This window comes from Anaerosolibacter sp. (assembly GCF_029240175.1).
GTDB lineage: Bacteria > Bacillota > Clostridia > Peptostreptococcales > Thermotaleaceae > Anaerosolibacter.
In genome coordinates this window covers 1-49,487 of record NZ_JARBTM010000018.1, presented here as the reverse complement: position 1 = coordinate 49,487, position 49,487 = coordinate 1, and the positions used below count along the sequence as shown (strand labels likewise).

Sequence of the window (49,487 nt, the reverse complement as noted above, 5' to 3'; positions counted from 1 at the left end):
AAATTTTACTCTATAATATCATAGTGAAAGATTTAAAAACCGAGGCTTCTCGGTTTTATTAGTTTACATTCTTTATTAGGGGAGGTGTTTAAGTATTAATAGTTTATACTTCATAGCTATCATTCTCGTTATTGCAGCAATCAGCTTTGTAGTAGGATATTTTCTGAGAAAGAATGTTGCCGAAGGCAAATTAAATAGTGCAGAGCAAAAAGCAAAAGAAATTGTCAGCGAAGCGCAAAAAGATGCCGAAACAGCAAAAAAAGAAATTCTGCTTGAAGCAAAGGAAGAGGTTCACCGATTAAGAAGTGATTTTGAAAAAGACAGCAGAGAAAGACGAAATGAAATTCAAAGATTAGAAAGAAGGCTTGTTCAGAAAGAAGAAACTTTGGATAGGAAATCTGAAAATCTTGAGAAGAAAGAAGACATGTATAACAAGAAATTGAAGGAAGTTGCAGAAAAGGAAGAGCAAATTGAAGATCTTTATCAAAAAGAACTTCTTGAGCTTGAAAAGATATCTGGACTTACTTCAGAAGATGCAAAAGAATTACTTTTAAATGATATTCAGAAAGAGATAAGACATGAAGCTGCAATGATGATTAAAGAGATAGAACACAAAGCAAAAGAAGAAGGCGAGAAAAAGGCAAAAGAAATAATTTCTTATGCTATACAGAAATGTGCAGCGGATCATGTGGCAGAAACAACCGTATCTGTTGTTGCCCTTCCTAATGATGAAATGAAGGGAAGGATAATTGGTAGAGAAGGTAGGAACATAAGGGCTTTAGAAACTCTGACAGGAATAGACTTGATTATTGACGATACACCAGAGGCAGTGATACTTTCAGGTTTCGATCCAATTAGAAGAGAAGTTGCAAGAATTGCCCTTGAGAAATTAATTGTAGATGGTAGAATCCATCCAGCAAGAATTGAAGAAATGGTTGAAAAAGCTAAAAAAGAAGTAAACAATATGATCAAAGAAGAAGGCGAGCAAGCTACCTTTGAGACAGATGTACATGGACTACATCCTGAATTGATCAAACTTCTTGGAAGATTAAAGTTTAGAACAAGTTATGGACAAAATGTGTTAAAGCATTCTATAGAAGTTTCTCATTTAGCTGGATTAATGGCTACTGAGCTAGGTGCAGATGTAAAGCTTGCAAAAAGAGCAGGTTTACTTCATGACATTGGTAAAGCTGTTGATCATGAAATCGAGGGAACTCATGTAGAAATTGGTATGGATTTATTAAAGAAGTATAAGGAATCAAACGAAGTGATTCATGCTATGTCTACACATCATGGGGATTATGAACCTCAGACCATTGAAGCGGTTTTAGTTACAGCAGCTGATGCTATTTCTGCAGCAAGACCTGGTGCTAGAAGAGAAACCTTGGAGACATATATTAAACGTCTTGAGAAGTTGGAGGAAATTGCTAGTGCCTATGATGGGGTAGAAAAATCATTTGCTATCCAAGCTGGACGTGAAGTTAGAATCATGGTGAAGCCAGAAGAAATGGCAGATGCAGATATAATCTATCTAGCTCGAGACATAACAAAGAGAATCGAAAATGAACTGGAATATCCAGGTCAAATTAAAGTAAATGTAATTCGAGAAACTAGAGCAATAGAATATGCAAAATAAGAGGAGCACACTTTGTGTGCTTCTATTATTTTTTGAAATATATAATAAAAATTATTAACACATTATACTATATTAAGAAAATGATGAAGTCTAAAAAGAGAAGGTGTCATTGTTCAATCATTTGTTTAAATTTTCTTATTTCTTTTTTAGAAAAAAAAGGATTTGTAGGATATATGTAGAATATAGTAACTTGATAAAATATATCATTCTAAACTATGTATCATTCAACTCTATTATTAAAGGGGGCTTTCATCATGGAAGTATTAAAAGTATCAGCAAAATCAAATCCAAACTCTGTTGCAGGAGCATTAGCTGGCGTTTTAAGAGAACGCGGTGGTGCAGAAATCCAAGCAATTGGTGCGGGTGCTCTGAATCAAGCAGTGAAAGCAGTAGCTATTGCGCGAGGATTCGTTGCTCCTAGTGGTGTTGACCTAATATGTATTCCAGCATTCACAGACATCCAAATAGATGGAGAAGAGAGAACTGCCATCAAACTTATTGTTGAGCCAAGATAATTTATTGTTAGAAAAAGACCTGTTTTTACGGGTCTTTTGCTTTTTTACATATTATGAGGGTATTAGTGCAAATATATATGTTAATATGTAAATATCTGTTTCTTGATTGTTAATGCAAGGGGGTAGTATATTGAGGATTGATATGCATGTTCATTCAACAGCATCAGATGGGGTATTAAAGCCTTCTGAAATTATTGATTGGGCAGTACAACTTAGATTAAAAGGAGTGGCAATCACGGATCATGATACGGTTGATGGCTTAGAAGAAGCTGCACAATCTGCGAAAGCATATAAAGATTTTTTATTTATACCTGGTATAGAGTTTAGTACGCAGTTTATGGACCATGAAGTTCATATATTAGGTTATTGGATTGATTATAAGGATCCTGGGATCATTACATTAACGGAAAAAATAAAGGATGATAGAACACAAAGAGGAAGACGAATTATTGAAAAGCTAAAAGAGTTAGGATACAATATAACATTTGAAGAAGTATTATCGGTGACAAAAGGTGGTGCTGTAGGACGGCCACATATTGGAAGATTATTGGTAGATAAAGGATATGGACGAACAATACAAGAAACGTTTGAAACTATGTTGGGGAAAGGAAAGCCAGCCTATATAGAACGATTTAAGCTATCACCTGAAGAAGCTATTTCCGCTATTATCAAAGCAAAAGGGGTGCCTGTGTTAGCACACCCAGGTCTTTTAAATAAACGGATTGATGTAATTGATATTATTCAGAAGGGAATAAAAGGTATAGAGGTGTATCATAGCAAACATGAAAAAAGCGACAGTCGGCGATTTCTAAAGATCGCACGAAATTACGATCTCCTTGTCACAGGTGGGTCAGATTTTCATGATAGTTTTGCCAGTAAACGACCTACAATCGGTAGTGAAGGTGTATCTGTGGATGAACTGCATGAATTTCTGAATAAGTAATATATGGTATCTTACTCAAAAAGATATGGACGAACTTCCATATCTTTTTGAGTAAGATTGGATTGCTAAAATCTGAACAAATTCTTAAATTGTTATTATAATGTTTGTGATTATGAGATGCTTATTGTATAATACTAATGTAAACAAGTAAAAGGAGTGGAAGAAATGTCATCAACATATGAGAATCCTTTGATCACAAGATACGCCAGCCAAGAAATGGCACAACTATTTTCAGCAGATATGAAGTTTAAGACTTGGAGAAAACTTTGGATTGCTTTAGCGGAAGCAGAAAAAGAACTAGGGCTAGATATATCAGATGAGCAGATTGAAGAAATGAAGAAGTATCAAGATGATATTAATTATGATGTGGCCAAGAAAAGGGAAAAAGAGACAAGGCATGATGTGATGTCCCATGTATATGCGTTTGGAGTCCAATGCCCAGCGGCGAAGCCAATTATTCATCTAGGTGCTACAAGTGCCTATGTTGGAGATAATACGGATATTATTGTAATGGATCAAGGATTAAAATTGATTCGGAAAAAACTAATAAATCTAATGAACAATATGTCAGCTTTTGCACTGGAATATAAAGACTTACCAACTTTAGGATTTACACATTTTCAGCCTGCCCAGCTGACAACTGTAGGAAAACGAGGAACCCTATGGCTTATGGACTTCTTAATGGACTATGAAGATTTAGAATATGCATTAAGTACCATCTCCCTTCGGGGTGTGAAAGGAACAACCGGTACCCAGGCCAGTTTTTTAAGCTTATTTGATGAAGATCACCAAAAGGTAAAGGATTTGGATAAGCTTGTTGCTGAAAAGATGGGTTTTAAAAAGACATTTCCAGTTACCGGACAAACATATTCTAGAAAACTAGACTACAGAATACTATCCATACTAAGCAGCATTGCTCAAAGTGCTCACAAAATGACAAATGATCTTCGCTTATTACAACATTTAAAAGAAATAGAAGAACCATTTGAAACGAATCAGATAGGCTCTTCTGCCATGGCATATAAGAGAAATCCGATGAGAAGCGAAAGGGTGGCATCTCTAGCTAGACATGTCATTGCTAATATTATGAATCCAGCAATGACAGTATCTACACAGTGGTTTGAAAGAACATTAGATGATTCTGCCAATAGAAGGATATCTATCCCAGAAGCATTTTTAGCTGTTGATGCAATTCTTGAAATTTGCATTAATATTTTTTCAGGATTAGTAGTTTATGAGAAAGTAATAAATCAACACGTAATGAATGAGTTACCATTTATGGCTACAGAAAACATAATGATGGAAGCTGTTAAGCGCGGTGGAGATCGACAAGAATTACATGAAAAGATAAGAACTCATTCTATGGAAGCAGCTAAGCAAGTGAAGATGGAAGGAAAGTCAAATGACTTGTTAGTCAGGATAGCAGAAGATGATACATTTAAGCTCACGAAGGATCACATTGATAATCTTGTAGATCCAATATTATATATTGGTCGTAGTCCTCAACAGGTCATGGAATTCATTGAAGAACATATCCAACCTATTATTGAGAAGAATAAAGAAATAATTGGATTGGAAATTGATCTGAAAGTATAAAAACAAAAGAAAAATGCAAGATTGATATCTTGCATTTTTCTTTTGTTTTTATTTGCAGGAAAATTAATGGTTTATGTAGTATTAGAAGATTATAAATATTATAAAAACAATAATTGTAATTCTATGAGATGCATGGGGCAATGAGATATCATTGAATGGGGGAGAGAATCTTGCTCGAAAATAAAATGTTCTATTATAGAGTAAATGAAATATTTTCAACAGATTTTATTAGCATTGAACCCCATATTAAGCTTTCGGAAGTGATTTATTATGTTCTGAGGGAAAACATGCAGGAAGCACTTGTCATAGATGAGGACAAAAAGCTTCTAGGAATTATAACTCTGACAGACATCTCACTTTTCTTAAGGGATAATTATGATCTTTCATTACCGGTTTCTCATTTTATGAAAACTGATGTATTGACAATTGTTGGAGATGAGCTTATTAGTAAAGCTCGGAGGCTTTTGATAGAGAGAAAAATAGGTCGTTTACCTGTATGCGCAGGGGATCAAGTAATTGGAATACTACGAAGCGATAATATACGGGATAACTATTATATGAAGCTTGAAATCATCAATAAACAATATAGACATATTATTAACAATATGCATGAAGGTGTTACAGTTACGGATGCATCTGGTTACGTGATTTTCTGGAATAAAAGTGCTGAAAAGATTTATGATATAGAGGCTAAAGACATTCTTTATCATAGACTAATCGATTTCTTTCCAAACGCCCTTACTTTATCGGTTATTGAAAGTCGTATTCCTATAGAGAATGTTTATCATTCTCCAAAACCAAACTATTATATTATTATTAGTGCCTTACCTATATTTATTGAAGGTGAATTTATGGGGGTGGTGGCAACAGAAAGGGATGTAACAGAATATCGAAATCTCTCTGTGCGCCTAGAAAAAGCAAACTCTCAAATTAGTCTTCTTAAAGAAGAAGTAGAAAAGATTACAAAGGGTGGATTTTCTTTGGGAAATATCATTGGTAAAAGCCCAATAATCCAGAGAAAAATACAACTAGCTAAGCATGTATCTCAAACCGATACAAGTGTTTTGATTACAGGAGAAAGTGGTACAGGGAAAGAGGTTTTTGCAAGGGCTATTCACCACCATAGTAAAAGACAAGGACATTTTGTTCCAGTGAACTGCAGTGCAATTCCCCAGAGCCTTTTTGAGAGCGAATTTTTTGGTTATGTAGGGGGTGCTTTCACCGGAGCACTTAAAAGGGGAAAATTAGGGTATTTTGAACTTGCCAATAATGGAACAATTTTTCTTGACGAAATAGGTGATTTGCCAATAGAACTTCAGGCCAAATTGCTAAGGGTCCTCCAAGAGGGAAGCGTTTTACGTATTGGTTCAGAAAAAGAAATTCCAATTGATGTACGTATCATTTCAGCCACCAATAGGAGCCTTAAAGAAATGGTAAAAAAAGGGGAGTTCAGAGAGGATCTATACTACCGTTTAAATGTAGTGGAGATTGAGCTGCCACCTTTAAGGGACCGCAAGGAAGATATTGTTTTGCTCTTTGATCATTTTTTACAGGAGATTTGCCATAAGAATCATATAAAAATTTATCATGTTGATAAAGAAGTATTCGATATTTTATATAAATATGAGTGGAAAGGTAATATTCGAGAGTTAAGGAATACCGTAGAATGCATGGTAGTTCTGAGTCATGATCACCGTATTACCGTATCATCCATACCACAGTATATTACAGAAGGAACCCTAGATATAAAGGATAGGCATACCAAGCCTTCTTCAAGTTTAGATGAAGTGGTCAAATCATCTGAAATACAAATGATTCGTAAGGCTTTAATTGAAGCAAAGGGAAACAAGGCAAAAGCTGCGAAGTTATTATGCATTCCAAGGAGCACTTTGTATTATAAAATAAGCCAGTATGATATACTATGTCAAGAAACTGACACATGTCAGAAATTCGGCAAATAAACAGAGGTTATAATAATTAAAGGGATATAGTAAAATACAAGTCAACGTGCACAATGAATGTCAGTTAACTGACACTATAGAAAGATGCAGGTCTTATCAATATTTATTGATAAGACCTGCATCTTTTATTTATGTGGAGTTGAAGAGGTTTGTAAGAAGATTTATTTATCAGAAAATTTTGGCATATTAATTGCTTAATAATCTGTGAGTAGATTGATCTTAATTATTCAATGAACTTTGCAAAGTGAATACATATCAATAGATAAAACTATTAAATATTATCAAAAGCTGAAAGGAGGGCAGCGTCATATATCAATTATAAAGGAGGGTTTGTATGAGTCAACAGAAAGAACAATGGGCAAGCAGATGGGGATTTATTGCAGCATCGATTGGTATGGCAATAGGTACAGGGAATGTATGGAGATTTCCAAGGGTAGCAGCAGCAAACGGTGGTGGACCATTCATCATCGCGTGGACCATCGCTCTATTTGTTTGGTCCATACCTCTACTTATGGGTGAAATGGTCATGGGTAGAAGGACAGGGCTTGGGACGATAGGTGCTTTCCGGGATTACGTAGGAAAGAAGTATACCTGGATGGGTACCTGGATCGCAGCAGTGTGTCTATTAATTATGTTCTACTATTCTGTAATAATGGGTTGGTGCGTTAAGTATTTTACTTTAGCTGTAACAGGTGCTTTTAGTAAGCCTGTCGGGACAGAAGTAACTGAGGCAATATGGCAAACGTTTACCACAACACCTTCGCAAACTATTCTATACCATTTTATTTCTATGGCAGTAGCAGGTTTCATCATTTATAGAGGTGTGACGAACGGAATTGAGAAGGCATCAAAAGTAATGATACCTACATTATTCGCATTAATAATTTTCGCTGCTATAAGATCCATAACGCTCCCTGGTGCATCTAAAGGACTTGAATTTTTATTTAGCCCTAAGCTCCATATGCTTGCTACACCTAAAATTTGGCTTGAGGCCTTTACTCAGGCTGCTTGGTCAACGGGAGCGGGTTGGGGTTTTATTATTACATACGCTGTATATACGAAGAAGAAAGAGGATGTTGCAGGGAACTGTATGATTATGGGATTTAGTGATAACGTGGGTGCTTTGATTTGTGGAATGGCAGTACTCCCCGCAATCTTTGCTCTTTCACCAGCACCTGAAGCTGCAATATCTGCTGGAAATACGGGAATAACTTTTATTTATCTGGCTCAATTATTTACAACGATGCCATTTGGTTCTATTTTATCAGCACTCTTTTTCCTAGCCATGTCCATTGCAGCGTTGACTTCGCTACTGCCTATGGTTGAAGTGGGTGTTAGAAACTTTATGGATGCTGGATTAGACAGGCAGAAAGCAACGCTAATTGTTGTAATCGGCGGTTTTTTAGCAGGCATTCCATCAGCGTATAGCTTAAATATTAATGATAACCAAGATTGGGTATGGGGTGTAGGATTATTGTTTAGTGGACTTTTTGTTGCTATTGCCCTTATGAAACAAGGACTTGAAAAAATTCGAAATAATGATATCAATACACCATGGTCGGATTTTAAAGTTAACAGATGGTGGACCGTTAGTGTAGCATTATTTCCAGCATTTGTAACAATTATCATAGGCTGGTGGTTATGGCAGGCAATTACCTGGTATCCAGAAAACTGGTGGGATCCAACTGAAACATTCAGTGTAGGTACTATAGCGCTTCAATTTGGTATTCTGCTTGCATTTGCAGGATTATCAAACAACTGGTTAGCAAATAAGATAGGTAAAGGCAGAGATATAATGGAATCAACAGAGGAGGCGAAATAGTATGTCATCAACTTCAATTATTATGATGGTTATAACTTTGGGATTCTATTTCTGTGGTTTCATTTATTTATTGAGTAGGGCATTTAAATCACAGAACAATAAATAGGAACAATGATTGGATTCTTCTCCCAATGGGAGAAGAATCCAAATAAATCATGATGGAGGTGTCACCATGAGAATAGAGGAGCATCCAATCGTAGGTTTTCAAAGAGGGAAATCTCTACAATTTAAGTTTAATGGCCAACCACTAAATGGATATGAAGGAGAAACAATTGCTGCTGCACTGCATGCGGCAGGGATAAAAGTATTAAGTCATAGTCATGAAAAACATAGACCCCGTGGGTTTTATTGTGCTATAGGTAATTGTTCATCTTGCTTGATGGTTGTAAATGGAGAGCCTAATGTAAGAATATGTGTTGAAATGCTCCAGGAAGGAATGGAGATATCTACACAGATAGGGAAAGGAGATATCCTGCGATGAAATATACAGATGTTCTCATAATAGGAGGTGGCCCTGCAGGACTCTGCGCAGCTATTAGTGCTGCTGAAGCAGGATGCAAAGTTCTCTTGGTTGATAGGAATAGGTCATTAGGAGGTCAGTTGGTAAAACAAACCCATATGTTCTTTGGCTCTGAAAAGCAGTATGCATCGGTACGTGGAATTGATATAAGCAAAATACTGCTTAATCAGATTCATGATAAGGAGAATATTGAGATATTAAATGATACAACAATATTGGGAATATATGAGGACGGAGTAATTACTGCAGAATCTTCGGGGATATATATGAAAATTAAAGTTAAGTCTACAATTGTGGCAACGGGAGCCAGCGAGAAAACATTAGCATTTCCCAATAATGATTTGCCAGGTGTCTATGGAGCAGGCGCTGTACAGACATTAATGAATGAACATGGCATCAAACCAGGCAAGAATGTTTTAATGGTTGGTGCAGGAAATATTGGATTAATCGTAAGTTACCAATTATTGCAGGCAGGCGTTAAAGTGGCTGCAATTATTGATGCTGCACCGAACATAGGGGGGTATTTAGTACACGCTTCAAAAGTTCGTAGATCAGGCGTTCCAATTTATACGAGACATACGGTAAAGCAAGCTTATGGTAAAGATGAGCTTAAGGGTGCAACCATCCACAAATTAGATGAAAATTGGAATCCAATAGAAGGAACTGAAATGGATCTTGATATAGATGTAATGTGTATAGCTGTTGGTTTATCACCTCTGTGTGAACTACTATGGCAGGCTGGGTGTGAAATGAAGTACATGAATGAACTAGGTGGGTATGTACCATTACGAAATGAGCGTATGGAAACCTCGATTCCTGGTATTTTCGTTGCCGGTGATGTGGGGGGTGTGGAAGAAGCAAGCAGTGCAATGGTAGAGGGATACTTGGCGGGCATAAATGCTGCACAAAGTATAGGCCATACAGTATGCAATATAGAAGAAAAGAAAAAGGATCTCCACGACCAACTACATGCATTAAGATCGGGTCCGGTAGGAACGAAGATTCGAGAAGGAATTACACAGTTACAGACAGTCCTAGAAGCTGCAGCAAGCAGTAGTTTATAGGCGAATATCGTAAGGAGGTGTAAAAATGTTAGCAAGTACAGGAGTACCCACAAGAGTGGATATAGAAAAGGCTTTTCCAAACGAAGTTCGAATGAATCAAGGGGCAGCTGCTGTGATTGAATGTTTTCAGAATATCCCCTGCAACCCATGCTATACGGCTTGCAACAGAAATGCCATCAAGGAATTTCAAGACATCAATGATTTACCTTTAATAGATCATGAACAATGTAATGGATGTGGACTATGTATAAGTAAATGTCCAGGTTTGGCAATTATGGTTGTAGATATGACCTATTCAGAGCATGAGGGACTTTTGAAGATTCCCTATGAGTTTATCCCGTTGCCAGTGGAAGGCGATATTGTGAGAGGATTAGATAGGTCGGGTAAGCATATGTGTGATGTAAAGGTTGTTAAAGTTCTAAATACAAAGTATTTAGATAGAACACCGATCATTTCAATTGCTGTCCCCAAAGAGTACATTCACAATGTTAGAAATATAGGAATGGGGGATTAACATGGATGATAATGCAATCGTTTGTCGCTGTTCTGACTTGACTGTAAAGGATGTAAGGAATTTGATTGCTAAGGGGTTTACGACTTTCGATGAATTAAAAAGAATCAGTAGAATAGGCATGGGTCCTTGTCAAGGAAGAACATGTGCACAACTCGTGCTTAGAGAACTATCAATTGCAACTGGTAAACAGATTTCTGAACTAAAGCCAGGAACTTATAGACCCCCTGTGAAAGGTATAAAGCTAGGCGCTATTTGTGAATGTAGTACAGGAGGTGAAGTCCATGATTAAAACAGCAGATGTTGTAATCATAGGCGGGGGAATCTCAGGATGTGCCATCGCATATAATCTATTAAAAAAAGGTGTAAAGGATGTTGTCGTCATAGAAAAGGCTTATTTAGCCAGCGGGGCAACAGGAAGGTGTGGTGCAGGAATCCGACAACAGTGGGGAACAGAAATGAATTGCAGGATTTCAAAATTATCTTCTGATTTCTTCGAGAATGCCAATGAGGAGCTAGACTATGATGGAGATATAGAATTTAAACAGGGAGGATATTTGATCGTTTCCAGCACGGAAAAAGAGCATGAACAATTTAAGAAAAATGTGACGTTACAAAACAGCCTGGGAATCCAATCAAAATTATTGAATCTTGATGAAGCGAGAGAAATCGTACCATTCTTGAATACAGAAGGATTGATTAGTGCCACCTTTCATCAGAAAGATGGTCACCTTAATCCCTTCCATACAACGCAAGCTTTTGCGAATGCAGCGAAGAGACTAGGCGCCCATATCTATACCTATACGGAAGTAATGGATATCATTGTTGAAGGTGGTAGGATTGTAGGAGTCAAAACAAACAAAGGAGATATCTCAACCAATATTGTTGTAAATGCAGCGGGAGGATACTCACAGCTCATTGGGAATATGGTGGGATTAGAGTTGCCAGTTTTCTCTGAGCGACATCAAATATTGGTTACAGAACCGGTTGAGCCTGTTCTTGGACCCATGGTCATGTCTTTCTCTCTAAATCTATATTGTCAGCAAGTACCCCATGGCAGCATTATTATGGGTCGAGGTGATGAGGGGGAGCCTCGGGATCTCCGCATCACTTCAGGGTGGCACTTCTTGGAGGAAATGACAAAAACGATTACAAAGGTACTTCCTCCGCTGAAGGATGTACGCTTATTAAGACAATGGGCTGGACTGTATAATATGACTCCAGATAGACAACCGATCTACGGGCCTGTAGACGAGGTAGAAGGGTTTTATTTAGCCATAGGCTATAGTGGTCATGGATTTATGTTTGGTCCTGCTACAGGGCTACTAATGGCAGAATCTATACTCGGTGAAGAAACAACATTGCCTATAGATATGCTTCACCTAAACCGATTCAAAAAAGGTGAGCTTATTTTTGAACCATCTGTTGTTTAGATTGAACAAGAAGTTATAATAATCTGCTTGAATATGAAAGTAATATGATTATATGGAGGTGAAAAATATTGAAGAGGCTGGGTAAAAAAGATGAATTATGTATAGGATGCAATCAGTGTGTGGATATCTGTTCGAATACATATTTCAGGGAAGCTTTAAAGGAAAAATCTAGTATTCGAGTCAATATGGAGTCACAGAAGGGATATGACATCAATGTATGCAGTCAATGTGGCGAATGTATAGAAATATGTCAAATAGAGGCCCTTTATAGAGATAAAAATCAAGTAGTAAAAATTAAAAAACATGATTGTGTAGGATGTTTAATGTGTGTAGGATTTTGTCCTGAGGAAGCAATGAGACAGCATGATGATTTAATTGAGCCCTTTAAATGTGTAGCATGCGGTTTATGTGCAAAAAATTGCCCGACAGGAGCAATATTTATTGAAAATGTAGACCTAGTAGAATTGGTAGCATTGGGGGAAACCGCTACTGCTGGAGAATAATTGTTACATGATGAGAAGGGGGATGAAATATATGAATGCAAAGGAAGTACTTAAAGGTCATAAATCCCTGGCTGAATTTCGCTATGAATTAGGTCAAGTAGAAAAGGGATATACAAATAGATCATTATATATTAATTTATCTGATAATAAGGTTGAGTCAAAACCTGTAACAGATATGATGAAGGAAAAATTTACAGGAGGGAAAGGGTTTGGTCTTTGGTATCTTTGGAATGCAGTAAGGCCAGAAACAAAATGGAATGATCCAGAAAATGAAATTGTCATTTCAAGTGGACCACTAGGAGGCATCACCCAATATCCGGGATCAGGCAAATCTTTGGTAGTTACAATATCTCCGTTAACAGGTTTAGTTATCGACAGCAATGTAGGAGGCTATTTTGGACCACTGCTTAAATTTGCAGGGTGGGATGCATTGGAGGTTCAGGGAAAAGCTGAAAAAGATGTTGTTATATTCATAGATGGGAATGAAGGAACTGTTAAGATAGAAGAAACACCTATTGAAGAAAAAGATGGGCATCAAATCGGGGAAATGTTAACCGAAATGTACGCAGAATCCGAAGACGATAAAAGAAATATTTCAGTAGTAACTGCTGGTTCTGCGGGGGAGCATACCTTGATCGGGCTATTGAACTTTACTTTCTATGATGTGCGAAGAAAGGTAGTACGGTTAAAGCAAGCCGGTCGTGGTGGTATCGGTACTGTATTTAAGGATAAAAACATCAAAGCTTTGGTTGTCAGATTTAGAGGTGTAAAAGGAGATTTGAATCATCCAAGTGATATTTCAAGAATTAACAAAGCTGGGGTTAGGTTACATAAGGAAATTTGTAAATTTGATGATGTACAGAACAAAATGAGACAAATTGGTACAGCGAATATTATTGAAGTTATGGACGAATACGATTTGCTACCCGTCCATAACTATAAGTATGGAAGTCATCCAGATACTTATAAGATCGCATCAAACGTTTTTATCGAAAAGTATATTACCCAAGGTAAACCTGATGGTTGCTGGTATGGATGTTCGTTATCATGTGCCAAAGCTGCGGATCATTTCGAAATAAAAACGGGCCCATATAGGGGGCAATTTGTAACTGTGGATGGGCCTGAATATGAAAATGCTGCAGGACTAGGTGCCAATTGCGGTATTTTCGATCCACAATATATTTTAGAAAGTAACTTTTATTGTGATACTTATGGGGTTGATACGATTTCCTTTGGAACGATTACAGCTTTTGCCATGGAATGTTATGAAAATGGTATTATCAATAAAGAAATAACTGGAGGGTTAGAACTGAACTTCGGAAATGCTGAAGCTGCAATGGAACTCCTGCATCAGATGTCAAGGGGAGAAGGCTTTGGATTGATCGCAGGCCAAGGAATTCGAAGGATGAAAAGACTCTTTGTGGAAGCGTATGGGGCAGATCCTAAATTCCTACAGGATATAGGCATGGAGCAAAAAGGGTTGGAGTATTCAGAATACCTACCAAAAGAATCATTGGCCCAGCAAGGCGGTTATGGTTTGACGAATAAGGGACCCCAGCATGATGAGGCATGGCTGATTTTTATGGATATGGTAAATAATCAGATTCCTACCTTCGAGGATAAGGCAGAAGCACTACACTATTTCCCCATGTTTAGAACATGGTTCGGATTAAATGGACTATGTAAGCTTCCATGGAATGATATCGTTCCAGAGAGCAATTCATCCGCATTAGAACCTGCAAAGATCCCAGAGCACGTGCAAAATTATGTGGACCTGTTTAATGGTGTAACAGGGAGGGTGATTGACAAAGAAGAATTGATTCGTCAATCGGAAAGAGTATATAATTTCCAAAGAGTATTTAATATCAGAATGGGTCATGGCAAGCGTGAGGATGACAAAATCCCATACCGTTCTGCCGGTCCTGTAACCGTAGAAGAATATGAATCAAGACGGGAGAGATATGACCAACAATTAATCGAATTGCTAGGTTATAATCCAGAGGGGAGAACGACAGAAGAAAAAATAGCTGTATTGCGAAGACATAGGGAAGATCAATATGAAAAACTTATTGATGCTGTCTATGCGAGGAGGGGTTGGAATAATAATGGGATTCCAAAGATAAATACACTGGAAATGCTCGGTATAGATTTACCAGAAGTCATAGAGGCTGTTCAGCCATATTTATAAATAGATCGCTTTCAGAGAGATTTAGGAGGCATATCTGATGATAAAGGTGAATGGAAGGGATTTTGAATGGCAGGAAGGACTTACAGTAGCGAAATTACTTGAAAAGAAACGGTATACCTATCCCAAAATTATCGTAAAAGTAAATGAAAGGCTTATCAATAAACAGCAATATGTGTCAACAGTTATTTATGATGGCGATGATGTGAAAGTAATACATTTGTTGGCTGGAGGATAAAATAACGATATTTTCCATATAAAAGAGTATAGCTGAAATTTAGCTATATTCTTTTTATTTTTTCATATTTTACAAATACTAATAAGGACCAATATAAGGGACAAGCAATTAAAAAAAATATTGACATAAATATAAAGCTTATGTATAATCATGGATAATATAATATGTAAACACGATGATGGAGAATAGTAAAAAAGTGATGTTTCACAGAGAGCTTGGAATAGATGAGATCCATGCAGACTAACTTTTAGAACCCACTCCGGAGTAGAATGATGAACAAATCATTACGTCTAAATCACGTTACGATTGCTAGAGTGAGTCGTTTGACTAACTAGGGTGGTACCGCGGGTATATCTCGTCCCTTTTGGGGCGGGATTTTTTTATTTTTTACAGTTGTTCATGATTAAAGTAGACATAATAATATTATGTAAATTGAAAATGGTAATTGTCAAGATAAGGGAGTGGATGATGATGAAATACCTAGTAGATAAATGTAAGAGTTTACATGAAGAATCGCAAATTTTGGCAACGTTAAATACGAAGACGAAAAATGAGGCGCTTAAGCAAGTAGCCATTAGCCTACAGGAACATAAAAGCCTTATACTAGAAGCAAATGAAAAAGATATTCTGCAAGCAAAAAAAGAAAATATGAAAGAGAGTCTGATTGATCGGTTAAGACTGGATGCAAGACGGATCGATGATATGATAGATGGAATCTATACAATTATTGAGTTGAAAGATCCTATTTGGAAAAGCAATGATGTATGGACATTGGAGAATGGTCTAACAATCAGTAAGATGACAGTGCCACTGGGTGTTATAGGAATTATTTATGAGTCGCGGCCTAATGTGACAATTGATGCATTCTCCTTGGCGTTAAAAAGTGGGAACTGTATATTGTTACGGGGAAGCGCATCTTCTATTCATTCAAACAAGGCTTTGGTTTATGCAGTAAAAGAAGGGTTGAAAAGAAGTTCGGTAGCTGAGGGTGTTATTGAATTTATTGATGATCCAGACCGTACGATTGTAAAAGAAATGTTAACTTTGAATGAGTATATTGATCTGATTATTCCCCGAGGTGGAAAGGATTTAATCGACTTTGTCGTTAAAAATGCCACCGTACCTACAATAGAAACAGGTGTTGGTAACTGTCATATATTTATCGATGAAACTGCACCCTTTACAATGGCACTAGAAATTATTGAAAATGCAAAAGTTCAGCGACCGGGTGTGTGCAATGCTTGCGAAACAGTTTTAATTCACAAGGCGATAGCAGAGAAGTTTCTTCCTCGATTATATGACTGTCTAAAAGATCGCGTTGATATTCGTGGATGCGATGAAACCCTTAGAACAATAGCCGTAAGCAAAGCGGTAGAAGAAGACTGGCAGGAGGAATACCTAGACTATATTTTAGCGGTAAAGGTTGTGGAAAGTGTTCATGAAGCAATCAACCATATCCGTAAATACGGAACGAAGCATTCGGAATCCATCATCACAGAAAATATTACAAATGCAAATCTATTTACACGACAAGTAGATGCTGCAGCGGTATATGTAAATGCTTCCACCAGATTTACTGATGGCAGTCAATTTGGTTTTGGCGGCGAAATGGGAATCAGCACGCAGAAAATTCATGCCCGAGGTCCTATCGGTCTAAATGAGCTGGTCAGCTCAAAATTCATGGTTTTAGGAAATGGGCAAATTCGAGAATAGAGGGATTTTATGATTAGTGAAATTATGAATAGAAGCAAAAAAATAGTGATCAAGATTGGAAGCAATACACTGGCGAATGAAAATGGAACCATTAACAAAGATTTTCTTAAAAAGTTATGTACCCAGATATGGCAACTAATCAACGAAGGAAAACAAATTGTTATTGTGTCATCGGGGGCTAGAATCGCAGGGGTAGCAACAATAGATAAATGGATGAGAAAAGAGGACATTCATTATAAACAAGCATTATGCGCCATTGGGCAGGTTGAACTCATGGATGCTTATAGAAGAGCGTTTATGTCTTATCATATTCACATTGGGCAGATGCTATTAACAAGAGATGATTTCTTTGACAGAAACAGAACATTAAACATAAGAAATACATTATTTACTTTGGTTGATGAAGGTGTAGTGCCAATAATTAATGAAAATGACACTGTTAGTGTTGAAGAGATTAAAATCGGTGATAATGATACACTGGCGGCTCTAACCGCTAATCTTTGGAATGCGGATGCATTGATTTTATTTAGCGATGTAGATGGTATTTATGATAAAAATCCCAAGGTATATAAAGACGCATCGCTCATCGAAGAAGTATCAAATATAGATGAATTGTTGACAAATATTACGATTGGAGAATCAAACTCTTTTGGAACAGGTGGAATTGCGACGAAGATTGAAGCTGCCAGAAAGGTGAATAATTATGGAATACCAATGATTTTAACCAATGGTCGTAAAGAAAATGTTTTATTAAAACTATTAGATGGTACAGAAAAAGCGACACTATTTAAAGTAACATAATCCTATAATCAAGAAATAAAATGTTGAATTAATAATAATACTGGGGTGGTAAAATGAACAGCAAAATTGGATTTATAGGCGCAGGGAATATGACGTACGCCATCGTTAGCGGCTTACTCAATAGCGATCCTCATGCGAAAGAAAATATATATGTAAGCAATCGGACTATGGATAAGGCAGAAAGGCTTAGTGAAGAATTTGATATTTCTTTTACAGTAAATAACCGTACTTTAGTGGAAACCTGCGATATTATTGTCCTGTCAGTAAAACCTGCTAAATATAAGGAAGTTTTAGATGAGATTAAGGATGTGGTTACTTCAAAGCATGTGATTGTTTCTGTAGCTGCAGGAATTACAATGGAATACATTGAGAAATTTTTTAATAAGCCAGTAAAGGTTGTTCGTACGATGCCAAATACACCTGTACTGGTTGGGGAAGGTATGACAGCAGTTACATCAAATAATTATACTGAAAAAGATGATTTGAATGCTGTTTTGAATCTCTTCGAAAGTATAGGGAGAGTAGATGTAATCGACGAAAGCTTAATGGATAGTATTCCCGCCATTAGTGGAAGTAGCCCTGCATATGTATATATGTTTATTGAAGCCTTAGCAGATGGTGGTGTACTCCATGGACTTTCAAGAGAAAAAGCGTATAAATACGCTGCTCAAGCTGTATTAGGTGCAGCAAAGATGGTTTTAGAAAAGGAAAAACATCCAGGGGAATTAAAGGATATGGTATGCTCCCCAGCAGGTTCAACCATCGAGGCTGTATATTCTTTGGAAAAAAGCAACTTTCGTGGGGCTGTAATTCAAGCAATGAATGCATGTACCGACAAGGTAAAGCAAATGGGCAAGACTGAAAGCTGAAGGGGATAGGTGAAATAAATGATATTTGTAAATGGAAAAGCAATGCAATGCATGCCATTACAGTCGATTCTAACGCATTTTAAAACATCGCTTCCCGTAAATGCAATAATGATCAATGGAAAATTAGTAGAAGAAGATATCTATGATAATATCAACATCCAAGATGGAGATGAAATAAAAATAATCTATCCAATCATTGGAGGATAGGGAGTGTAAACATAAAACCATGGAAACAATTGTGTTTCCATGGTTTTATACATTATAACGTTATATTTTAAAAGCAGCACCATTAACAAAGTCTATATTTTCATAGTTTCTTAAATCATCCATAAGCTGAAAAAGGGCTTTATCTTTATTTTTGGCTTCAATCATTACATCAAAATCTCTATTAATTTCTTTTGCAGTAGAAACAAAATCATAAAAGAATTTAACATCTACATTGTCAGCATGGGCCCGTATATTTTTATCACACTTAGGGCTAGAAACATGTATTTTAGGTGGGAGAGATTGCTCACCCCATGTATTGAAAATATCTTTAAGTAGATCACCGATTTGCTCGCCATTATTATTGCACCAGTGGTGGTGGATATCCAAAACCATAGGGGCTTTTATCTGTCTACAGATATCTAATACTTCTTGGGCAGTATAGATCTTATCATCATTTTCTAAAATAATTCTATCTCGGATATGGGTTGGAAGGTTAACGAAGTTTTGAATAAAACGCTGGACTGCCTTGGACTTACTGTCGTATGAACCCCCAACATGCAGTACAAGTTTTCCTATTTCCGGGGAAAGCCCCATGGCGTCCAAAATACGCCCATGGTACGCCAAGTCTTTGATTGATGAATCAAGGACTTCTTTTTTGGGGCTATTTAGAATTGTAAAATGATCTGGATGAGCACTGATACGCATACCGTTATCCCTAATATAATTGCCGATAGAAAGAAACTCTTCATGAAATTCTGCCGCATAATCCCACGATATCACATCAGGGTGGGTAGCTAAGGGTATTAGCTTAGATGTTAGGCGATAAATTTTTATATTATGGGTATTGGCATGGATTAGAATTCGTTTTGTATTATTTACATTTTCTCTGACTAAGGATTGTAAACGATAAAGCCTAACTTCAGGATCTTCAGGCAGATTTGTATAACTTTTATAAGTGATCGTTTTATTGGGTGAAGCATCATGGAGAAGAAGAGATAGGGCCACAAAACCTAGGCGAATTAACATGGCTTAAGTTCCTTTCGTTCTAGAATAACTGATATTTCGACATAGGTAACATGAACAACGACAAATTACAGCAATATACAAGAATGTGTCAAGTGATATGTATTCTCAATTAAGATGCTGAAAAATGTCGTTTGGTTTGTGTCGAAAAATAGATAATTATTTTATTGATATAGATCAATGCTAAGATTCCTGCAGATTATATGCTCAGGCCACGATCTTTAGCTAATTTAAATGTGTCATCTATAAATAAATATAATTTTGATTACTAGCATAGCATGCGCATATTTAGATAAATTATGAATTTACCAATGCATGAAAAGAATTTAATGAAATAGAAAGCCAATAAGATGAAAAAGCATGAATAGAAAACAAAACAACTATTCTTTAAATGTATATTTAGGGAATAGTTAAGGTTAATGATAAGCATTCTCAACAAAACGAAAATTTGAAAGGACCTATGCTCTATCTTCTCGATTATCTTGATATTCATTAAGGATTCATGGCTCCCATTATAGAATCTAAGTTATGGAGCATATTTAATAGTATAATTGTCGTACTGCATTTATTTTGATGGGCTACGCTTGGTAAATAATAATTATATCCATCCATTGCTGACCAAAGACAACCTCTTTCTTTTGAAGCTCCCTATAGATACGTTTCATCCAGCCAATTGCTGTGTATTTTATCACTCCTTTATACTCTTTCGCGTTGAAAACAAAAGTAGATTTGACAGGATACAATTTTCAAAGTATACTTTCCTTTAAAAGATGCTTTATCATGTTAGTAACGTTTATTTATGCTTATTATTTTCAGTGTGGGAGTGACAACTATGGCTAAAAAAATGATTAAAATACATAATAAGTCTGATAAACCGAATAATATCGTACAAAAAGAAAATGAGATCGTAGAAAAATGTATTGAATTAGAAAATGCATTGCCAAGCTTCATGAGTGATTTCTTTCTCTACTTAAAATCGGGTGTAGCTCTAACCACGAGGTTTGCATATTTACAGGATATACACTTCTTCTGTAAGTATCTTGTGAATGAAAAAAAGATTACCCAGGCCATGGATACACCCGATATTTCCCTAGAAGAATTTGCACAGCTAAAGGCTAGAGATATCAATCGTTTTATAGGTGAGTTCTGTACCCGTTATACCGTGGAAAAACAAGATTCTATTACAGTGATGGAGAATCATAATCGTTCCTTGGCAAGAAAAAAGTCATCTTTGGCAGTATTATTTAAATACTTATATAGAGATGAGTTAATCACTGAAAATATAACAGATGGCTTTAACCCCATAAGGCTTCCAAAGCCACAGCCCGATGCAATAAAACGGTTAGAGGTCGATGAAGTGGCTATATTATTGGATGCTGTTGAAAAAGGCGAAGGTCTTACAGAAAAAGAATTGGCGTATTGGGAAAAAACAAAACGAAGAGATAAAGCAATTCTACTACTTTTTGTTACTTATGGATTAAGGCTAAAAGAGCTTCAACAGCTTAATATAAGCTCTTTTAATTTTGGTAGAGGTGATTTTAAGATCTATAGAAAACGCGGTAAAGAGGTCAGCATGCCTTTAAATAAGTCTGTTGAAAAGGTTATAAAGGAATATATAGAAAAGGAACGCCCTGATGAGGCTTATATTCTGGAAGAAAATAAAGACGCACTATTTCTTTCCCTACAGAAAACAAGAATGACAGAAAGGGCAATACGAGAGCTCGTTAAAAAGTATACCTCCATTGCACTAGGAACCACAAAGGATCATGGGTATAGTCCCCATAAACTACGGGCCACGGCAGCAACGTCATTAATACAATATGGATTTTCCATATATGATGTACAGAACTTGCTGGATCATGATAATGTTACTACCACACAACTATATGCTGCCCATAAAAAGAATGTTAAGAGAGAAATCGTGAATAATTTTGAATGGTTAGATGAATATGATAAAAATAATAAATAGCCCGTTTTAGGGCTATTTATTATTTTTATGTAGTAAAATTATTCTTGAACAGGGATCCGAATAATCTGTCCAGGATAAATATCTGGTGTTGATAAATGATTTAACTGACTAATCTCATATATAGTTTTTCTTACATCTTTATTATTTGGCGTGTATTGTTTCGCTAAACCCCAAAGTGTATCTCCAGATTTTACACACATTTCATAATACTGCTGCTCTACTGCCCCCTCAGCAATATTTAATTTTAATAGAAGACTGCAGCCTAAGCTGATAATCATAGCCAATATTAGAACTGATAGTGAAAACCTACTTTTATTTGCAATATACAATTTCTTTCTCATAATACACGCCTCCCAAACAAGTGTTCTTTTTCTTTATTTTACCAGAACAAACGTTCTGTGTAAACAGTTTTTTTGAAAAAATACGAACAGGTGTTTGATATTTCTTTGACTCTATGCTATAATGAAGAAAAATACAGGTTGTGAGGTGCTATCAATGATTTACGATATAACAGATCAACAACAAAAAATACTTGAATATATAAAAGCTGAAGTTTATTCAAAGGGATATCCTCCTTCTGTTCGTGAAATATGTGAAGCTGTAGGATTAAAATCAACCTCTACTGTTCATGGTCATTTGGCAAAGCTCGAAAAAAATGGCTTTATCCGAAGAGATCCCACAAAGCCAAGAGCCATTGAATTATTGGATAGTGATGGAAGCAATTTAATAAGCAAAAAAGAAATCGTCGAGATTCCTGTTCTTGGGAAAGTCACTGCTGGTCAACCTATCTTAGCAATAGAGAATATTGAAGATTCCTTCCCAGTCCCCATGGATTTCGTTGACAATAGCAATCATTTTATGTTACGGATCAAAGGTGAAAGTATGATTGAAGCAGGCATTCTTGATGGAGACTATGTTTTGGTAAAACAACAGCAAATTGCTAAAAATGGTGAGATTGTTGTTGCACTTATCGAAGATGAAGCAACTGTGAAAAGATTTTATAAAGAAAAGGATCATTTCCGGCTACAACCAGAAAATCCATATATGGAACCAATCCTTGTTCCAGATGTGAAGATTTTAGGTTTAGTAAAAGGTGTATTCAGAAAACTATAAAATACGGATATATAAAAAAGTACCTGGAGCTACAGGTACTTTTTCCTTTTACGACTAATTGAGTTTACGTAATTTGATTATGTAAACTCAATGACGGTAAATAATTAAATTGTTTGGATACATCCATTATCAAGCAACGATTGTAAAGCTTTTAATGATCCGAATTTAGCATGCTCGTATGTTAATCCCCCTTGATAATATACAATGTATGGCTCTTTGATAGGTGCATCTGCACTCAATTCTATTGAAGAACCTTGAACAAAGGCGCCAGCAGCCATGATCACAGGAGCGTCATATCCTGGCATATCCCATGGCTCAGGTCGAACAAAAGAATCTACCGGCGCTGCACCTTGAATACCCTGACAAAAGGCAATAACTGCTTCAGCACTCCCTAGTTTAATGGACTGGATAATGTCACTTCGTATATCATTATACTTAGGAGACACCTCATATCCAAGTTCTTCAAACAACCTAGCACAAAAAATTGAACCTTTTATGGCTTCACAGACTACATGGGGCGCAATAAATAAACCATGGAACATATTACGAGTCATGCCAAAAGTCAAACCAACCTCTTTTCCCAATCCCGGTGAAGTTAATCGATAGGAGACTAGTTTAATAAGCTCTTTTTTGCCTACGATATACCCACCTGTCAAGGCTAAGCCTCCACCTGGGTTTTTTATCAATGAGCCGGCCATAATGTCAACGCCTACTTCGGTAGGCTCAAGCCGCTCTAAAAACTCTCCATAGCAATTATCTACCATGCATAAAATGGAAGGGTTAACTGCCTTCACAACTTCAACAATCTCCTTGATATTTTCTATAGTTAAAGCTTTTCTCCAACTATAGCCTGTAGACCTTTGAATAAACACCATTTTCGTTTTTTCGGAAATACTGTTACGTAAACCTTTCAAATCGACGCTGCCATTCGAAGTGAAATCAATCTGTTTATACGTAACACCGAAATCCCTTAAAGAACCACTATTGCTTTCGCCTCTAATTCCAATTACTTCTTCCAAGGTATCATAGGGTTTGCCTGTTGCAGATATTAATTCGTCTCCTGGCCTAAGTATTCCTGTTAAACAGAGGGTAAGCGCATGGGTACCAGAGACAATCGTGGGCCTAACGATGGCATCTTCCGTGTTAAAAAGCTTAGCGTATACTTCCTCTATGGCATCCCTGCCAGGATCATTGTAGCCATAACCTGTATGCCAATTGAAATGCATATCACTTATTCTACACGCTTGCATTGCATGCAGAACCTTATATTGATTGTACTCACGGGTGCCTTCAAGGCTTCTGAAAGCGTCTCTTATTTTCTCTTCTACTTCTATTCCCTTGTTAATTACTTCATCCTGTATACAGAAAACATTATGTAGTAACTCACGGGTAGTTTTTTCCATATAGATCATCACCTTCTTTTGTCATTCTTTTGTATTTTAACACATATCAAAAGGATAATCAATTTGAGTAAACGATCATTCTAGACATACTTTGATTTAAACCGGCAATATGCTTTTATCTCATTAAACCCCTGGCCACTAAGGGTGGAAATCGGTATAATCGTATGCTGGGGATAATCTAGTTGTAATTGAGCAAGCTTTGTTCTGCTATCAAGCAAATCAATTTTATTGGCCAGAATGACATATGCTTGGTGAGAAAGGCCATATTGGGTTAACTGTATGTCAGTACAGCCAAAGCCATTCATGGTGTTATTAGGCTCTGCGGCATAGCTATTGATATCAATCATATGTAGAATAATGTCACATTCATAAAGGGCAGCCAATGTTTGGACCATTCCCCTCCTAATACTTACATCACCATGGATTCCTTCGGTTAAACCTGTGCCATCCACGAGCTGCAGTTTCATATTTCCTTTTAAGAGAGGAAGATTCAGATTTATCGATTGTAGATACTGTGTTTTGAAGGGCTTGCTTGCGCATAGGGACTTAATTGCTTCTTCAAATGTATAAAGCTTATGTATCCGATCACCATTGAGAAGGTTTTGTTCTACAAGGAACTCCTTTAATCCTAGATACTTGCTGAATAGGATAAAGAAGAGTGTTTTTCCTACATGGGGCTTACCGATAATGAGACATTTTTTCATCAAAGATCCCCCTCGGTAATATCTTCACCACGAATTGTAATCAGGTCATCCTTAGAAACCGATGAAACTTTCTGCAATCTTACTGCTTGTTTGCGAATGGCTCTTTCTATAATATTACGAACCAATCTTGCATTTCCACTAAGTACACGATCTTCCAATCTTTTTTTAGTAACAATTTTGGCAAGCTTTGCCTTTGCAGACATAGATAGCTTATATTCTCTTTTTTCAACCATTAATTCTCCAATTTGAATTAAATCATCCAACTCATAATCAGGAAAATCTATATGAATTGGAAAGCGGGATTTCAGACCAGGATTGCTTTTTAAAAAAATCTCCATTTCATCATGATAACCAGCAAGAATAAGTATAAGATTATCTTTATAGTCCTCCATCCCTTTTACCAAGGCGTCTATAGCCTCTTTTCCAAAATCTTTTTCACCACCTCTTGCAAGGGAATATGCTTCGTCAATAAAAAGGATGCCGCCAATAGCTTTACGAATATGATCTCTTACTTTCACAGCAGTATGGCCTATATATTCGCCCACTAGGTCTGCTCGCTCAACTTCAATTAGATGCCCTTTTTCAAGAACACCCATTTCTAAAAAAATTTTTCCCAAAAGTCTAGCAACAGTTGTTTTGCCTGTTCCTGGATTGCCCTTGAAGATCATATGCATAACCAGAGAATCCGTTAGCAGCTGTTCATCCCTTCTCTTCTTTTGAATATCTATATAGGCATAGACCTCTCTAACAAACTTTTTAATCATCTCTAAACCCACCATCTGATCCAGCTCCTTGATTAAAGCCTCAAGAGTTTCTCCTTTATTTCTGTCATCTACAATCGATTTACTATTCGTGGTAATTTTCTGGATTGCATCTTCTGTACTAATTCTGCCATTTTCAAATCGAGTTAGTATCCTGCTGAACTCATTATAAGGATTCATCAATTTCATCTCTATCACCTCAAATTGGTTACTATAACATCATATGCAAAGAAAACAAAAAAAAAGACGACCAAAATGTCGTCTTTTTTAATTATTTATTCTAATTTTATTCTTCTTCTTGTTTTTTGCTTGCAGAAGCAAAATTAACTGGCTTTACAGGTGTGATCGTAGAAATTGCATGCTTATAGATGAGATGCTGTTTGCCATCACTTTCCAATACAATGGTATAACTATCAAATCCCTTTACCATTCCCTTAATCTGAAAACCATTTACCAAATATATCGTTATATGAACATGTTCCTTTCTAACTTGATTCAGAAAAACATCTTGCAAATTAATTGTGGCTTTCATATATAACCCCTCCTATTTAATCAAACTCTGATTACTAAATTATTCTATATTAAGTGTAATTTTCCTTCTACATATTGAATAATGTTATGTACCAAAGCATCTTTTGTTTCATACTGATTGATATCGAACCATTTTATCTTTTCATATCGTCGGAACCAGGTTAGTTGTCTCTTGGCATATCTGCGTGTATCTCTCTTTAAGATTTCTATGGCTTCTTCCAAAGTATAAGTCCCCTTAAGATAACCGATAATCTCCTTATATCCTAAGCCCTTCATGGAGATATTATGCTCATCAAGGCCCAAGGACATGAGATGATTAACTTCATCAATCAGACCATTTTCAATGAGTAAATCTACTCTTTGATTTATTCGATCATAGAGCTGTTGTCGATCTCGAATTAATCCGATGAGTACATAATCGTATTCTGGGTTTTCAACAAAAGTATTCTTGAAATCATGAATTTTATTCCCGTTTTCATAATATACCTCTAGCGCACGAATAACACGCTTTACATTGTTAAAATGTATTCTATCAGCAGCTTCTGGATCCACTTGCCTAAGCTTACTGTGTAAAGCTTCATTTCCATATGCCTCAGCGTCTTCCTCCAGCTGCTTTCTTAAGCTCCAATTAGATGCCGTACTCGTGAAGTCCATTTGATAGATGATGGCGTTTACATATAAGCCCGTGCCGCCAACGATAATGGGCAATTTGTGCTTATCATTGATTTGACGAATATACTCTTTTGCTTTATGCTGAAAATCTGAAACAGAAAAATTTTCCCTTGGGTCAATTTCATCCATGAGGTAATGAGGGATTCCTTCCTGTTCGGTAAGGCTGGGTTTAGCACTGCCAATATCTAGATGCTTATAGACCTGTATAGAATCAGCAGATATAATTTCTCCATTTAACTTTTTTGCAACAGCAATAGATGTATCGGTTTTGCCCACAGCAGTAGGTCCGACAATAATTAAAAGAGGCTTTTTCATATGCTCCCTCCCTTAAACCCTTTTAAATTTTTTTTCAATTTCGTATTTGGTCATCGATATGATGATTGGTCTGCCATGGGGACAAGTATACGGATTTTCTAATGTTTCAAGCCGCTTAAGCAGTTCGTTCATTTCTGTGACATCTAGCTTATCTTTGGCTTTAATAGCTTCTTTACAGGCCATGGCAATAAGTTTATCTATTTTATAATCAGTAACTGCCGTATGATCATTAATGAGATGATCTACAATTTCCTGAAAAAAGCCTTTCGCTTCAGGTTCTCCCAAAATCATTGGGACAGATCGAATGAGTACTGTATGCTGACCGAAATCTTCAACCTCAAAACCAAACTGAATAAGCAAGTCAATGTTATCCATGACAGCAGACCATTCAGCAAAGGTCAGTTCAACAACTGTAGGAACCAGCAAATGTTGGATCATAACAGAACGTGATCTGAATTTATTTAGCATCCATTCAAATATAACGCGTTCATGGGCAGCATGTTGGTCAATTAAATATAAAGCCTCGTTATATTCGCCCACAAGGTATGTGTGAAACAGCTGACCAATAATCCTTATTTGGCTAATGTTTATATCATTGAATAAAGAATTTTGATTGATATTATCATTGGTAGTTACTACTGGAGTAGGTGGTACAGAAGTTTTAAATACTACTTGTTCTTCATGAACCATAGGAATTATATGGTTTTGTTCAACCTTATTATTTGTAACAATAGGGAATTTATCCTTCATATCTTCTAGCCTGGGTTCGTATTTCTTTTCTCTTTCAGGATGGTTTCTATTCACTGATGGCAAGACTTCGATAACCATATTTGAAAGCTTTTCCTTTGGTTTCGTTGTTTGTAGAGAGACTTCAGGAATCAAATTCTGGCGATACAGAGCTTCTTTGATACAGCGTGTAATGAATGACTTTAGTATTTCTTCATTGCTAAATTTGATTTCTAGCTTTGTAGGATGTATGTTAACATCCACTAATTCTGGAGGCATCGTTAGATATAGAAAACAAATTGGGTATTTATTAATTGGAAGAAGTGTTCTGTAGGCCTCCTCAACACAGCTTTGTAGTAACAAACTTTTTATATAACGACCATTAATGAAAAAGGATTGAAGTTGTCTATTCCCTCGGTGAAAGGAGGGTTTTGCAACAAAGGCATGAAGCACTATTTTCTCATGGTTTTTTTCAAAGTGATAGATATTCTTCGCTAATTCTTTTCCATAAATGCTGACAATATTATGAATCACATTACCATTCCCCGAAGTTGAAAAAACAATATTATTGTTATTAATGAATCTTATTGCAATATTTGGATGGGCCATAGCTAGTCTACTAACAACATCATTAATATAAGCCGTTTCGGTAGAATCTGATTTCATAAATTTTAAACGGGCAGGTGTATTATAGAACAAATTTTTAATAATAAATGTAGTGCCCCTTGTCGTACCTATTCTATTACTAGAGATAATTCTCCCGCTATGAAGCTCAAGGGCGGTACCACTATCTTGGCTATCTGTTTTTGTGATAAGTTCTATTTGAGATACAGAAGAGATACTAGCTAAGGCTTCACCTCTAAACCCTAAGGATAAGATGGTATTTAGATCATCAATATTTCGCAGCTTACTGGTGGCATGACGTTCAAATGCCAGCGTTATATCTGCCTCATCTATACCGGAGCCATTATCAGTAACCCTTATAAATGTTTTACCACCCTCTCGGATCTCTACAACGATAGATGTAGACTTGGCATCGATAGCATTTTCAACCAACTCCTTAACAACAGATGCTGGACGATCTACTACTTCACCTGCTGCAATTTTATTGGCCGTAAGGGGATCTAATTTTAATATACGATTATTCATGACATCACCTTAACTCTTCATCATATTTATTAGCTTATACAGTCGATTCATTGCTTCCATTGGCGTAATATTGATAATATCGATACTTTTAAGTTCCTTTAGAATATCCTCATGAGGATTTGAAAACATGGTTAGCTGATATTGTTCATCTTTCTTCTTTGCTGGCTTGGTAGTATCTTTGGTTTGTTTAGAGCGATTGATATCATTCACTTCAAGCTCTCTGAGTATTTCTTTGGCACGAGTGATTACAGCATCAGTAATCCCTGCCAATTTTGCCACTTGAATACCGTAACTTTGGTCAGCACCTCCGGGTATAATCCGCCGAAGGAAAATTATATCATCGCCATGTTCTTTTACAGAGATACAGTAATTGTTTACACCTTCAAGAATGCCTTCCAGCTCAGTTAACTCATGATAATGCGTAGCAAACAGGGTTCGCGCACCAAGATTCTGATGATTACTTATGTATTCAACAACGGCCCAAGCAATACTCAATCCATCGTATGTACTAGTTCCCCGGCCGATTTCATCTAAAATAATTAAACTTTTAGAGGTGGCATTGTTTAAGATATTTGCCAATTCACTCATTTCAACCATAAACGTACTTTGCCCTTGGGAAAGGTCATCGGAAGCGCCTACCCTAGTAAATATCCTATCAACCATGCCAATAAAAGCTTGATCTGCTGGAACAAAACAACCGATTTGCGCCATTAAGACGATCAATGCAACTTGGCGCATATAGGTAGATTTTCCTGCCATATTAGGGCCAGTAATTATTGCAAAACGATTTTCATCTGTATCAAGCAGCGTATCGTTCGGAACAAATGAAGCAAAGGACATTGACCGCTCTACAACAGGATGACGGCCATTGACGATTTCCAGACGATTATCTTCAGAGATCATAGGCTTAACATAGCCTGATTTATCGCTCACTTCAGCAAAGGATAAAAGCGCATCCAGCTGAGCCAAGGCTAAGGCCGTAATCTGTATTCTCTCTGTATGTTGGCTGATCACATTTCTAATCTGAAGAAATACCTGATATTCAAGTTCCACAATCTTCTCTTCAGCACCTAAAATTTTAGACTCAATCTCTTTAAGCTCAGGGATAATATAACGCTCTGCATTTGCAAGGGTTTGCTTACGTTCATAATGGCTAGGAACAAGGCCAATGTTAGACTTTGTAATCTCTATATAATAACCAAAGACTTTATTATAACTAATCTTTAGAGATTTAATACCAGTGTTTTTCCTCTCTTGGTGCTCAAGATTCGTGATCCACGTTTTCCCATTAGTGATTGCCTCTCGAAGGGAAGCAATTTCTGGATGATAGGAGTCCTTAATAAGACCGCCCTCCTTTATCCCTAGAGGAGGATTCTCAATAATAGCACTGTGAATGAGGTGATGAATATCTTCTAGGGCATCAATCTGACGTGAAATATCCTTTAATCCTTCAGTATGAATCCCATTCAAAATATTTTTTATTTCTGGCAGTACGCCAAGAGAAAGCTTTAGTGCAATCAAATCCCTTCCATTGGCGTTCCCATAGGATATTCTTCCAGCCAAACGCTCTAAATCATAGACTTGATTTAGCAATTCCTTAAAATCCTCTCGAAGGATAATGTTGCTTTTCATCTCATCTACAGCTGCCAATCTTGTGTTAATAGCTTCTATATCTCGAAGTGGTTCTTCAACCCATCTTCTAAGCATCCTAGCACCCATGGCAGTGGAGGTCCGATCTAAAACCCAAAGAAGAGATCCTTTTTTCACTTTATCTCTCATGGTTTCCGTCAGTTCTAAATTTCTTCTGGTAAATTTATCTAAAACCATATACTGCTCAGAAGCATAAAATCTTACATGATTCATATGATCTAAAGTATTTTTCTGAGTTTGCTGTAAATATTCCAATAAAGCGCCAGTAGCTGAAATACTGGCATGTTTATCTATCAATCCAAGACCATCTAATGTTAGGATTTTATAATGATCTTTAATTCTCTTTTCTGCAAATTTATCTTCAAATGCCCAGCTATCAAATACATATATATTGGTAGATAAAAAGCTTTTGATCATATCTTCTATGGACACACCGTTATATTCGGTATCATTCATAATAATTTCTTTTGGATTTACCTTAGCGAGCTCATCTAATAAGTTAGCAGTAGCCTTTGTGCCAAAAAATTCAGTTGTTCTAATTTCTCCGGTAGAAATATCTGCAAAGGCAACGCCAATTCCTGATTTTCCAAAAAAGATGGACATGATATAGTTATTCTCTTTCTCTGGCAGTAGATGAGGATCAATCAGTGTACCTGGCGTAATCACCCGCACTACATCTCGCTTTACGATGCCCTTAGCAGCTGAAGGGTCTTCTACCTGTTCACAAATTGCAACTTTATAGCCTTTTTCTATGAGTCTAGCGATATAATTATCAGCAGCGTGATAGGGAACCCCGCACATAGGCGCCCGCTCTGGAAGCCCACAATCACGGCCTGTTAAAGTAATCTCTAGTTCTCTTGCCGCCGTAAGTGCATCTTCAAAAAACATCTCGTAGAAATCTCCTAAACGAAAAAATAAAATACTATCTTTATAGGATTCTTTAAGAGCTAGATATTGTCGCATCATTGGAGTTAGGTTCTCCATTTTTCATCCCCCTAACAACTTGTCTTAAATTCATTATATCATAAATTGATAAAACCAAGGAAATCCTTGGTTTTATCAATGTTAAATGGAGTCAATGTGAATGCCGTTTAAGCTAAATGTTTTAGGATCAGTGATTCTTACGTGAACAACATTACCGATACTATCCTTTGGACCCGTGAAGTTTACCAGCTTACTTGTCCTTGTTCTACCCATCAACTTGCTGCTATCAGACTTACTTTCACCTTCTACGAGCACTTCAACGATCTGGTCCTGTAAAAGGGCATTTTTTCTTCCTACAATGCCATTTAAAGTATCTAGAAGTTTATTGAAACGTTCATGCTTAATGTCATCTGGAACTTGTTCTTCATATTTTGCTGCTGGAGTTCCCTCTCGAACTGAATACAAAAACGTGAAAGCAGCATCATATTCTACTTGTTGGATTAAATCAAGGGTTTCTAAAAAGTCCTCTTCTGTTTCGCCGGGAAATCCTACGATAATGTCTGTTGTTATGGCTATATTAGGAATTGCTTGACGTAAACGATGAACCAAGTCCAAATACTGCTCCTTCGTATAGTGACGATTCATTTTCTTTAAAATTGCTGTGCTGCCTGACTGAACTGGAAGATGTATATGCTCACATAAGGTTCTGCAATCCCTTAAAGCTTCGATTAATCTAGGCGAAAGGTCCTTTGGATGAGACGTCATAAAACGAACCCGCTCTAACCCAGGAATTTTATCAATTTCAAATAGTAAGTCAGCAAACTCCATGGGGAAGTCTAAGGTTTTTCCATAAGAGTTGACATTTTGACCCAATAAGGTTACTTCTTTGGTACCCGCAGCGACCAATGCTTGAATTTCACGAATAATATCTTTAGGCATTCTGCTTCTTTCCCTACCTCGTGTATAAGGAACGATACAATAGGTACAGAAATTATTGCAACCATACATAATATTAACGTAGGTTTTTAATTCGTACTTCCGAATTACTGGTACGCCTTCTATAATTTCGCCTTCTTCTTCCCATACTTCCACAAGCATACTATCTGCTTGTTTACAGTTTGCAAGGAGTTGTGGAAAGTTATGAAGATTATGGGTGCCAAATACTAAATCGACATGTGTATACTTTCTTTTTATTTCGTCAACAACATGAGCCTGCTGCATCATACATCCGCACACTGCAATGATCATGTCTGGCCGCACTTTTTTTAATGCTTTGAGATGGCCTAAGTTCCCATACACCTTTAACTCTGCATTTTCACGAACACAGCAGGTGTTATAAATCACCAAGGTTGCATTATCGATAGATGTCGTTTCTACATACCCCATCTTGTCTAACATGCCGGCTAACTTTTCAGAATCATGTTCATTCATTTGACAGCCATAGGTTACAATGTGATATAGCTTTTGTTTACCTGTAGATGCGAGATACTCATCACTTTCTTGACGTAGTTCATTTATGTAAATTTGTTGTTTTAATAGATCATCGGTAGAAATTTCAACTTGTTTTCTCTTGCTCAAAAAAAACGCCTCCTGTATTCAGCATAGTACATTAGTATTGTTACACAATCTAAAGGTTATTATATCAAATCTAGTATAAAAAAAGAAGAAATTATACAGAGGAAATGTAAAACATTCCAACAAACGACTAGTTTTTCAGAAAAATATAAATCCTGATTAATCAGGATTTATATTTTTTAACCATTTCTTTTTCAGCGGTCTCTACCATCCGTCGCACCATATTTCCTCCCACGTACCCTGCATAAGTAAAATTTTCCAATCCAAGCTCCTTTGCAATCTCTTCTTTAAATGAATTCAATGCAATTCTTGCCTCTGGAACAATTCCTCTATGTTTTGACATAAACATCACCTCTAAAAATAGTATGCCATGTTTTCAGTTTTTTACTATAAGGAATGTTTATGAATATATGGGTACCTAGAGATTATGGACCACACCTTCAATAACCAGATTATGTTCCTTTTTTAAATCACATAAAAAAGGTAGAATCATCTTATCATTCTCTTTCATTATTTTTAGAATTGGTCTAAGAATATATTCTTGATTTATTTCCTCAACGATACCAACTGCACCATTGCTCAATCTAACTATGGTGCCGATTGGATAAGGGATCACCTTTTTCACAAATGATTTGACCATATCCATATCAAAATACCTTCCACCAGAGCCCATGATGTATTCAACGGCTTCGTTAGGATGCAAAGCACTTCGATAGGGTCGGTCTGAGGTGAGTGCATCATAGACGTCAGCGATGGATGTTATTTTAGAAAGAGGAAAGATCTGTTCGTTCTTTAAGTTATAAGGATAGCCAGTGCCATCAATTCTCTCTTGATGTTGAAGGGCAATGAGCCTCACTTTACCATTTAAATCCGTATAATCTTTTAAGAAGTTGAAACCACGTGTTGTATGCTCTTTCATAATATTAAATTCTTCTGCACTGAGCTTTCCTTGTTTGTTTAGTATCTCCTTTGGAACAAACATTTTCCCTACATCATGAAGCAGTGCGCCCATCACCAAATCATAAAGATCTATTTTATTTATATTCATACCTATACCAAGTACCAATGCTAGAATACCCACGTTTACACTATGATGATAGGTATAGTTGTCATTATTTTTAATATCAACAAGGTTAATCATGACATTTTTTTGCGTGAAAACATCATCTACTATGCTCTTGGCTAATCCCTCTATTTGGCTGAGACCATCATTGATATTCGTTTCCATTTTCTTTTTTTGGGATAAACTTTTTTCAGTACTTTGAGCGTCCGAAATATTATTTAGAACCGATGTAATAGAGCTAATGGTTTTACGTCGAATCTCAGGCTTGAGGATGTCTTCAATTTCTTCGTTACTATATTCATCTAGAATATAGACTGTATAAAAGCCAGACTCTTTGATTTTTTCACAGAATTTGCTGTTTAACCGCGTGCCTTTTGCAAGAAGAATCTGACCCTGAGCATTATATAATGGCTGAGCTAAAAAGGCGCCCTCCCTCACAGCATCAATTGGTATAAGTCGCATAGATACACCCCATGTTTTTATGTAAAGTTACTTTCCATTATATCATAAAATTATTATTCATTTTTAAATTATTGTGATAAAAAAGGAAAACCATCAATCAATGGTTTTCCCTAAACTCATGAAGGATAGATATTTCAGAAAGATAAATATTATCTGGATTGTTCTCACCTAAATGTAGCATAAATTGATGAATGATATTTTCTTTATAAATACTTTCTGCTAAATACAACGTTCTTTTGTTATGGGTATAGTGAAACAAAAAATAGTAGTTCATTTACATCACTCATTTACTTTAGATTTATGAGAAATAAAACGTGCTACTTTTTGTCCTACACTATTAGCATTTGCTTTTATGCATCAATACATGTTAAGTAATTAATAGAAAATTTAAATTTGGAGATGATTTGTATTGTCCACTAAATTTTCTATTATGTTGCAAAACTTTCTGTTGAAGATGCAAAATAATAAAAAATGAAAGCTTTTGTGGAAGCTTTCATTTTTTATGAAGTTAAATTATAGGAAACCTAAACAATTAATCCTCTTGTTTAAGATGACGTTCATATAAATCACAGTTATTACCATTGGTGCAATATCCACTGGCGCAATGAATGCAACTAACAAAACCGCATTCTTTCATATGGTCCATTACTTCTACGTTATAATTTTGTGTTCTCATTGTAAATTCCCCCTATCGGCTAGTGTTGTATATATTTATATTATAATACTTGCATGCAATGTTGTCAATTGTATACAATAAAATTATTTAAAATCTTTATATGAATAATGCTCATTATAGCTTTTTTTGCACATATCTATGATCGTTCTTTTTAGAATATAGCTATTTCTAGAAAATGCAGGAAATGCTTTGGAATTTGGCTTAAGGTTTAATTTGATTTCCACACCTGCATGTTCCTCGACAACTTCTAAATAACCCTTTTCATATAATTTTATATTGGCAAATATCAAAGAGGGAAAGTTTACCTGATAATTGGTTTCTGCTAATGTTTGATCAAATTCATATCTCGTAAAGCCTGCCATAATTTGTACAATCTCTTCGATAGTAGATATATCAACGTAATAATCATCGTGATTTCCCAGCAGCATGCAATCTGTTAAAAAATATTTATACTGGAGCCTAGGATAGATCCAAAGAACTTCTTGCTGATATAAGTCTTTGATAGGTGACTCATACGCATAAAACCTACAAATAAAATCTTCAATGAGTGATGACAAACGGTCATTGAACTCAATCTTAATATTTTCATCACTAGTTATTTGACGATAAACTACATAACTTAGCGCAATATATTTTTTGAATATACGCTCAAAAGCACATTCATTCTTTAAATCATAATAAGGAGCTTTTGAAATAGGAAAACTCTTTAGTTTTGAAAAAATATATGTTAATTGATGAAAATCTAAAATTTTTTTCTTTATCGGATCTTCTGTACTACTAAGAATCCTTGCATAGTAATCTACTTCATCAATATTTGTTGAATAAATATGATTTAACTTCATCGTAGATTCTCCTTTTATGTTTTATAAGTTTATTATTTGTTCTTATAAGCTAAATATAGTGCAATATATTTGACTGTACTTGTAAAAGCTACATAAATACATATGAATGAATAAAAAAGATATGGTTCTTTATTGAACCATATCTTTTTTTAAATGAAATATCTTTTTCCAAAAGGGTGTTTGATGATCTTGCCGTTTTATTTTTTCTTTTAGTTCAGCGACTTCATAAGATTTTTCCTTAAGTTTCATTCTAAGCCTTGCATTTTCACAGATCAAGATATCTTTTTCTTTCCTATAAACTTGCTGTGTTTCACCATTATCAGTGTCTAATACTTTATCAAAGCGACTGAGTATTTCAGACTTAACGCTTGAAAGTTGTGTATCAAGATTATATTGAATGGATTCGTTAATTTTTTGGCAAAGCTCATTTAAAATGTTTGATTGTAATATATTCGTATCTATAGAAGAAACAGCTGTTTCAGCGGTTGTTAGAGCAACCTCTTTATTAGAAGAGATAAGTATTTCAGGTGAGTTGAATACTAGCTTTATTTGTTTATTTGTTAGACCTTTACTCTGTAAATCTTTTAGGTAAAAAAACTTTTCAATCTCCCTGTATGTATAATACCTACGGTTAGATTCCGTCCTCGGTATCTCAAAACCAAATTCAGTTTCATAAAATCTTAGTACATGCTTATCATAACCTGTAATTTTGCTTAACTCAGCTATAGAGTACCTTTTGTTTCTATCAATATCAACCACTTACACCCCTCCTCGTTTGTAACTAATTCTGTTTTTACTTTAAGAAATCCTCTCTTAAAAATGAAGTTTTCATAGCAAATTCAGTCATTATTCTACGTAATATCAGCCGATTTTTAATAATGCAGCATAAGAAAACAAAATAAAACAATTATTGTCACTGTATACAGCAACAATAATTGTTTTATTAATGTAGTTACTTTATATTTTTTTATAGAAAAACGTTTTTAAGGCAGTTAGATGATAGCGGTTAGGCAAAATAATTTGTTCAGTGCTACCAACAAATAATACGCCATGATCATTTAATGAATCATGGAATTTGCGATACATTTCTTCTTTAGATTCTTCAGTAAAATAAATCATAACATTTCTACATACGATGAGATCACATTTGTCGGGATACTTATCACTAAGTAGATTATGTTGTTTGAATTCAACACATTTCTTGATTTCCTCTGATATTCTATAGGAATCTCCAATCTTTGTGAAGTACTTATTCATTAAGTCTTTAGGGATGTTTTCAATACTCTTTGCAGAGTAAATTCCTATTTGTGCCTTATTGAGCGCTTCACGGTCTATGTCAGTGGCAATGATTTTAATCTGATTTAGAGGCATCAACTGACTTAGTACAAGTACGAGAGAATAAGGTTCTTCCCCTGTAGAGCAGGCAGCACTCCAAATTTTTATGGATTTTGAATGTTTTAAAAGTGTAGGAACGATATCATCCTTGATGATTTCCCATTGAGTAGCATTTCGATAAAACTCTGAGACATTAATGGTAAGATAATTAATGAACTCATCAAATAAAGATTTATCTTTAGAAATAGCTAAAAAATAATCATCGTAGGTGTCGAAATTATTTCGTTTGATGAGGGAATCGATCCTTCTTTTCATTTGTCTTTCCTTATAACAAGAAAGGTTAATCCCTGTTTTCTTAAAAATTTGTTCCTTAAACTTTTCATAATTTTGCATATGTAATCCCCTTTATTATAGTATTCAGTTTATTTTAAGATCGGTCTATTTTTCAAAAATTGATAATAATTCTTATTTTACCATAACTAGAAAATAAAAAAAAGACTGTGGAATAGCACAGCCTAATGTAAAGGGGGTCTCAATGTATTTTGTGAGGTTAATATTATTTTCTGTAGAAAATTAATTATTATGCAAAGAGAAAAAGAAAGCTTAGCTTTCTTTTTCTTGAGTTTCAATAATTTCTCCAATTGTTGCTAGTTCATCATTTTGAGGGAGTACGATCTCTTCATTTAATTGACCTTGTTTGGCTTCTTTAATACTTAAACTTATACGCTTAGATTCTTTATTAATTTCAAGTATTTTTACATCTACAATTTGTCCAACATGAACTTCCTGAGAAGGCTTGGAAATATGTTTGTCAGATATCTGAGATATATGCACCAAACCATCCAATCCAGGCTCGAGTTCAATGAAGGCACCAAAATCTGCTAGACGAACTACCTTACCTTCTACAATGTCACCTACATTATATTTTTCATCTACTGCAGTCCAAGGTTCAGGAGCTGTAAGCTTTAAACTTAATGACACCTTACTTTTATCTTGATCAAAATCAATAACTTTCACTTTAATCTTATCACCAATTTGAACTACCTCTGATGGATGTCCTACCCTTCCCCATGTCAAGTCAGAAATATGAACAAGTCCATCAATTCCACCAATATCTACGAAAGCACCAAAGTTCGTGAGTCGTTTAACTTCTCCTTCAATAACGCTTCCTTTATCTATATTCTGCCATAAAAGCTTTCTCTTTTTCTCATTCTCTTGTGCAATAACAGCTTTTCGGGAGAAAACAACTTTCTTTTTACCTTTGTTTAGGTCAATAATTTTTGCATCTAAGGTTTTACCTACAAAAGATTGCATATCTTCTACATAACTGTCGGATAATTGGGATGCTGGTATAAAACCTCGGATCTCAGTATATACAGCAATTACACCACCCTTTACAACTTCAACCACCTTTACAGGTACGATTCTACCGTCGTTGCTAGCTTCTTCTAATATGTCCCAACCCTTCTCAGAATCTACTCTTTTCTTAGATAGGAGAAGATTACCTTCACCATCATCTGTTTTAATTACATATACCTCAATATCGTCACCCTCTTGAGCGATATCTCTAGGATTTACAGTAGGGTCATTTGAGATCTCACCCTTAGGTATAATTCCATCAGACTTATATCCGATATTTACGATTATCTCATTATCACTTACGTGAATTACTTTGCCCTTTACTGTTTGACCGCGTCGAGGCACTCTCAGGGAGTTCTCTATTTCCTCCATCATATTCATCATTTCATTATTGTGTTGATCAGCATTGCTCATTTTATCAATAACCTCCTTAATGATCCAGTCCGGCGTTGAAGCTCCGGCTGTTATTCCAATTTTTTTCATGTTTATTATTTGATTCATTGGTAATTCTTCGACAGTTTCTATATGATAAGTATTTTTACAATACTTTTTGCTAATTTGAACAAGCTTTTGTGTATTAGAACTGTGATGACCACCAATAACGATCATAGCATCAACTTGACTCGCTACTTTAGCACAAGATGATTGTCTATCTTTTGTAGCAATACAAATGGTATTAAATTTCTCTACAATGCCTGCCTTACTTTCTAAATTCAAGGTTATGCGATCCCATAAATCTTGGGTGATCGTGGTTTGTGCTACAACGCAAATTTTTTCGCAATTTGGAACATCTTTTAAATTTTGTTCATCTTGGACAATATATGCTTGATTATCGCACCATCCGTTAATACCTATCACCTCAGGGTGTTTAGGATCACCTACAATTACCACACAATACCCTCTTAGGTAATACTCTCTTGCAATATTCTGGACCTTTCTGACAAAAGGACATGTGGCATCGATTAGTTGAACATGATGACGCTCAGCAGCCTCATAAAAGTGTAATGGAACACCATGAGAGCGCACGATAATTGTACTGTTAGGTTTCTGATCAATCTTATCAATGGAGTCGACTCCCATTGACTTTAATTGATCAATAACCTGAGAATTATGAATTAATGGGCCAAAAGTATAAATCTCTTTATCTTTAATTTCATTGGCTGCATGAAATGTTTTATTAATGGCTTCCTTTACACCAAAGCAAAAACCTGAATGATCTGCAACAATGATTTCCAATATTAGTATACCTCCTATCCAAGGTTTTATTTAACTTCTACATTTAGATATGAAATTCCTGCTGTAATTGCTGATTTAATTTATCAGTGCAGATAGTTTTGTTTGATATTCTATAGTATCCATCACTTTTTGACTTAATTGTTGATAGGTATCTACATCTATTTTTGAATGATAATATTCATCATAAATAATAGGTTCATTAATTTTGATCTTAATCTTACCAAATAATTTATAATCAGAAATAATTGCAACCGGAACGATTGGCACTTTAGCCTTGATAGCAATCATTGCAAGGCCAGGTTTAGCTTTCATTTCACTTTTTTGAAGGTTTCGTGTTCCTTCCGGAAAAATGCCTAAGACATCTCCTTTATTCAATACGCGAATGGCACTCTTGATAGCAGAAATATCTGCACCACTTCGATTTACGGGAAACATACCTAATTTAAGTAAAATATAACCAAACAGTTTATTTTTGAAGAGCTCTTCTTTAGCCATATAGCTCATTTTTCGATGAATAGAAGTACCTATAACAAGAGGATCAAGATAATTGATATGATTTGAGCAAACAATATAAGCACCTTCCCTAGGCAATTTTTCAAGACCATCTATGTCTACTCTGAATAAAATATATATGAAAAATTTCATTAAATTTCTAGCAAACCAATAAAAGTTCATTTGTATCTGCCCCCAAATTATTTGATATAAGATAATATCTTATCAATCACTTCTTGAATGCTCAGTCCTGTGGTATCGACTAAAATAGCATTTTCATCCTTTCTTAAGGGAGATATCGTACGTTCTGTATCTAGTTTATCACGCTTCTCTATTTCAGCTTGTACTTCAAGCAGATCCTGATCAAAACCTTTTATACATAGCTCATTATATCTTCTTTGAGCTCTTTCTTCAATAGAGGCTGTTATGAAAAATTTATAGGTTGCATTGGGTAAAACAGTAGTTCCGATATCTCTTCCATCCATAATAACACTACGATTCATGGCAATATGTCGTTGCAACTCTACCATTTTTTCCCTGATTACAGATATTTGAGCGACTTTTGATACATATTGATTAATTTCTGGTGTGCGCAGTTTGTCTGTTATCAAAGAATTATCCAGAAGAATATCACCGTTGACGATATCTATTTTGGTATGTCTTAATAGATCTATGAGTGTCGCTTCATTTGATAAATCAACATGATCTCTAAGAATCTTAAATGTGATGGCACGATACATGGCTCCTGTATCAATATAGGTTAAATTCATGGTTTTTGCTATTAGTTTAGCGATGGTACTCTTTCCAGCACCTGCAGGTCCGTCTATGGCTATGCTAATTTTATGTACATTCATGATATTTGATTTCACACTCCTTTACGTTATGATTTAATAGAACTCCACAGTAAACAATTGGCCTGTGCTCCGATCGAGGGAAAATTTGCTATTGCTCTGTGGAAATGAGATATTTTTTGTCGTACTTATAACTTTTAATTGTAATGAATCTAGGGAATTAGTTGTGCTTTCTATTGAAATAACATCATGATTTCTTACGATTATTTCTGTTTGATTGTTTATAAATTTTCCATATGCTTCCCCATTTACAAGTACAAACAATGGAGCATCTTCATTTTTATCACCTAAAACAGAAAGGGTAATTTTACCGGCTGAAAAAATTGGTTTCGCACCATAATCTTCACGAGCAAAAAGTGACTTAAAAGTAGTAGAGTTGATATTACCATCCAAAATATGCAGTAATTGAAAGACAAATAATAAACCGATACTTAGTACGGCCAAAATAAGAAAAAACTTTTCGATGGTATACACCCTATGGTGAAGTTTTGTTAACATATAAGTCACCCCGAACATATTATAGTAAAAGTGGTCTATACGTTCATGCCAGCCAAATATCCAGTGGAAAAAGCTATTTGTAAGTTATATCCTCCTGTAAGAGCAGAAACATCAATAACTTCTCCTGCAAAAAACAATCCTTTAATCAATTTTGATTCCATTGAAGACGGATTAATTTCTTTAATTTGAATTCCTCCAGATGTAACTATAGCTTCCTTAATAGGTCTGGTTCGTAGTATATGCATTTCAAGATGTTTTAGTAAATAAATTAACTTTTTACGTTCATCTTTGGTAATCTGATGAACATTCTTATCCGGTGAAATACCAGAAAGATTGATAATTTGAGGAATCATTTTGCTAGGTAGTAAATCATCTAACGCATTTTTAAACTGTTTTCTAGAGTATTTTTCAAAATCATTTTGAATTCTGCGGTCAAGCTTTTCATCATCTAAGCCAGGTTTCATATCCAGGGTTACTAAAATTTTCCCCTTATTGAGGTATTTATTAATATAGTTACTCATAGATAAAACGATGGGACCAGAAATTCCAAAATGAGTAAATAGCATTTCTCCTAAATCCGAATAAATCTCCCTGCTATTATGAAAAGCAGTTAGTCTAACGTTTTTTAAGGCTAATCCTTGCAGCTCTCGCGTCCAATCTTCTTCAGTCTCTAAAGGGACAAGAGCAGGCTTTAAAGGCGTTATATGATGACCTGCCTCCTTGGCAAAGCGATAACCATCACCAGTTGATCCTGTGGTAGGATAAGAGAGACCTCCAGTAGCGATGATAACATGGTTACAGTAAATGATTGTTTGATCCTTAAGTTTTACGCCAGTGACAGTACCTTGATCAATAAGAATATCAATTACTTCAGAATTAAATCTAATATTAACATGATGAGATTCCATGTATTTAGTTAAAGCCTTAATCACATCACTAGATTTATCGGATATAGGAAAGACCCTGTTTCCTCGCTCAACTTTTGTTGGCGTCCCATATGTATGTAATAACTGGATGATATCTTCATTAGAAAAACTATAAAAAGCACTATATAAAAAGTTCTTGTTATCCGTAACATTGTTCAACAGCTCTTCTACATCACCAGTATTTGTTATATTACAACGCCCTTTTCCTGTAATATATATTTTCTTTCCTAGCTTTTCGTTCTTCTCTAAAAGGATTACATCTTTACCTCTCGAAGCAGCAGTACCTGCAGCAAGCATACCAGCGGCACCACCACCAATTACGACAACTTTTTCCATGGATATCACCTTCAATATATAATATTTTCAAGATGGGCAGTATCATTTAAAGTAACAACAACAGGCCCGTAATCCCTAAACTCCACCAGATTCATACATGTATTATCCTGGCGAATTTTATAGAAATAAGACAAATCAATATCTAGTAAGCCAAGCAGTATCGTTTTTAAAGCTGTACCATGGGAAACAATAAGTATGCTCTGGTTTTCATATTGAGTCACGAGTTGGTGAAGTGCTTGCAGGCCCCTTTTTTGGACATCTATGAGCATCTCACCCCCTGGAATTTGGGCTTTATGAGGCTGGTTCCGCCAGATTTTAAAATGGTCTCCATAGCTCTCTTTGATTTCAACATGGGTTAAACCTTCCCACGCACCAAAAGACATTTCTCTAAAATCATGCATTTGATTTACCTCATATTGAAATTCTTCAGCAATAATTGTAGCAGTCTCATAGGCTCTTGTAAGATTACTACTAAAAATACAATCAATATGATAATTCTTCATGCGTTTTGCAAGCAATTTTGCTTGGGCTCGACCTCTTTCACTTAGAGCTACATCTTTTGAGCCTTGTGCCCGTGAATCAGCATTCCATGTTGTTTCACCGTGACGCACAAAATAAACCTTCGTCATGAATACATTCCCCCTTGCATAACATGTCTATTATAACACTAAATCCATTGAATACGAATCTTTATATACATTTTTCCCATATTCTTTGTAGATAAAACCTAATGCATATGAAATTCATGAGATTATTATACTTCGATGGAACACCATAAGCACTACTTCCATAATTATTATATATGAAATAAGCTACGGAGTCGTCCGTAGCTTATTTGATTTGATTAGATTCTATTCTTATTATTATACACGTTATGTTTTTCCCATATGCGCTCAAGCTTATCGAAGGTACTGCTGATTTCTTCTTTTTCTCTCATACCAACAGCAACAACCAATGCATTTATAAGACTTAAGGGTGCAACCAATGAATCGACGAAGGAAGCCATATTACTTCTTGCAGTTAAGGTGTAGTCTGCAATAGATGCAATAGGTGATACTTGACTATCTGTAATACCAACGACAAGGGCTCCTTGCTCTTTTGTGTAGAGCAGAGCATCTAGCGTTGTCGAAGAATACCTGGGAAAACTAATACCAATTACAAGATCTTCATTGCCAACCCTTAACATCTGTTCAAATACATCACTAACGCCTGATGTGACTATTTTTACATTATCAAGGATGAGGTTTAAATAAAAGCCTAAGTACTCTGCCAAAGCCGTGGAACTTCTTAAACCAATGATATAAATACGTTTCGCATTAAAAATACAATTAACGACTTTTTGAAATACTTCATAGTCCATTTCTTCAATTGTAGTTCGAATGTTATCCATATCAGCCTTAAGCACTTTCTTAAGAGCAGCGCCTTCATTGGTATAATCCTTAGACATTTCTAATCTTTGAACAGTAGTAAGCTTTGTTTTGATCAGTTCTTGCAATTCTTTCTGTAGCTTAGGGTATCCATCATATCCAAGAGCGTTGGCAAATCGAACAACTGTCGATTCACTAACACCAACTTTATTACCTAATTTACTCGCCGTCATAAAAGCAGCTTTATCATAATTTTTGGTAATAAATTCAGCGATCAGTTTTTGCCCTTTACTTAGTCTAGGATAGCTTTTTTGTATCGTTTTAATAAGATCCTTAACATCATCGCTCATATGCATTGCCCCTTTTTAATTCTCAGTTAAAATTTTTCAACCAATTTATATCCTTCTGCTAATGCTTTACGATTTAAATCTTCGGTCCCTTTAGGAACTCTACTTAATACTGCAGATTCAAGTGATTCTTTTGTTACACTTCCAAGCAGCTGTTGAATCGCACCAATAGCAATAATATTAGCAACCATTGTTTTGCCAACAACATCTGATGCGGTATGAAGGATAGGAACGCTGACAATCTTGCCTGCTTTAATACCTTCTGGTAACACAACCGTGCTATCTACCAATAAAATTCCATCCTCTTTCACAGAATCTGCATATTTATCACACGCTACTTGTGTTAAAGCCAAAAGTAAATCAGCGCTGTCTACTTTTGGATAATCAATTTCTGTTTCACTAATAATTACTTCAGCCTTACTAGCACCACCCCGTGCTTCGGGCCCATAAGACTGGGACTGAATGGCAGTTTTTCCATCCAAAAGTGCAGCCTCAGCTAATATTATACCACCAAGAATAAGTCCCTGTCCACCTGAACCAGTTAATCTTAATTCGATTTGATTTGCCATACTATCTCTCCTTTTGAAATCTTTCAATGATTTTCTGATACTCTTCTGTATACTCAGGTTCAGTAACATTTTTGAATTCACCGATTAAGAATTTACCTTCTAATTTTTCAGGAGGAAGTTTTTGTGCTACTTTTGCATCAACGGCATGATCTTTTAACCAATTCATCATGTCTACTACGCTGCCTTTTTTATTTTTTCTACCATAATAAGTAGGACAAATACTTATAGCATCTATTAATGAAAAACCTTTGTTTTTAATTGCATTTTCAACAAGCTTAATTAATTGTTGTGCATGATATGCAGTACCTCTAGCAGTATAAGTAGCTCCAGCTGCTTCAGCTAAGGTTGCAATATCAAAGCTTTTATCAATATTTCCATAAGGAGCAGTAGTTCCAAGATCGCCAGTAGGTGTTGTTGGAGAGTATTGTCCTCCAGTCATACCATATACATTATTATTAAATACGATAGTTGTAATATTAATGTTCCTTCTAGCTGCATGGATTAGGTGATTACCTCCAATAGCAGTAGCATCTCCATCTCCTGTTACTACGATCACTTCAAGTTCCGGTCTTGCCATTTTTACACCTGTTGCAAAAGCCAACGCCCTACCATGGGTTGTATGAAGGGTATTAAAATCCATATATCCAGGAGCCCTTGAAGAACACCCGATTCCTGAAACGATACATACTTTATCCTTATCTAAGCCTAAATTATGAATAGCCTGGGATACGGACCTCATTAGTATTCCATGACCACATCCAGGACACCAAATATGAGGGAGTTTGTCTGCTCTATAATATTGTTGTACCAATTGGCTCGACATTTTATAGTACCTCCTTTATTTTAGAAAATATTTCATCAGGAGAAATAACTTCACCATTTATTTTGCCGACATGATATATATCAGTAGTGCCTTTTGCGATTCGTTCTACTTCTAATACCATCTGACCATAATTCATTTCTGCTACAATAATGGACTTTGCTTGTTTTGCAAGTTCTTTGACTCTTTCCTCAGGGAAAGGCCAAACAGTTATAGGTCTGAACATACCTACTTTTAAGCCCATTTCTCTGGCTTTCTTCATAGCACTTTTTGCTGAACGTGCTGTACCACCATAAGATAGTAAAATGATTTCTGCATCGTCAGTATTCGATTCTTCATAAGTAACGATATCGTTAATGTTATCTTCAACCTTTTTCATGATTCTTGTCATAAGTGTTTGAGCAACCTCTGTGCTGTTGCTTGGGAAACCGCTTTCGTCATGAATAAGACCAGTTACATGGAATCTATAACCATCGCCATAAGCAGCCATAGCAGGAACAATTTGACCTTCTTCAACTTTATATGGTAAATAATTCTCATCACCAGGAGTTGGTTTTAATCTATCATATATTTCAATTTCACTGGCATCAGGAATTTCAATTTTTTCTCTCATATGACCTACGACTTCATCAAGCATTAAGAATACTGGCATTCTATATTTTTCTGCTAAGTTAAAACAACGAACAGTTAAGTCAAATGTTTCCTTAACAGATGAAGGACATAAGGCAATCACTGGATGATCTCCGTGGGTACCCCATTTAGCCTGCATCATATCTCCTTGAGAAGGTGCAGTTGGTAATCCGGTACTAGGTCCACTTCTTTGCACGTTCACAATTACAACTGGAATCTCTGCTAATGCAGCATAACCAATATTTTCTTGCTTTAAAGAAAACCCAGGTCCGCTTGTAGCAGTCATTGATTTTAAACCAGCTAAGGAACCACCAATTGCTGTTGCCATACCAGCAATTTCGTCTTCCATTTGGATAAACTTACCACCTACTCTAGGTAGTTTTTGTGCAGAAACCTCTGCAATTTCTGTGGAAGGTGTGATCGGATATCCAGCATAAAATTTCATGCCTGCAGCAATTGCACCTTCAACACATGCTTCATTACCTTGCATTAATTTAATATTATTTTTCTTCATCCTCGTTACCTCCCAAAAAGATTGCAAAGTCAGGACAACGTAATTCGCACAGACCGCATTTGATACACTTTTCAATATCTACGATTTCTATTTTATCATCTTTTAGATCAAGAACCTGCTTTGGACAGAACGCTACACAAATACCACAGCCCTTACACCAATCTTTTTTTATTTTTAGAGTAAGATTTTCTTTCTGGTTTCCCATACTTGTTTGCTCCCTTCACCATAGATCTTCTTTTCAATCCAATCATATCAAAGTAGAATAAAATTTGCAATTAAAATTTCATATTTTTATTAAAATATGAAATGATGCAATTATTCTTTCAGATTCCATGCTTGAAGGATAGCATTCATGTCTATTGTTATAACGGTATACATTTATACGAATAGAAAAATAAATAAAAATTGGCATATGATTATTATGCCAATTTTATGTGCCAATGATTTAGTTTTTCAATTAAATCAAATTTTGTCAGGTCAAAATGAATAGGTGTGATAGAAATATGGTTATTTTGAACGCTATGTATATCAGTACCCTCTTCATTGTGATAATCTACGATTTCTCCACCTAACCAATAATAAACTTGACCTCTAGGATCAATTCGTTCTATAAATGCATTTTTGTATTTACGAACACCTAAAGTTGTTATTTTGACACCATTAAGATTTTCTTTTGAGCAATTTGGAACATTTATGTTTAACAAGGTATCAGGCGGAAGAGGATTGCTCAATACTTTATCTACAATTGAAGCAGAGAACTCTGCAGCATACTCATAATTCACATTTTCATGATCTGCTAGAGAAACAGCAACAGCAGGGATACCTAAGATTGCAGCTTCAATAGCAGCTGATACGGTACCTGAATATAAAACATCAGTACCCATGTTTGGTCCTTTATTAATTCCTGAGAATACAATATCGGGCTTTTTATCCATCAAGGCTTCAATGGCGAGCTTAACACAATCTGTAGGTGTTCCGTTGATAGACCAGGCTGGAAAAGACTTGTCAAACAAATTAACCTTCTCAGCCCGCAAAGGATCATGCATCGTTATCGCATGACCTGTGGCACTCCGTTGTCTATCTGGTGCCACCACCCATACCTCACCTACTTTTTCCAATGCCGATGCTAATTTGTAAATACCTTCTGCATAAATACCATCATCGTTGGTAACCAAAATTCTCAATAGATTTACCTCCTTTAAAATAAATGCAATAAATATTCCACTAATAGTAATGTATCATAAAACAAATACTATTATTACTTATTTTTAGAAAGACCTTAGGAGTGATAAAATTGATTCAAATTGACGACTCAGGAAGCGGCAGCTTAATTGGTGGAACCTGTATAGGTGCTATGAGAACAGAAACAAAAGAATACTATCATGAAATTATTCCTATTGAGTTATATAGGCCCAATATTTTTGATAATAAGCAATATCTGGAGCATGCAGTGGAAATTACAAAAAGTTTATTGAACAAATTATCTGTATCCAAAGACGAAGAAATAGAAGTTTGTAGAGGGTATATGTTTGACCGTGCAAGAGTCTGGCTTAAAGAAAATGGATACAATCATATAAGTACTTCTATTGAGGACCCACTGCAGACCTGTGTTGAGGCCACCTTCGAATCCTACACCATTGGGTTAGGTCTTCCCAAGCAATTTCTAAACTATACCAAATACCCCTTCCATTTTCATCGACTGCTGCGATGGGTTTATGCAGATTACGAAAATCGGTATCCTCTATGCAAAACAGGCTGGAAAAGTTGGAAAAAGTATGGTTCTCTATCTGTAACTACCACCTATAAGCGTCTTCCAAAATCTAGATATAGATGCTTAAAATGTGGACTGCCAATTGAAGATAATAGTTCCGTAAAGGTGCTTAAATATATTAGCAATAGGCCAAACATCATATATCTTCATGAGCAATGCTAAACTACAAGCACAAAGCTCCTACGAATAGGAGCTTTGTAGAGGCACTTATACTGGATAGGTATTTTGATCTTTATCTACATAGGCGCTGTCGATCTTATATTTTTGAGCCTGACGATACTTAAAGTATTCAACAGCCACTTGAGGGAATAGGCCATAGGACAGTACATCTTCTTCCTGCTCTAAATATTCCTTCATTTCA

The 49,487-nt window shown here is 35.8% G+C and carries 49 protein-coding genes and 1 other annotated feature; of the genes, 21 read left to right on the top strand and 28 right to left on the bottom strand.

Annotated elements, in window-relative coordinates:
- Positions 1 to 94 precede the first annotated feature (94 nt).
- The 18 genes from rny to K0R93_RS14050 all read left to right on the top strand — a co-directional run bounded on the left by rny (position 95) and on the right by K0R93_RS14050 (position 18,517).
- Positions 95 to 1,636 carry a ribonuclease Y gene (gene rny / locus K0R93_RS14135; protein ID WP_300302537.1) on the top strand — a complete coding sequence of 514 codons (1,542 nt, stop codon included), beginning with the start codon at positions 95 to 97 and terminating at the stop codon, positions 1,634 to 1,636.
- Between the two features lie 254 nt (positions 1,637 to 1,890).
- Positions 1,891 to 2,151: a stage V sporulation protein SpoVS gene (gene spoVS, locus K0R93_RS14130; protein WP_068556162.1), complete on the top strand. Its 261-nt coding sequence runs from the start codon at positions 1,891 to 1,893 to the stop codon at positions 2,149 to 2,151.
- 130 nt (positions 2,152 to 2,281) lie between these two features.
- Entirely contained in the window at positions 2,282 to 3,094 is an 813-nt protein-coding gene (locus tag K0R93_RS14125; RefSeq protein WP_300302529.1) for a PHP domain-containing protein, read from the top strand.
- A 165-nt stretch (positions 3,095 to 3,259) separates the two neighbouring features.
- The gene (gene purB, locus K0R93_RS14120) at positions 3,260 to 4,690 is read left to right on the top strand and encodes an adenylosuccinate lyase (protein WP_300302527.1); all 1,431 of its coding nucleotides are present in this window, start codon (positions 3,260 to 3,262) and stop codon (positions 4,688 to 4,690) included.
- 170 nt (positions 4,691 to 4,860) lie between these two features.
- Positions 4,861 to 6,651, top strand: a complete 1,791-nt coding sequence (gene prdR, locus K0R93_RS14115) for a sigma-54 dependent transcriptional regulator PrdR (RefSeq protein WP_300302525.1) — start codon at positions 4,861 to 4,863, stop codon at positions 6,649 to 6,651.
- Between the two features lie 334 nt (positions 6,652 to 6,985).
- The gene (locus K0R93_RS14110) at positions 6,986 to 8,473 is read left to right on the top strand and encodes a sodium-dependent transporter (RefSeq protein ID WP_300302523.1); all 1,488 of its coding nucleotides are present in this window, start codon (positions 6,986 to 6,988) and stop codon (positions 8,471 to 8,473) included.
- Between the two features lie 172 nt (positions 8,474 to 8,645).
- Positions 8,646 to 8,954, top strand: coding sequence for a (2Fe-2S)-binding protein (locus tag K0R93_RS14105; RefSeq protein ID WP_300302521.1), 309 nt, complete (start codon positions 8,646 to 8,648; stop codon positions 8,952 to 8,954).
- On the top strand, positions 8,951 to 10,057 hold the full coding sequence (locus tag K0R93_RS14100) for an NAD(P)/FAD-dependent oxidoreductase (protein WP_300302519.1): 1,107 nt from the start codon (positions 8,951 to 8,953) through the stop codon (positions 10,055 to 10,057). The genes K0R93_RS14105 and K0R93_RS14100 overlap by 4 nt, the downstream gene beginning before the upstream one ends.
- A 25-nt stretch (positions 10,058 to 10,082) precedes the next feature.
- Positions 10,083 to 10,571, top strand: a complete 489-nt coding sequence (locus K0R93_RS14095) for a 4Fe-4S binding protein (RefSeq protein ID WP_300302517.1) — start codon at positions 10,083 to 10,085, stop codon at positions 10,569 to 10,571.
- A 1-nt stretch (position 10,572) separates the two neighbouring features.
- Positions 10,573 to 10,860 carry a (2Fe-2S)-binding protein gene (locus tag K0R93_RS14090; RefSeq protein WP_300302515.1) on the top strand — a complete coding sequence of 96 codons (288 nt, stop codon included), beginning with the start codon at positions 10,573 to 10,575 and terminating at the stop codon, positions 10,858 to 10,860.
- Positions 10,853 to 12,001 carry an NAD(P)/FAD-dependent oxidoreductase gene (locus K0R93_RS14085; RefSeq protein ID WP_300302513.1) on the top strand — a complete coding sequence of 383 codons (1,149 nt, stop codon included), beginning with the start codon at positions 10,853 to 10,855 and terminating at the stop codon, positions 11,999 to 12,001. The genes K0R93_RS14090 and K0R93_RS14085 overlap by 8 nt, the downstream gene beginning before the upstream one ends.
- Before the next feature lie 68 nt (positions 12,002 to 12,069).
- Positions 12,070 to 12,504 (top strand): 4Fe-4S binding protein, encoded by a 435-nt coding sequence (locus K0R93_RS14080; protein WP_300302511.1) that lies wholly within the window; start codon positions 12,070 to 12,072, stop codon positions 12,502 to 12,504.
- Between the two features lie 31 nt (positions 12,505 to 12,535).
- Positions 12,536 to 14,692 carry an aldehyde ferredoxin oxidoreductase family protein gene (locus K0R93_RS14075; RefSeq protein ID WP_300302509.1) on the top strand — a complete coding sequence of 719 codons (2,157 nt, stop codon included), beginning with the start codon at positions 12,536 to 12,538 and terminating at the stop codon, positions 14,690 to 14,692.
- Between the two features lie 37 nt (positions 14,693 to 14,729).
- Positions 14,730 to 14,927 (top strand): sulfur carrier protein ThiS, encoded by a 198-nt coding sequence (gene thiS, locus K0R93_RS14070; RefSeq protein ID WP_300302507.1) that lies wholly within the window; start codon positions 14,730 to 14,732, stop codon positions 14,925 to 14,927.
- Positions 14,928 to 15,093: 166 nt separating this feature from the next.
- Positions 15,094 to 15,293, top strand: a binding site (T-box leader).
- A gap of 105 nt (positions 15,294 to 15,398) precedes the next feature.
- Positions 15,399 to 16,640: a glutamate-5-semialdehyde dehydrogenase gene (locus K0R93_RS14065; protein ID WP_300302505.1), complete on the top strand. Its 1,242-nt coding sequence runs from the start codon at positions 15,399 to 15,401 to the stop codon at positions 16,638 to 16,640.
- A gap of 9 nt (positions 16,641 to 16,649) precedes the next feature.
- On the top strand, positions 16,650 to 17,441 hold the full coding sequence (gene proB, locus K0R93_RS14060) for a glutamate 5-kinase (RefSeq protein ID WP_300302503.1): 792 nt from the start codon (positions 16,650 to 16,652) through the stop codon (positions 17,439 to 17,441).
- Between the two features lie 53 nt (positions 17,442 to 17,494).
- A complete protein-coding gene (gene proC / locus K0R93_RS14055) occupies positions 17,495 to 18,310 on the top strand; it encodes a pyrroline-5-carboxylate reductase (protein ID WP_300302501.1) in 816 nt (271 codons plus the stop codon).
- Between the two features lie 18 nt (positions 18,311 to 18,328).
- Entirely contained in the window at positions 18,329 to 18,517 is a 189-nt protein-coding gene (locus tag K0R93_RS14050) for a MoaD/ThiS family protein (RefSeq protein ID WP_300302499.1), read from the top strand.
- A gap of 60 nt (positions 18,518 to 18,577) precedes the next feature.
- Here the strand turns inward: K0R93_RS14050 and uvsE are convergent, their stop codons facing one another.
- Positions 18,578 to 19,543, bottom strand: coding sequence for a UV DNA damage repair endonuclease UvsE (gene uvsE / locus K0R93_RS14045; protein ID WP_300302497.1), 966 nt, complete (start codon positions 19,541 to 19,543; stop codon positions 18,578 to 18,580).
- Positions 19,544 to 20,372: 829 nt separating this feature from the next.
- Between uvsE and K0R93_RS14040 the strand changes: the two genes are divergently transcribed.
- Positions 20,373 to 21,509, top strand: a complete 1,137-nt coding sequence (locus tag K0R93_RS14040) for a tyrosine-type recombinase/integrase (protein ID WP_300302495.1) — start codon at positions 20,373 to 20,375, stop codon at positions 21,507 to 21,509.
- A gap of 38 nt (positions 21,510 to 21,547) precedes the next feature.
- On the opposite strand, the gene yneA is transcribed toward K0R93_RS14040, so the two are convergent.
- Positions 21,548 to 21,850 carry a cell division suppressor protein YneA gene (gene yneA / locus K0R93_RS14035; protein WP_300302493.1) on the bottom strand — a complete coding sequence of 101 codons (303 nt, stop codon included), beginning with the start codon at positions 21,848 to 21,850 and terminating at the stop codon, positions 21,548 to 21,550.
- Between the two features lie 154 nt (positions 21,851 to 22,004).
- On the opposite strand from yneA, the gene lexA reads away from it, so the two are divergent.
- On the top strand, positions 22,005 to 22,622 hold the full coding sequence (lexA, locus tag K0R93_RS14030) for a transcriptional repressor LexA (protein ID WP_300302491.1): 618 nt from the start codon (positions 22,005 to 22,007) through the stop codon (positions 22,620 to 22,622).
- Positions 22,623 to 22,726: 104 nt separating this feature from the next.
- Here the strand turns inward: lexA and K0R93_RS14025 are convergent, their stop codons facing one another.
- The 26 genes from K0R93_RS14025 to surE form a co-directional block, all read right to left on the bottom strand.
- A complete protein-coding gene (locus tag K0R93_RS14025; protein WP_300302488.1) occupies positions 22,727 to 24,025 on the bottom strand; it encodes a methionine gamma-lyase family protein in 1,299 nt (432 codons plus the stop codon).
- 80 nt (positions 24,026 to 24,105) lie between these two features.
- The gene (locus tag K0R93_RS14020) at positions 24,106 to 24,729 is read right to left on the bottom strand and encodes a GTPase (protein ID WP_300302486.1); all 624 of its coding nucleotides are present in this window, start codon (positions 24,727 to 24,729) and stop codon (positions 24,106 to 24,108) included.
- Complete coding sequence (locus tag K0R93_RS14015; RefSeq protein WP_300302484.1) at positions 24,729 to 25,679, bottom strand: AAA family ATPase; 951 nt, start codon at positions 25,677 to 25,679, stop codon at positions 24,729 to 24,731. Before K0R93_RS14015 ends, K0R93_RS14020 begins: the two co-directional genes overlap by 1 nt.
- A 97-nt stretch (positions 25,680 to 25,776) precedes the next feature.
- Positions 25,777 to 26,022, bottom strand: coding sequence for an RNA chaperone Hfq (gene hfq / locus K0R93_RS14010; protein ID WP_300302482.1), 246 nt, complete (start codon positions 26,020 to 26,022; stop codon positions 25,777 to 25,779).
- Between the two features lie 44 nt (positions 26,023 to 26,066).
- On the bottom strand, positions 26,067 to 27,008 hold the full coding sequence (miaA, locus tag K0R93_RS14005) for a tRNA (adenosine(37)-N6)-dimethylallyltransferase MiaA (protein WP_300302480.1): 942 nt from the start codon (positions 27,006 to 27,008) through the stop codon (positions 26,067 to 26,069).
- 12 nt (positions 27,009 to 27,020) lie between these two features.
- Positions 27,021 to 28,883: a DNA mismatch repair endonuclease MutL gene (mutL, locus tag K0R93_RS14000; protein ID WP_300302478.1), complete on the bottom strand. Its 1,863-nt coding sequence runs from the start codon at positions 28,881 to 28,883 to the stop codon at positions 27,021 to 27,023.
- 9 nt (positions 28,884 to 28,892) lie between these two features.
- Positions 28,893 to 31,517 (bottom strand): DNA mismatch repair protein MutS, encoded by a 2,625-nt coding sequence (gene mutS / locus K0R93_RS13995; RefSeq protein ID WP_300302475.1) that lies wholly within the window; start codon positions 31,515 to 31,517, stop codon positions 28,893 to 28,895.
- An 81-nt stretch (positions 31,518 to 31,598) separates the two neighbouring features.
- A complete protein-coding gene (gene miaB / locus K0R93_RS13990; RefSeq protein ID WP_300302473.1) occupies positions 31,599 to 33,035 on the bottom strand; it encodes a tRNA (N6-isopentenyl adenosine(37)-C2)-methylthiotransferase MiaB in 1,437 nt (478 codons plus the stop codon).
- Positions 33,036 to 33,195: 160 nt separating this feature from the next.
- A complete protein-coding gene (locus K0R93_RS13985) occupies positions 33,196 to 33,375 on the bottom strand; it encodes an alpha/beta-type small acid-soluble spore protein (protein WP_330685170.1) in 180 nt (59 codons plus the stop codon).
- 75 nt (positions 33,376 to 33,450) lie between these two features.
- On the bottom strand, positions 33,451 to 34,557 hold the full coding sequence (locus tag K0R93_RS13980; protein WP_300302469.1) for an HD-GYP domain-containing protein: 1,107 nt from the start codon (positions 34,555 to 34,557) through the stop codon (positions 33,451 to 33,453).
- Between the two features lie 97 nt (positions 34,558 to 34,654).
- Positions 34,655 to 34,831 carry a hypothetical protein gene (locus tag K0R93_RS13975; protein ID WP_300302467.1) on the bottom strand — a complete coding sequence of 59 codons (177 nt, stop codon included), beginning with the start codon at positions 34,829 to 34,831 and terminating at the stop codon, positions 34,655 to 34,657.
- 485 nt (positions 34,832 to 35,316) lie between these two features.
- Complete coding sequence (locus K0R93_RS13970) at positions 35,317 to 36,075, bottom strand: hypothetical protein (RefSeq protein ID WP_300302465.1); 759 nt, start codon at positions 36,073 to 36,075, stop codon at positions 35,317 to 35,319.
- A gap of 129 nt (positions 36,076 to 36,204) precedes the next feature.
- Positions 36,205 to 36,834, bottom strand: a complete 630-nt coding sequence (locus K0R93_RS13965; RefSeq protein ID WP_300302463.1) for a MerR family transcriptional regulator — start codon at positions 36,832 to 36,834, stop codon at positions 36,205 to 36,207.
- Positions 36,835 to 37,032: 198 nt separating this feature from the next.
- On the bottom strand, positions 37,033 to 37,803 hold the full coding sequence (locus K0R93_RS13960; protein WP_300302461.1) for a CheR family methyltransferase: 771 nt from the start codon (positions 37,801 to 37,803) through the stop codon (positions 37,033 to 37,035).
- A gap of 210 nt (positions 37,804 to 38,013) precedes the next feature.
- The gene (locus K0R93_RS13955) at positions 38,014 to 40,005 is read right to left on the bottom strand and encodes a bifunctional 4-hydroxy-3-methylbut-2-enyl diphosphate reductase/30S ribosomal protein S1 (protein WP_300302459.1); all 1,992 of its coding nucleotides are present in this window, start codon (positions 40,003 to 40,005) and stop codon (positions 38,014 to 38,016) included.
- A gap of 75 nt (positions 40,006 to 40,080) precedes the next feature.
- The gene (locus tag K0R93_RS13950; RefSeq protein WP_300302457.1) at positions 40,081 to 40,680 is read right to left on the bottom strand and encodes a lysophospholipid acyltransferase family protein; all 600 of its coding nucleotides are present in this window, start codon (positions 40,678 to 40,680) and stop codon (positions 40,081 to 40,083) included.
- 17 nt (positions 40,681 to 40,697) lie between these two features.
- Positions 40,698 to 41,366, bottom strand: a complete 669-nt coding sequence (gene cmk / locus K0R93_RS13945; protein WP_330685169.1) for a (d)CMP kinase — start codon at positions 41,364 to 41,366, stop codon at positions 40,698 to 40,700.
- Between the two features lie 18 nt (positions 41,367 to 41,384).
- Entirely contained in the window at positions 41,385 to 41,846 is a 462-nt protein-coding gene (locus K0R93_RS13940; RefSeq protein ID WP_300302455.1) for a hypothetical protein, read from the bottom strand.
- A 35-nt stretch (positions 41,847 to 41,881) separates the two neighbouring features.
- The gene (locus K0R93_RS13935; protein WP_300302453.1) at positions 41,882 to 43,108 is read right to left on the bottom strand and encodes an NAD(P)/FAD-dependent oxidoreductase; all 1,227 of its coding nucleotides are present in this window, start codon (positions 43,106 to 43,108) and stop codon (positions 41,882 to 41,884) included.
- A gap of 11 nt (positions 43,109 to 43,119) precedes the next feature.
- A complete protein-coding gene (locus tag K0R93_RS13930) occupies positions 43,120 to 43,737 on the bottom strand; it encodes a histidine phosphatase family protein (RefSeq protein WP_300302451.1) in 618 nt (205 codons plus the stop codon).
- 215 nt (positions 43,738 to 43,952) lie between these two features.
- Positions 43,953 to 44,825 carry a MurR/RpiR family transcriptional regulator gene (locus tag K0R93_RS13925; RefSeq protein WP_300302449.1) on the bottom strand — a complete coding sequence of 291 codons (873 nt, stop codon included), beginning with the start codon at positions 44,823 to 44,825 and terminating at the stop codon, positions 43,953 to 43,955.
- Between the two features lie 26 nt (positions 44,826 to 44,851).
- Entirely contained in the window at positions 44,852 to 45,391 is a 540-nt protein-coding gene (locus tag K0R93_RS13920) for a 2-oxoacid:acceptor oxidoreductase family protein (RefSeq protein ID WP_300302446.1), read from the bottom strand.
- A 1-nt stretch (position 45,392) separates the two neighbouring features.
- Positions 45,393 to 46,214 carry a 2-oxoacid:ferredoxin oxidoreductase subunit beta gene (locus tag K0R93_RS13915; RefSeq protein WP_300302444.1) on the bottom strand — a complete coding sequence of 274 codons (822 nt, stop codon included), beginning with the start codon at positions 46,212 to 46,214 and terminating at the stop codon, positions 45,393 to 45,395.
- Position 46,215: 1 nt separating this feature from the next.
- Complete coding sequence (locus K0R93_RS13910) at positions 46,216 to 47,355, bottom strand: 2-oxoacid:acceptor oxidoreductase subunit alpha (RefSeq protein ID WP_300302442.1); 1,140 nt, start codon at positions 47,353 to 47,355, stop codon at positions 46,216 to 46,218.
- Positions 47,342 to 47,560, bottom strand: a complete 219-nt coding sequence (locus tag K0R93_RS13905) for a 4Fe-4S dicluster domain-containing protein (protein WP_300302440.1) — start codon at positions 47,558 to 47,560, stop codon at positions 47,342 to 47,344. Before K0R93_RS13905 ends, K0R93_RS13910 begins: the two co-directional genes overlap by 14 nt.
- 214 nt (positions 47,561 to 47,774) lie before the next feature.
- Positions 47,775 to 48,539 (bottom strand): 5'/3'-nucleotidase SurE, encoded by a 765-nt coding sequence (gene surE, locus K0R93_RS13900; RefSeq protein ID WP_300302438.1) that lies wholly within the window; start codon positions 48,537 to 48,539, stop codon positions 47,775 to 47,777.
- A 101-nt stretch (positions 48,540 to 48,640) separates the two neighbouring features.
- Between surE and K0R93_RS13895 the strand changes: the two genes are divergently transcribed.
- The gene (locus K0R93_RS13895; RefSeq protein WP_442870185.1) at positions 48,641 to 49,288 is read left to right on the top strand and encodes a hypothetical protein; all 648 of its coding nucleotides are present in this window, start codon (positions 48,641 to 48,643) and stop codon (positions 49,286 to 49,288) included.
- The last annotated feature ends 199 nt before the right edge of the window (positions 49,289 to 49,487 follow it).

What these genes read in the sequence shown, in the direction of transcription:
- spoVS (WP_068556162.1), top strand. Translation starts at nt 1,891, where the DNA reads ATGGAAGTATTAAAAGTATCAGCAAAATCAAATCCAAACTCTGTTGCA.
- purB (WP_300302527.1), top strand. Translation starts at nt 3,260, where the DNA reads ATGTCATCAACATATGAGAATCCTTTGATCACAAGATACGCCAGCCAA.
- K0R93_RS14110 (WP_300302523.1), top strand. Translation starts at nt 6,986, where the DNA reads ATGAGTCAACAGAAAGAACAATGGGCAAGCAGATGGGGATTTATTGCA.
- K0R93_RS14105 (WP_300302521.1), top strand. Translation starts at nt 8,646, where the DNA reads ATGAGAATAGAGGAGCATCCAATCGTAGGTTTTCAAAGAGGGAAATCT.
- K0R93_RS14100 (WP_300302519.1), top strand. Translation starts at nt 8,951, where the DNA reads ATGAAATATACAGATGTTCTCATAATAGGAGGTGGCCCTGCAGGACTC.
- K0R93_RS14095 (WP_300302517.1), top strand. Translation starts at nt 10,083, where the DNA reads ATGTTAGCAAGTACAGGAGTACCCACAAGAGTGGATATAGAAAAGGCT.
- K0R93_RS14090 (WP_300302515.1), top strand. Translation starts at nt 10,573, where the DNA reads ATGGATGATAATGCAATCGTTTGTCGCTGTTCTGACTTGACTGTAAAG.
- K0R93_RS14085 (WP_300302513.1), top strand. Translation starts at nt 10,853, where the DNA reads ATGATTAAAACAGCAGATGTTGTAATCATAGGCGGGGGAATCTCAGGA.
- K0R93_RS14075 (WP_300302509.1), top strand. Translation starts at nt 12,536, where the DNA reads ATGAATGCAAAGGAAGTACTTAAAGGTCATAAATCCCTGGCTGAATTT.
- thiS (WP_300302507.1), top strand. Translation starts at nt 14,730, where the DNA reads ATGATAAAGGTGAATGGAAGGGATTTTGAATGGCAGGAAGGACTTACA.
- K0R93_RS14065 (WP_300302505.1), top strand. Translation starts at nt 15,399, where the DNA reads ATGAAATACCTAGTAGATAAATGTAAGAGTTTACATGAAGAATCGCAA.
- proB (WP_300302503.1), top strand. Translation starts at nt 16,650, where the DNA reads ATGATTAGTGAAATTATGAATAGAAGCAAAAAAATAGTGATCAAGATT.
- proC (WP_300302501.1), top strand. Translation starts at nt 17,495, where the DNA reads ATGAACAGCAAAATTGGATTTATAGGCGCAGGGAATATGACGTACGCC.
- K0R93_RS14050 (WP_300302499.1), top strand. Translation starts at nt 18,329, where the DNA reads ATGATATTTGTAAATGGAAAAGCAATGCAATGCATGCCATTACAGTCG.
- uvsE (WP_300302497.1), bottom strand. Translation starts at nt 19,543, where the DNA reads ATGTTAATTCGCCTAGGTTTTGTGGCCCTATCTCTTCTTCTCCATGAT.
- K0R93_RS14040 (WP_300302495.1), top strand. Translation starts at nt 20,373, where the DNA reads ATGGCTAAAAAAATGATTAAAATACATAATAAGTCTGATAAACCGAAT.
- yneA (WP_300302493.1), bottom strand. Translation starts at nt 21,850, where the DNA reads ATGAGAAAGAAATTGTATATTGCAAATAAAAGTAGGTTTTCACTATCA.
- lexA (WP_300302491.1), top strand. Translation starts at nt 22,005, where the DNA reads ATGATTTACGATATAACAGATCAACAACAAAAAATACTTGAATATATA.
- K0R93_RS14025 (WP_300302488.1), bottom strand. Translation starts at nt 24,025, where the DNA reads ATGGAAAAAACTACCCGTGAGTTACTACATAATGTTTTCTGTATACAG.
- K0R93_RS14020 (WP_300302486.1), bottom strand. Translation starts at nt 24,729, where the DNA reads ATGAAAAAATGTCTCATTATCGGTAAGCCCCATGTAGGAAAAACACTC.
- K0R93_RS14015 (WP_300302484.1), bottom strand. Translation starts at nt 25,679, where the DNA reads ATGAAATTGATGAATCCTTATAATGAGTTCAGCAGGATACTAACTCGA.
- hfq (WP_300302482.1), bottom strand. Translation starts at nt 26,022, where the DNA reads ATGAAAGCCACAATTAATTTGCAAGATGTTTTTCTGAATCAAGTTAGA.
- miaA (WP_300302480.1), bottom strand. Translation starts at nt 27,008, where the DNA reads ATGAAAAAGCCTCTTTTAATTATTGTCGGACCTACTGCTGTGGGCAAA.
- mutL (WP_300302478.1), bottom strand. Translation starts at nt 28,883, where the DNA reads ATGAATAATCGTATATTAAAATTAGATCCCCTTACGGCCAATAAAATT.
- mutS (WP_300302475.1), bottom strand. Translation starts at nt 31,517, where the DNA reads ATGGAGAACCTAACTCCAATGATGCGACAATATCTAGCTCTTAAAGAA.
- K0R93_RS13985 (WP_330685170.1), bottom strand. Translation starts at nt 33,375, where the DNA reads ATGTCAAAACATAGAGGAATTGTTCCAGAGGCAAGAATTGCATTGAAT.
- K0R93_RS13980 (WP_300302469.1), bottom strand. Translation starts at nt 34,557, where the DNA reads ATGCGACTTATACCAATTGATGCTGTGAGGGAGGGCGCCTTTTTAGCT.
- K0R93_RS13975 (WP_300302467.1), bottom strand. Translation starts at nt 34,831, where the DNA reads ATGAACTACTATTTTTTGTTTCACTATACCCATAACAAAAGAACGTTG.
- K0R93_RS13970 (WP_300302465.1), bottom strand. Translation starts at nt 36,075, where the DNA reads ATGAAGTTAAATCATATTTATTCAACAAATATTGATGAAGTAGATTAC.
- K0R93_RS13960 (WP_300302461.1), bottom strand. Translation starts at nt 37,803, where the DNA reads ATGCAAAATTATGAAAAGTTTAAGGAACAAATTTTTAAGAAAACAGGG.
- K0R93_RS13950 (WP_300302457.1), bottom strand. Translation starts at nt 40,680, where the DNA reads ATGAACTTTTATTGGTTTGCTAGAAATTTAATGAAATTTTTCATATAT.
- K0R93_RS13940 (WP_300302455.1), bottom strand. Translation starts at nt 41,846, where the DNA reads ATGTTAACAAAACTTCACCATAGGGTGTATACCATCGAAAAGTTTTTT.
- K0R93_RS13935 (WP_300302453.1), bottom strand. Translation starts at nt 43,108, where the DNA reads ATGGAAAAAGTTGTCGTAATTGGTGGTGGTGCCGCTGGTATGCTTGCT.
- K0R93_RS13930 (WP_300302451.1), bottom strand. Translation starts at nt 43,737, where the DNA reads ATGACGAAGGTTTATTTTGTGCGTCACGGTGAAACAACATGGAATGCT.
- K0R93_RS13925 (WP_300302449.1), bottom strand. Translation starts at nt 44,825, where the DNA reads ATGAGCGATGATGTTAAGGATCTTATTAAAACGATACAAAAAAGCTAT.
- K0R93_RS13920 (WP_300302446.1), bottom strand. Translation starts at nt 45,391, where the DNA reads ATGGCAAATCAAATCGAATTAAGATTAACTGGTTCAGGTGGACAGGGA.
- K0R93_RS13915 (WP_300302444.1), bottom strand. Translation starts at nt 46,214, where the DNA reads ATGTCGAGCCAATTGGTACAACAATATTATAGAGCAGACAAACTCCCT.
- K0R93_RS13910 (WP_300302442.1), bottom strand. Translation starts at nt 47,355, where the DNA reads ATGAAGAAAAATAATATTAAATTAATGCAAGGTAATGAAGCATGTGTT.
- K0R93_RS13905 (WP_300302440.1), bottom strand. Translation starts at nt 47,560, where the DNA reads ATGGGAAACCAGAAAGAAAATCTTACTCTAAAAATAAAAAAAGATTGG.